Origin of the sequence: Pseudomonas peli (assembly GCF_050563605.1) — a bacterium.
In the GTDB taxonomy this organism is placed as follows: domain Bacteria; phylum Pseudomonadota; class Gammaproteobacteria; order Pseudomonadales; family Pseudomonadaceae; genus Aquipseudomonas; species Aquipseudomonas peli_A.
This window is the reverse complement of the sequence record NZ_JBNXUH010000002.1, coordinates 455,236-512,906: the sequence shown is the minus strand read 5'-3', so window position 1 is coordinate 512,906 and position 57,671 is coordinate 455,236. Positions and strand designations below refer to the sequence as shown.

General features: G+C 60.1%; 41 protein-coding genes and 3 pseudogenes (1 of these 44 running past the window's edge). 26 read left to right on the top strand and 18 right to left on the bottom strand.

Annotation, left to right across the window (positions count from 1 at the left end; all coding sequences use genetic code 11):
* Positions 1 to 175: 175 nt before the first annotated feature.
* Complete coding sequence (locus ACQ4LH_RS04590; RefSeq protein ID WP_430696119.1) at positions 176 to 1,030, bottom strand: sulfurtransferase; 855 nt, start codon at positions 1,028 to 1,030, stop codon at positions 176 to 178.
* A gap of 170 nt (positions 1,031 to 1,200) precedes the next feature.
* Between ACQ4LH_RS04590 and ACQ4LH_RS04585 the strand changes: the two genes are divergently transcribed.
* A complete protein-coding gene (locus ACQ4LH_RS04585) occupies positions 1,201 to 1,884 on the top strand; it encodes a spermidine synthase (RefSeq protein WP_430696118.1) in 684 nt (227 codons plus the stop codon).
* 66 nt (positions 1,885 to 1,950) lie between these two features.
* On the opposite strand, the gene ACQ4LH_RS04580 is transcribed toward ACQ4LH_RS04585, so the two are convergent.
* Positions 1,951 to 3,012 (bottom strand): SMP-30/gluconolactonase/LRE family protein, encoded by a 1,062-nt coding sequence (locus ACQ4LH_RS04580; RefSeq protein ID WP_430696117.1) that lies wholly within the window; start codon positions 3,010 to 3,012, stop codon positions 1,951 to 1,953.
* A 156-nt stretch (positions 3,013 to 3,168) separates the two neighbouring features.
* On the opposite strand from ACQ4LH_RS04580, the gene rnd reads away from it, so the two are divergent.
* The 8 genes from rnd (at position 3,169) to ACQ4LH_RS04540 (ending at position 10,649) form a co-directional block, all read left to right on the top strand.
* Positions 3,169 to 4,302, top strand: coding sequence for a ribonuclease D (gene rnd, locus ACQ4LH_RS04575; protein ID WP_430696116.1), 1,134 nt, complete (start codon positions 3,169 to 3,171; stop codon positions 4,300 to 4,302).
* Complete coding sequence (locus ACQ4LH_RS04570; protein ID WP_170048768.1) at positions 4,299 to 4,592, top strand: YcgL domain-containing protein; 294 nt, start codon at positions 4,299 to 4,301, stop codon at positions 4,590 to 4,592. Before rnd ends, ACQ4LH_RS04570 begins: the two co-directional genes overlap by 4 nt.
* A gap of 30 nt (positions 4,593 to 4,622) precedes the next feature.
* The gene (locus tag ACQ4LH_RS04565) at positions 4,623 to 5,555 is read left to right on the top strand and encodes a D-2-hydroxyacid dehydrogenase (protein ID WP_430696115.1); all 933 of its coding nucleotides are present in this window, start codon (positions 4,623 to 4,625) and stop codon (positions 5,553 to 5,555) included.
* 84 nt (positions 5,556 to 5,639) lie between these two features.
* Positions 5,640 to 6,089 (top strand): YcgN family cysteine cluster protein, encoded by a 450-nt coding sequence (locus ACQ4LH_RS04560; protein ID WP_415755178.1) that lies wholly within the window; start codon positions 5,640 to 5,642, stop codon positions 6,087 to 6,089.
* An 85-nt stretch (positions 6,090 to 6,174) separates the two neighbouring features.
* Positions 6,175 to 7,401 (top strand): hypothetical protein, encoded by a 1,227-nt coding sequence (locus ACQ4LH_RS04555; protein WP_430696114.1) that lies wholly within the window; start codon positions 6,175 to 6,177, stop codon positions 7,399 to 7,401.
* A 49-nt stretch (positions 7,402 to 7,450) separates the two neighbouring features.
* On the top strand, positions 7,451 to 8,335 hold the full coding sequence (locus ACQ4LH_RS04550; RefSeq protein ID WP_430696113.1) for a LysR substrate-binding domain-containing protein: 885 nt from the start codon (positions 7,451 to 7,453) through the stop codon (positions 8,333 to 8,335).
* Positions 8,336 to 8,435: 100 nt separating this feature from the next.
* A complete protein-coding gene (gene aguA / locus ACQ4LH_RS04545; RefSeq protein ID WP_430696112.1) occupies positions 8,436 to 9,548 on the top strand; it encodes an agmatine deiminase in 1,113 nt (370 codons plus the stop codon).
* A 9-nt stretch (positions 9,549 to 9,557) separates the two neighbouring features.
* A complete protein-coding gene (locus ACQ4LH_RS04540) occupies positions 9,558 to 10,649 on the top strand; it encodes an extracellular solute-binding protein (protein ID WP_430696111.1) in 1,092 nt (363 codons plus the stop codon).
* 15 nt (positions 10,650 to 10,664) lie between these two features.
* On the opposite strand, the gene ACQ4LH_RS04535 is transcribed toward ACQ4LH_RS04540, so the two are convergent.
* Both ACQ4LH_RS04535 and ACQ4LH_RS04530 read right to left on the bottom strand, forming a co-directional pair.
* A complete protein-coding gene (locus ACQ4LH_RS04535) occupies positions 10,665 to 11,135 on the bottom strand; it encodes an RNA methyltransferase (protein ID WP_430696110.1) in 471 nt (156 codons plus the stop codon).
* A gap of 176 nt (positions 11,136 to 11,311) precedes the next feature.
* Entirely contained in the window at positions 11,312 to 11,683 is a 372-nt protein-coding gene (locus ACQ4LH_RS04530; protein WP_430696109.1) for a YajD family HNH nuclease, read from the bottom strand.
* Between the two features lie 125 nt (positions 11,684 to 11,808).
* Between ACQ4LH_RS04530 and ACQ4LH_RS04525 the strand changes: the two genes are divergently transcribed.
* Positions 11,809 to 12,108, top strand: a complete 300-nt coding sequence (locus ACQ4LH_RS04525) for a hypothetical protein (protein WP_430696108.1) — start codon at positions 11,809 to 11,811, stop codon at positions 12,106 to 12,108.
* 11 nt (positions 12,109 to 12,119) lie between these two features.
* Here the strand turns inward: ACQ4LH_RS04525 and ACQ4LH_RS04520 are convergent, their stop codons facing one another.
* The 4 genes and pseudogenes from ACQ4LH_RS04520 to ACQ4LH_RS04505 all read right to left on the bottom strand — a co-directional run bounded on the left by ACQ4LH_RS04520 (position 12,120) and on the right by ACQ4LH_RS04505 (position 16,589).
* On the bottom strand, positions 12,120 to 12,593 hold the full coding sequence (locus ACQ4LH_RS04520) for a Crp/Fnr family transcriptional regulator (protein WP_430696107.1): 474 nt from the start codon (positions 12,591 to 12,593) through the stop codon (positions 12,120 to 12,122).
* Between the two features lie 123 nt (positions 12,594 to 12,716).
* Positions 12,717 to 13,304 carry a methyl-accepting chemotaxis protein gene (locus ACQ4LH_RS04515; protein ID WP_430696147.1) on the bottom strand — a complete coding sequence of 196 codons (588 nt, stop codon included), beginning with the start codon at positions 13,302 to 13,304 and terminating at the stop codon, positions 12,717 to 12,719.
* Positions 13,305 to 13,811: 507 nt separating this feature from the next.
* Positions 13,812 to 14,339: pseudogene (locus tag ACQ4LH_RS04510) on the bottom strand (Tar ligand binding domain-containing protein); the annotation flags it as partial.
* A 219-nt stretch (positions 14,340 to 14,558) separates the two neighbouring features.
* Positions 14,559 to 16,589, bottom strand: coding sequence for a S9 family peptidase (locus ACQ4LH_RS04505; protein ID WP_430696106.1), 2,031 nt, complete (start codon positions 16,587 to 16,589; stop codon positions 14,559 to 14,561).
* Between the two features lie 152 nt (positions 16,590 to 16,741).
* Between ACQ4LH_RS04505 and ACQ4LH_RS04500 the strand changes: the two genes are divergently transcribed.
* The 4 genes from ACQ4LH_RS04500 (at position 16,742) to ACQ4LH_RS04485 (ending at position 19,057) form a co-directional block, all read left to right on the top strand.
* The gene (locus ACQ4LH_RS04500) at positions 16,742 to 17,215 is read left to right on the top strand and encodes an MFS transporter (protein WP_430696105.1); all 474 of its coding nucleotides are present in this window, start codon (positions 16,742 to 16,744) and stop codon (positions 17,213 to 17,215) included.
* A gap of 89 nt (positions 17,216 to 17,304) precedes the next feature.
* Positions 17,305 to 17,748 (top strand): HIT family protein, encoded by a 444-nt coding sequence (locus tag ACQ4LH_RS04495; RefSeq protein ID WP_167144784.1) that lies wholly within the window; start codon positions 17,305 to 17,307, stop codon positions 17,746 to 17,748.
* Positions 17,741 to 18,517: a class II glutamine amidotransferase gene (locus ACQ4LH_RS04490; protein ID WP_430696104.1), complete on the top strand. Its 777-nt coding sequence runs from the start codon at positions 17,741 to 17,743 to the stop codon at positions 18,515 to 18,517. Before ACQ4LH_RS04495 ends, ACQ4LH_RS04490 begins: the two co-directional genes overlap by 8 nt.
* Positions 18,518 to 18,532: 15 nt before the next feature.
* Positions 18,533 to 19,057 carry a DUF2937 family protein gene (locus ACQ4LH_RS04485; RefSeq protein ID WP_430696103.1) on the top strand — a complete coding sequence of 175 codons (525 nt, stop codon included), beginning with the start codon at positions 18,533 to 18,535 and terminating at the stop codon, positions 19,055 to 19,057.
* A 55-nt stretch (positions 19,058 to 19,112) separates the two neighbouring features.
* On the opposite strand, the gene ACQ4LH_RS04480 is transcribed toward ACQ4LH_RS04485, so the two are convergent.
* Complete coding sequence (locus tag ACQ4LH_RS04480; RefSeq protein WP_430696102.1) at positions 19,113 to 20,075, bottom strand: DMT family transporter; 963 nt, start codon at positions 20,073 to 20,075, stop codon at positions 19,113 to 19,115.
* Positions 20,076 to 20,182: 107 nt separating this feature from the next.
* Between ACQ4LH_RS04480 and ACQ4LH_RS04475 the strand changes: the two genes are divergently transcribed.
* A complete protein-coding gene (locus ACQ4LH_RS04475) occupies positions 20,183 to 21,073 on the top strand; it encodes a LysR substrate-binding domain-containing protein (protein WP_430696101.1) in 891 nt (296 codons plus the stop codon).
* 43 nt (positions 21,074 to 21,116) lie between these two features.
* On the opposite strand, the gene ACQ4LH_RS04470 is transcribed toward ACQ4LH_RS04475, so the two are convergent.
* From ACQ4LH_RS04470 to ACQ4LH_RS04455, 4 genes are all read right to left on the bottom strand, one after another.
* Positions 21,117 to 22,295 (bottom strand): vWA domain-containing protein, encoded by a 1,179-nt coding sequence (locus tag ACQ4LH_RS04470; protein ID WP_339410791.1) that lies wholly within the window; start codon positions 22,293 to 22,295, stop codon positions 21,117 to 21,119.
* A gap of 34 nt (positions 22,296 to 22,329) precedes the next feature.
* The gene (locus ACQ4LH_RS04465; RefSeq protein ID WP_430696100.1) at positions 22,330 to 22,725 is read right to left on the bottom strand and encodes a GFA family protein; all 396 of its coding nucleotides are present in this window, start codon (positions 22,723 to 22,725) and stop codon (positions 22,330 to 22,332) included.
* 29 nt (positions 22,726 to 22,754) lie between these two features.
* On the bottom strand, positions 22,755 to 23,600 hold the full coding sequence (locus ACQ4LH_RS04460) for an AAA family ATPase (protein ID WP_305593005.1): 846 nt from the start codon (positions 23,598 to 23,600) through the stop codon (positions 22,755 to 22,757).
* A 139-nt stretch (positions 23,601 to 23,739) separates the two neighbouring features.
* A complete protein-coding gene (locus tag ACQ4LH_RS04455) occupies positions 23,740 to 24,804 on the bottom strand; it encodes a DUF748 domain-containing protein (protein ID WP_430696099.1) in 1,065 nt (354 codons plus the stop codon).
* Between the two features lie 123 nt (positions 24,805 to 24,927).
* Between ACQ4LH_RS04455 and cysK the strand changes: the two genes are divergently transcribed.
* A complete protein-coding gene (gene cysK, locus ACQ4LH_RS04450) occupies positions 24,928 to 25,902 on the top strand; it encodes a cysteine synthase A (protein ID WP_430696098.1) in 975 nt (324 codons plus the stop codon).
* Between the two features lie 68 nt (positions 25,903 to 25,970).
* Here the strand turns inward: cysK and ACQ4LH_RS04445 are convergent, their stop codons facing one another.
* Positions 25,971 to 26,870 carry a DMT family transporter gene (locus tag ACQ4LH_RS04445; RefSeq protein ID WP_430696097.1) on the bottom strand — a complete coding sequence of 300 codons (900 nt, stop codon included), beginning with the start codon at positions 26,868 to 26,870 and terminating at the stop codon, positions 25,971 to 25,973.
* A gap of 202 nt (positions 26,871 to 27,072) precedes the next feature.
* Between ACQ4LH_RS04445 and aceK the strand changes: the two genes are divergently transcribed.
* The 7 genes and pseudogenes from aceK (at position 27,073) to ACQ4LH_RS04410 (ending at position 35,918) form a co-directional block, all read left to right on the top strand.
* Entirely contained in the window at positions 27,073 to 28,803 is a 1,731-nt protein-coding gene (gene aceK / locus ACQ4LH_RS04440; protein WP_430696096.1) for a bifunctional isocitrate dehydrogenase kinase/phosphatase, read from the top strand.
* A 5-nt stretch (positions 28,804 to 28,808) separates the two neighbouring features.
* Positions 28,809 to 30,848, top strand: a complete 2,040-nt coding sequence (locus ACQ4LH_RS04435; RefSeq protein ID WP_430696095.1) for a TonB-dependent receptor family protein — start codon at positions 28,809 to 28,811, stop codon at positions 30,846 to 30,848.
* Positions 30,849 to 30,947: 99 nt separating this feature from the next.
* Positions 30,948 to 31,079 (top strand): PA1414 family protein, encoded by a 132-nt coding sequence (locus ACQ4LH_RS04430; RefSeq protein ID WP_305589734.1) that lies wholly within the window; start codon positions 30,948 to 30,950, stop codon positions 31,077 to 31,079.
* 155 nt (positions 31,080 to 31,234) lie between these two features.
* Positions 31,235 to 31,546 (top strand): annotated as a pseudogene (locus ACQ4LH_RS04425) (PAS domain-containing protein); the annotation flags it as partial.
* A gap of 309 nt (positions 31,547 to 31,855) precedes the next feature.
* A pseudogene (locus ACQ4LH_RS04420) lies at positions 31,856 to 32,830 on the top strand (methyl-accepting chemotaxis protein); the annotation flags it as partial.
* Between the two features lie 96 nt (positions 32,831 to 32,926).
* Entirely contained in the window at positions 32,927 to 33,538 is a 612-nt protein-coding gene (locus ACQ4LH_RS04415) for a tRNA-uridine aminocarboxypropyltransferase (RefSeq protein ID WP_430696094.1), read from the top strand.
* A gap of 199 nt (positions 33,539 to 33,737) precedes the next feature.
* Positions 33,738 to 35,918: a retention module-containing protein gene (locus ACQ4LH_RS04410; protein ID WP_430696093.1), complete on the top strand. Its 2,181-nt coding sequence runs from the start codon at positions 33,738 to 33,740 to the stop codon at positions 35,916 to 35,918.
* 56 nt (positions 35,919 to 35,974) lie between these two features.
* Here ACQ4LH_RS04410 and ACQ4LH_RS04405 read toward each other — a convergent pair whose 3' ends face one another.
* The 3 genes from ACQ4LH_RS04405 to ACQ4LH_RS04395 are packed head-to-tail and all read right to left on the bottom strand — an operon-like array spanning position 35,975 to position 40,881.
* Entirely contained in the window at positions 35,975 to 37,333 is a 1,359-nt protein-coding gene (locus tag ACQ4LH_RS04405) for an HlyD family type I secretion periplasmic adaptor subunit (RefSeq protein WP_430696092.1), read from the bottom strand.
* 8 nt (positions 37,334 to 37,341) lie between these two features.
* Positions 37,342 to 39,492 carry a type I secretion system permease/ATPase gene (locus ACQ4LH_RS04400; RefSeq protein ID WP_430696146.1) on the bottom strand — a complete coding sequence of 717 codons (2,151 nt, stop codon included), beginning with the start codon at positions 39,490 to 39,492 and terminating at the stop codon, positions 37,342 to 37,344.
* Between the two features lie 33 nt (positions 39,493 to 39,525).
* On the bottom strand, positions 39,526 to 40,881 hold the full coding sequence (locus ACQ4LH_RS04395) for a TolC family outer membrane protein (RefSeq protein WP_430696091.1): 1,356 nt from the start codon (positions 40,879 to 40,881) through the stop codon (positions 39,526 to 39,528).
* A gap of 438 nt (positions 40,882 to 41,319) precedes the next feature.
* On the opposite strand from ACQ4LH_RS04395, the gene ACQ4LH_RS04390 reads away from it, so the two are divergent.
* Positions 41,320 to 55,740 carry a retention module-containing protein gene (locus ACQ4LH_RS04390; RefSeq protein ID WP_430696090.1) on the top strand — a complete coding sequence of 4,807 codons (14,421 nt, stop codon included), beginning with the start codon at positions 41,320 to 41,322 and terminating at the stop codon, positions 55,738 to 55,740.
* A 256-nt stretch (positions 55,741 to 55,996) separates the two neighbouring features.
* Here ACQ4LH_RS04390 and ACQ4LH_RS04385 read toward each other — a convergent pair whose 3' ends face one another.
* Entirely contained in the window at positions 55,997 to 56,875 is an 879-nt protein-coding gene (locus tag ACQ4LH_RS04385; protein ID WP_430696089.1) for a DUF6685 family protein, read from the bottom strand.
* 150 nt (positions 56,876 to 57,025) lie between these two features.
* Between ACQ4LH_RS04385 and ACQ4LH_RS04380 the strand changes: the two genes are divergently transcribed.
* Together ACQ4LH_RS04380 and ACQ4LH_RS04375 are read left to right on the top strand one after the other, a co-directional pair.
* Entirely contained in the window at positions 57,026 to 57,247 is a 222-nt protein-coding gene (locus ACQ4LH_RS04380) for a DUF2835 domain-containing protein (protein ID WP_430696088.1), read from the top strand.
* An 80-nt stretch (positions 57,248 to 57,327) separates the two neighbouring features.
* On the top strand, positions 57,328 to 57,671 hold the beginning of the coding sequence (locus ACQ4LH_RS04375; RefSeq protein WP_430696087.1) for a quinone-dependent dihydroorotate dehydrogenase. The gene runs 691 nt beyond the window's last position; the window shows 344 of its 1,035 coding nt (coding positions 1–344); the start codon lies at positions 57,328 to 57,330; its stop codon lies beyond the right edge, outside the window.

The following is a 57,671-nucleotide window of genomic DNA, read 5'->3' as shown; positions in this document are numbered from 1 at the left end:
TAAAGGCCCCACCGGGAGCGGGGTTAGCCGCTCATGTTGAAGTGTAGTGCGACCTTTTCACTGTAAAGGGCTGTTTTTAAATTGTTTTCGGCTTTCGGTTATTGCCTATATTCCAGTTGGTGCTTAACCACGGCTGGCGGGCGATACCCGCACGGCCAGCCTGCACGAGCTGAAATCAGTCGCCGGTAGCCACCGGGCGAGCAGGGTCAGTGATCCATTCGCTCCAGGAGCCGGCATACAGCTGTGCCAGTGGATAGCCGGCCAGGCACAGGGCGAACAGGTTATGGCAGGCGGTTACGCCCGAGCCGCAGTAAGCGACCAGCTCGCTGGCCGGGCGCTCGCCGAGATGTGTAGCAAAGCGCTGGCGCAGCTGCTCTGGGCTGAGGAAGTGGCCGTCGCTGTCGAGGTTGTCCGTAAACGCCGCGCACTGCGCGCCGGGGATATGCCCGGCAATCGGGTCAATCGGCTCCACTTCGCCTCTGAAGCGCGGCAGGCCGCGGGCATCCAGCAGGGTCAGTTGGCTATCGCCGAGGCGCTGTTGCAGCTGAGCGGCGCTCACCAGCAGGCTGGCATCGGCGTTGCCACTGAAGGTGCCAGAAGCCTGTGTGGGCAGGTCCTGAGTCAATGCGCCGCCGGCTTCGCGCCAGGCTTTGAGGCCGCCATCGAGCAGGTACACGCCCTCACGTTTGCCCAGCCAGGCCAGCAGCCACCAGGCGCGGCTGGCAAAGGCGCCGGGGCCGTCGTCGTACAGCACCACTTCGCTGTGATGGTTCAGCCCCCATTCGCGCAGGCGCTGCAGCAGTTGTGCAGGCTCCGGCAGGGGATGACGGCCGGTGATGCCTTTGTGGATCGGCCCTGAGAGGTCGTGCTCCAGATCGGCAAACTGCGCGCCGGGGATATGCCCGTCGGCGTAGCTGCGCTGGCCGTAGGCGAGATCATCCAGGGCAAAGCGGCAATCGAGAATCAGCAGGTTGGGCTCATCAAGGCGGCGCTGCAGCTGGGCGGCACTGATCAATTGGGCGAGGGGCATGCCAGTCATCCTGTGGGCAAAGGGAAAGGAGCAGCCGGCATCATAAACCCTGGCGTTGGGCTGTCGAGACGCCGCGTACAGAAGAATTTCTGCCGACAGGGCGCTGCATCTTTGTCGGTTTATGGGCATGCTGCATGCCCGTTTTGTTCTGACCCAGGTTGCCGTAAGCCATGAAGCGTTTTGTATTGCTCGATACCGCCCCGATTCCCGATGGCTCGGGCGCTCTGTGCCTGTTCGAGTACGGTGAGGATTTTGTGATCAAGATTGCCGGCGGCGATGGCGGTCAGCTGATGAACACGCGCATGCATGGCTCTGAAGATGCGCTGGCGGCGATTCCCTGCAAGAAGGTCGCAGGGCGGCCGGACTCGCGGGTGCTGATCGGCGGCCTGGGTATGGGCTTTACCCTGGCGGCAGCATTACAGAACCTGGGCAAGACCGCCGAAGTGGAAGTGGCCGAGCTGGTGCCTGGGGTGGTGGAATGGAACCGCGGCCCGTTGGGCGCCAAGGCCGGTTACCCGATCCTCGATCCGCGTACCCGGGTAATTCAGGACGATGTTGCCAATTGCCTGAAGAGCGCCGATCAGCGTTATGACGCAATCATGCTGGATGTCGACAACGGCCCCGAAGGCCTGACCCAGAAGCGCAATAGCTGGCTGTATTCTGCCCAGGGCTTGCAGCGCTGCTACCAGGCATTGCGCAACAAGGGCGTGCTGGCGGTGTGGTCGGCCAGTGCCGACCTGGTATTCAGCGACAAGGTGCGCAAGGCCGGTTTCAAGGTGGAGGAAGTGCAGGTTTACGCCCATGGCAACAAGGGCACCCGGCACACCATCTGGATCGCCGAAAAGATCAAATAGGCCAATACCGGACATTAAAAAGCCCGCGCAGCTAAGCAGTTGCGCGGGCTTTTTTGTGCTGATGGCTTAGCGGATTTTCAACTTACCGATCCGATCATTATCCAGGCTGCCAAAGTACAGATAATCGCCCACCGGCTTGACCGAAGTGATCATGCGTAGGTGGGTGCCGCTGGTGTCGTGCAGGCTTTGGGTGATTTCGCCTTGTTCATTGAGGGCGATGGCAAAGCCGTAAGGCACGGCCTTGGGCCAAAAGGCGCGTGGCAGTTTGGCCAGCTGCGATTTTGCCCAGGGCGAGCGGTGCAGCATGTCGGCATCGGCTTTGCGCGGGGTCGGCAGGGCCACCCAGAAGGTGCCGTTGCGGTCGCCCTGCAGGTTGTCCGGCAGGCCCGGCAGGTTGTCGATAAAGATGTCGTGGGTGCCGGCCTTCTCGCCGCTCAGCCAGTAACGGGTGATGCGGTAGCGGTAGGTTTCGTTAACCAGCACGAAGTCTTCATTGGCCGACAGCGCCACGCCGTTGGCGAAGTACAGGTCCTTGAGCAGCACCTTGGTTTCGCCAGTAGCCGGGTTGTAGCTGAGCAGGCGGCCATGGGGGCGGGCTTCGAGCAGGTCGAGCAGATAGTCCGGCTGTTCGAAACGCTGACTGGCATCGCTGAAGTAGATGGTGCCGTCGCGGGCGATATCCAGATCGTCGGTGAACTTGAAGGCTACGCCTTCGGCTTCGGTGGTCAGTACCTTGATCTGGCCCTGGGCGTCGATGCTCAGCAAGCCCTTGTAAGCGTCGGCGACGATCAGGTTGCCGGCGGCGTCAAAGTCCATGCCCAGCGGGCGGCCTTTGGTGTCGACAAAGGTTTCCACGCTGCCATCGGCTTTGATCCGCACGATCTTGCCGTCATGCAGGCCAGCGTACACCAGGCCCTGGGCGTCTACGGCAGTGTCTTCCGGGCCATGCACCTGGCCGCGGCCGAGCAGTTCGGCCTTCATCAGCGTGTCGTTGGGTTCCAGTACGCCGGTCATCGGCGGGATGGCCGGGGCTTCCCAGGCCAGTGGATCAATCGGGCTGGGTGTGACGGCGAGGTAGATCGCCGCCGCAGCAATCAAGGCCACAAGCAGGCCAAGCAGTTTCTTCATTTTTTTATTCCCTGTGATGAAGGTAAGCAGATGCAAGCGCCGGCCAGATTACAGGGTTCATTCGCATCTGTGATGCCCCGGGGGTAAATGGCCGGCAAATGCCCGGCACAGTGCCTGGGCATATATACTGCGCGGCATTCTTGATGGGAGAGCTGTGTGGCGATTGATATTCAGTGGATTGGTGATGACGCCAGCCTGGCGCAGCATTGTGCAACTTGGCGCACGCTGGCGTTTGTGGCGGTCGATACCGAGTTTATGCGGGTCGACACCTTTTACCCGATTGCCGGCCTGCTGCAGGTCAGCGAGGGCGAGCGGGCTTACCTGATCGATCCACTGCTGATCAGCGACTGGGCTCCCTTTGCCGATCTGCTGCAGGATCCTGCCGTGGTCAAGGTGCTGCATGCCTGCAGCGAGGACCTGGAAGTCTTTCTGCGCCTGACCGGCAGCCTGCCCACGCCGCTGTTCGACACCCAATTGGCGGCCGGCTATCTCAACCTGGGTTTCTCCATGGGCTATTCGCGCCTGGTGCAGGCGGTGCTGAATATCGAACTGCCCAAGGGCGAGACCCGCTCCGATTGGTTGCAGCGGCCGTTGTCGGCCACCCAAGTCAGCTATGCGGCCGAAGACGTGCTGCACCTCGCCGAGGTGTATGCGCAGCTCAAGGCGCAGCTGTCTGCCGAGAAATACGCCTGGGTGCTGGAAGACGGCGCCGAGCTGGTCAGCAACCTCTGCCGCGAAGTCGACCCGGAGCTGGCCTACCGCGAAGCCAAGCTGGCCTGGAAACTCAACCGACAACAGTTGGCCGTGCTGAAAGCGCTGTGCACCTGGCGTGAAGGTCAGGCGCGCAAACGCAACCAGCCGCGCAACCGGATTATCCGCGAGCATTCGCTGTGGCCATTGGCGCGCACCCAGCCGGACAACTTGGTGGCCCTGGCGCGGATCGAGGACATGCACCCGAAGACCGTGCGCCAGGACGGCGAGTTTCTGTTGCAACTGATCAAGCAAGCCGCAGCCACCCCGGCTGAAGAGTGGCCTGAAGCCTTGCCCGAGCCATTACCGCTGGACGCTGCATCGCTGCTGAAAAAGCTGCGCGCCATCGGCCAGCGCGAAGGCGAGCGCCTGAACATCGCCCCGGAGCTGATGCTGCGCAAGAAAACCCTCGAAGCCCTGCTGAAAACCGGCTATCCGAATGGGCCTTACCAGCTGCCGGAGTCGCTGCGCGGCTGGCGGCGTGAATTGATGGGCCAGGCGCTGCTTGATTGCCTGGCTGCAACCGGAGAGTCCGCGTGAAACGTATCTGTTCAATCTACAAAAGCCCGCGCAAGAGCGAGATGTATCTCTATGTGCTGCGCAGCGATGGCCTCAAGCGCGTGCCGGAAAACCTGCTGCTGGCCTTCGGCCCGCCGGCCCTGGCCTTCGAGATGGTGCTGACGCCCGAGCGCGTGCTGGCCCGCGAAGACATCCACAAGGTGCTGGCCAACCTCGACGAGCAGGGCTACCACCTGCAGATGCCGCCGCCGGAAGATGAATATATCGAGCATCTGCCGGATGAGTTGCTGCGCCGTAACGACCCGATGTAACCGCCATGCCCGCCACTGCGAGTGCCCCCTATGCGTGTGTTGATTGCCGAAGCCGAACACGGGCTGTATGCCGAGTTACTGCGCGAGCAGGCACCGGAGCTTGAGTTATGCGGCAGTGATCGGCCGGCCGAGTTAGCCAAATACGCCGAGAGCTGCCCGCTCTGGCTGGGCCAGCCGGATATGCTTGCGCCCTTGTTGCGTCAGGGCCTCCGGCCGCAGTGGCTGCAATCGACCTGGGCGGGCATTACGCCGCTGCTGGCCAAGGATTTGCCAACGAATTACGCGTTAACCCGCGCCGTAGGCATCTTCGGCCAGGTGATGGTCGAATATGTGCTGTGCCATCTACTGGCCCACGAGCGCCAATTGCTGGCGCGCTTGGCCGCCCAGGTCGAACAGCGCTGGGACAATCGTCTGCCGCGCAGCCTGGCTGGGCGCAAAGTGCTGATCGTCGGCACCGGTGATATCGGTCTGAGTGTGGCGCAGTTTCTGGCGCCGTTCGGCATCGAGCTACTGGGCATCGCCAGCAGTCCGCGCAATCTGCCGCCGTTCCGTCAGGTCTTCGGGCTCGACGAGCTGCCGAGGCTGGTGGGTGAGGTCGATTACCTGATCAACCTGCTGCCGGATACTCCGGCTACCCGTGATATTTACGATGCAGCGCTGTTCGCCGCCTGCAAGCCCAGCGCACTGTTTATCAATGCCGGGCGCGGTGTGGCGGTGGTCGATCAGGCGCTGGTCAGCGCCTTGCAACAGGGGCTACTGGCGGGCGCGGTGATCGATGTTTGCCGTGAGGAACCGTTGCCCGCCGGCCACCCATTCTGGGATGCGCCGCGTCTGCTGCTCACTGGCCACAGCTCGGCACCGACGGACCCGCGCCTGCTGGTGCAGCTGTTTGTCGATAACCTGAGGCGCTGGCAGGCCGGTCATGCACTGCGCGGGCACGTGGACTTTGTTCGTGGTTATTAATTAACCATTCGGCTCGTCGCCCTTGGCCGTTGTTGCCCCAGCCGCTAGACTGCCGGCCTTTTCGCCCCTCACTGTATCCTCGCCATGGCCGCCAAAGTCGAACCCTTCTGGAAACGCAAAACCCTCGAACAGCTGGATCAGGACGAGTGGGAATCGCTGTGCGATGGCTGCGGCCTGTGCTGCCTGCAGAAGCTTGAGGATGAGGACGATGGCAGCGTCTATTACACGCGCATCGCCTGCAAACTGCTGGACCTGCAGACCTGCCGCTGCACCGACTACAGCAACCGGCGCAAATTCGTCGCCGACTGCATCCAGCTCACCCCGGCCCAGGCCGACCAGTTCCAGTGGCTGCCGCCGACCTGCGCCTACCGCCTGGTCAGCGAAGGCAAGGATCTGCTGCTCTGGCACCATCTGGTGTGTGGTGACCCGGAGCAGGTGCACAAGCAACGCATTTCCCAGGCTGGGCGCATGCTCAGCGAAAACAGCGTGGCCGAAGATGACTGGGAAGATCACATGATCTTCCGCGCAGGCTGAGTGGCCCAGCAATCGGTTTGAACCTTGCCCGGCAACCTCAGCCTAAACTCGTCTGGATCAATGACTGCCTCATGGAGCTTTTCTTATGCTGATTCGCCGTCTGTTGCTGGCTACCGCCTTGCTGAGCCTGAGCACGCCGCTGTGGGCGAAGAAGGTCGATCTGGATTATCACGTGCGCTTTCTGCCGGACACCGAAGAGGCTGAAGTCAGCCTGATTCTGGAGGACGGCGCGCCGGTGATCAGCCTGGCCTTCAACCTGGGTGAGCAGGGCGTTTACAGCGACTTCAAGGCCGACGGCCTGTGGACGCAGAACAGCGCCGAGCTGGGCACCTGGAAGCCGGGCAAAGGCAAATCGACCCTGAGCTACCGCGTGCGTATCAACAATGAGCGCAGTGCTGGACGTTTTGATGCGTTGATCACCAAGGACTGGGCCCTGCTGCGCGGCGATGACCTGGTGCCGGCGGTCAAGCTGCGTCAGGAAGATAAAACCGAGTTGGTCTCGCGTCTGCAATTCGACCTGCCCAAGGGCTGGGAGAGCGTCGAAACCGGCTGGCCGCGTATCGGCAAGAACAAATTCCGCATCGACAACCCACAACGCAAATTCGACCGCCCGACGGGCTGGATGGTGGCGGGCAAGATCGGCACCCGTCGCGCCAAACTGGGCGAAACCGATGTGACCATCACCGCTCCCGTGGGTGAGGGCATGCGCCGCATGGACGTGATGACTCTGCTGACCTTTATTTGGCCGCATGCCCAGGAAGTGTTTCCGCGCGACCCGGCCAAGCTGTTGATCGTCGGCGCCGGTGACCCGATGTGGCGCGGCGGCCTGTCTGCGGCCAACTCCTACTACATGCACACGGACCGTCCGCTGGTCAGCGAGAACGGCACCAGCTCTCTGGTGCACGAGTTGGTGCATGTGTTCAGCCGGATCAAGGCGCGTGATCGCAGCGACTGGATCACCGAAGGCCTGGCCGAGTACTACGCCATCGAGCTGATGCGCCGCGCCGGTGGCCTCAGCGAGGAGCGTTACCAGAAGATCCGCGAACAGCTGATCCGCTGGAGCAAGCCGGTGGATAGCCTGCGCACCAATAACTCCAGCGGCCCGGTCACGGCCCGTGCGGTGTTACTGCTGCAGGAGCTGGATCGGGAAATCCGCCAGGCCACCAAAGGCACCACCCAGCCACGTTCGCTGGATGATGTGACCCGCGGCCTGATGCGCCTCGACAAAGCCAGCACCAAAGACTTTATCGAGATCAGCGAGAACGTCATGGGTAGCGCCTCGACGACGCTAGACAACAAGCTGTTGCGCTAGCCCACGCCCTGAGTAAGCATGCGGCGCAGTTGCCGATCTGGAGCCCCGCATGCGTCGCCTACCGTCTCTCACCGCCTTGCGCACCTTCGAGTGCGCCGCCCGGCACGCCCACTTTGGTCGGGCGGCAGCCGAGCTGTGCGTTACCGACAGCGCAGTCAGCCATCAGATTCGCCAGCTAGAAGAACAACTCGGCACGCCGCTGTTTGCCCGCGAGGGTCGTCAGGTCGTGCCAACGCCTGCTGCGCGGCGTTTGCTGCAGCGCTTGCAGCAGGCTTTCGAACTGATCGGTGAGGCTTGTGACGAGCTGCGTGATCCAGGCTCGCAGGCGGTGCTGCGTATCGCGGTAACGCCTGAGCTGGCGCAGAAGTGGCTGGTCAGTCGTCTGGCCGACTTCAGCGACCGCTATCCGCAGATCACCCTGCATCTGCACGAACAGCCGCTGGAAGCCAGTTTGCCGAGCCCGGATATTGATCTGGCGATCACCTATGGCACCGGGCCTGAGGATGCCAGTGCCTACTTCGTGCGACCGCTGCCGACCCTGCAATTCTTTCCGGTGTGCAGCCCTAGCCTGTTCAACCAGGGTGGGCTCAAGCACCCGCGTGACCTGTCTAGGCACGGTCTGCTGCACGATGATCAGGACGGCAAAACCTGGACCGCCTGGCTGACCACCCATGCTGGCGATATCCAGCCGGCGCGTCATCTTTACCTGGGACATGCCGGCCTGGCGCTGGAAGCGGCGGCGCAAGGGCAGGGCGTGGCCATGGGCGATAACCTCACCGCCGCCGAGGACCTGGCCAGCGGGCGTCTGGTGCGCCCGTTCAACGCCAGCGTGGCGGCGCTGGGGCAGTATGCGTTGGTCTGCGAACGCATACGTTTGGAGAGGCCGGCGGTGGCGCACTTCTTAGATTGGCTGGGTGATCACCTGGCTGACTGATGAATTGAATTCAGCTATTCCGCAATAATCGTCGTTGGAACCACGGCCAAAGCGCCGCGTACTGTGTGGCCATCTTCCCCACAGGCATAAGGTGCATCCGATGGCGCGTTCCCTGACTTCTCTCCCCAAAGCCGATGGCTTCCGTCTGCCCGGCGAATTCGAACCCAAGTCCGGTTGCTGGCTTGGCTGGCCGGAGCGCACCGACGTGTGGCGCAACGGCGCCAAGCCGGCGCAGAAGGTCTGGGTGGATATCGTCACGGCGATTGCCAGCAGCGAGCCGGTTACCGTGTGCGCCTCTGCCAGCCAGTACGCCAATGCCCGTCGCCAGCTACCGGCCCATGTGCGCGTGGTGGAGATGACCTGCAACGACACCTGGTTCCGCGACAGCGGCCCGGCCTTTCTGGTCAATGACGACAGCGGTGAAGTGCGCGGCGTGGACTTCGAGTTCAACGCCTACGGCGGCCTCGATGGCGGCTTGTATTATCCGTGGGACAAGGACGACCAGATCGCGCAGAAGATTCTCGAAATCGAAGGTTTTGATCGCTACCGCGCGCCTTTTATCGCTGAGATGGGCGGTATCCAGACCGATGGCCAGCGCACCCTGCTGACCACCGAGCAGTGCCTCCTCAATCGCAACCGCAACGCGCATCTGGGTAAGGAGGAGATGACTCGCCGACTCAGCGATTACCTCGGTGCCGAACAGGTGATCTGGCTGCCACGCGGCTGCAAGTTCGATGAAACCGACGGCCATATCGACGACCTGGCCTGCTTCGTCCGCCCAGGCGTGGTGGTACAGCAGTGGACCGACGACCGCAGCGACCCGCAGTGGGAAATCTACCAGGAGGCCTACGACATCCTGCGCAGCAGCCGCGACGCCCAGGGCCGCGCGCTGGAAGTACACAAGCTGCCGCAGCCGCGTGTGCTTGAGTGGACGGCTGAAGAAGCCGAGGGCCTGGATCAGGATGAGTCCACCCACACCCGTCAGGCTGGTACGCAGATCTGCGCCTCCTATATCAACTACTACGCCGGCAACTCGGCCATTGTGGTGCCGCTGTTCAACGACCCCTGCGACCGCGTGGCCCAGGCCACCCTGGCCGAGCTATTCCCCAAGCACCGGATTATCGGCATCGAGAACTCCCGTGAAATCCTCCTCGGTGGCGGCAACGTCGCCTGCATCACCATGCCGCAATACGCCGCGCCCAAACGCGCCTAGGAGGCTCTGATGAAACTGCATATCAGTCTGTTAGCTCTTAGCCTGGCCGCGAGCGCCCAGGTGCTCGCGGCCGAAACGCCGAAGCAGGTCAACCTGTATATCTGGGGCGAGTACCTGGCGCCGGACACCTTGAGCAGCTTCGAGGAGAAAACCGGGATCAAGGTGGTGGTGGATCATTTCGACTCATTGGAAACGGTGGAGACCAAGCTGCTCACCGGGCGCAGCGGTTATGACCTGGTGCTGACTGCGGGTCAGCATCTGCAGCGGGCGATCCAGAGCGGCGCGCTGCAGCCGTTAAACAAGGCCGCGCTACCGCACTTCGCCGGGCTGGATAGCGAGTTCACCGGGCATATGGCCGCGTTCGATCCGGGCAACCGTTACGCCGGTCTTTATGTCTGGGGCACCACGGGCTTTGGTTACCAGCAGCAGGCCATCGCCAAGCGTATTGCCGATGCACCGACCGACAGCTGGGCCATGCTGCTCGATCCACAGGTGGTGGCGAAGTTTGCCGAATGCGGAGTGAGCTTTCTCAACGATCCCAATGAGGTGTTTGCCGCCGCGTTCCGCTACCTGGGCCTGGATATCAACAGGCAGAGCCTGGATGACCTGAAGCTGGCCGAAGCCCATCTGGCCAAGGTGCGGCCGTCGATTCGCTACTTCGACAACGACCGCAATATCACCGATCTGGCCAACGGCGATACCTGCCTGGCGATGTCGTGGAACGGCAACGTATCGATCGCCGCCGGCCAGGCGCAGCAGGCGGGTAAGCCTTACAGCCTGCACTACAGCATCCCGCGCGAAGGCACGCTGATCTGGTTCGATGCGATGGTGATTCCCAAAGACGCACCGCACCCCGAAGCCGGATTGGCGCTGATGGATCATCTGATGACGCCAGAGGTGATCGGCGCGATCACTAACAGCATCTACTACGCCAACGCGGTGCCAGCGGCCAATGCCACGGTCGATCCGGCGATTCTCGCTGACCCTGGCACCTATCCACCGGCCGCTGTGCGTGCGCAGCTGTACACCAAAAACGACAACGCCAAGGCGTTCAACCGCGCATTGATCCGCGCCTTTAGCCGGCTCAAATCGGGGTTGTAGCGGCTGGGCTGCGGCCTACTTGAGACCGGGCCCGGACTTGGTGTTGATGCCTTTGGCCTGGCGGTCGTAGAGCACCACATTGACGGTGGCGGCGAGGTTCATGCAGCCCTGGGTCGGGATGTAGATTACGTCCTCACACCAGTCGAGGACTTCCTTGCTCAGCGAGCCGTCTTCAGGTCCGAAGATATAGATGGCGCGGTCGGGGTGGGTGTATTGCGGCAGTGGCCGTGCACCTTCGACCAGCTCCACGGCCACCGGCGTACAGCCTATGGGGATGATCTGCTGCAGGTCTTCCACGCCGATCAGCGGAATATCCATATAGATGCGCTGGGTGTCAGTAATAAAGTCGCGTGCGCGGGCATAGCGTTTGCCGCTGTAGAACACCGAGGCGGCGCTATAGCAGCCGGCTGCGCGCATCACTGAGCCGACGTTTTCCGGGGATTTGGGGTTGAACAGGCCGATGCAGGCGTATCTCTTGTTGGCCACGGTGGCACTCGCACAGAATTTTCGGGAGAGGTTTTGAAGCCGCGCCAAGGGTGCGGGCGACAAAAAAGACGCGAGTATACCTGTATGGCAGCGAGCTGATTTTTTTGGAGGAGCCAGCTTGCTGGCGATGCGATTAAACCTTAGATCGCCAGCAAGGGGGTTCCTAGAGCAATGTGCTACTGCTTTTTCAGCCTTGCAGCCAGGTCGGCGAAGGGGTTGTGAGTCGCTTGAGCAGTCTTCGGTGTACTCAGCGAGCCTTCGCTGAAGTACTGCTGGTCGGTGTAGCGCGAGTGTTCGTTGTCATGGCAGTACAGGCACAGCAGCTCCCAGTTGGAGCCGTCTTGCGGGTTGTTGTCGTGGTTGTGATCGCGGTGGTGCACGGTCAGTTCGCTCAGGCGCTTGCCGGAGAACTCGCGGGCGCAGCGGCCGCAGACGTGCGGGTACATCTTCAGCGCCTTGTCGCGGTAGCCTTCTTCACGCGAGCGCTGGGCATCGGCGAGGATGCGGTCAAGCTTGCCGGTGGCGGAGGGGGATTTGTCGCTGCTCATCTGGATTCTCGTACGCTGGGGCTGTGCGATCAGTCTAGCCTTGCCGGCGGTCAGTGAGAACCGCCCGTGCGGCACTTCTCTGCTGGGGTGCTGCCCAAGAGGATAACTGCCTTGGAGATAGCACCATGCGCCTGACACCCCTATTACTTGTGCTGACCACGCTGGCCAGCACCGCGTTGCTCGCTCAGCAACCGCCGAAAATGCCGAGCACAGCCCCAGCGGCAGGTGCCCCGGGTACCGCCACGCCGCAACCCTATGCGCCGGCGCCGCCGCAGCATTTACCAGCCCCGACCCGTAATAACCCGCCGCTGCTCAAGCAGGCGCCGCCGCCACAATCCAACCAGCCACGCAGCGATCAGGACGTGCCGTTGCTGCAACAGCAGCGCGAACGCAATACCCAGCCGGTGCCGAAACCCGACGAGTGAGCTGCGGGTGGCTAGAGCTGCTGCTCGACCAACTGCCCATCGGCCATGCGCAAGCGCCGGGACATGGCGATGGCAATGGCGCGGATGACCTTGGCAGCGGTCTTGGGGGCTTCGCCGAGCATCTTGTCCAGTGAGTCCTTGGCCAGCATCAGCAGGCTGCAGTCACTTACAGCGATGCAACTGGCCGAGCGGCGTTCACCGTCGAGTACTGCCATCTCGCCAAAGGCGCGGCCCTTGCGCAGCTTGGCCAACTCGATGGTTTCGCCGCTGGAGTTGATCTTGCGCACCGATACCGCGCCCGCATGGATGATGCACATAAAGGTGCCGGGGTCGCCTTCGCGGCAGATGCTCGCGTCCGGAGCGCATTTGCTGATGTTGAAGTAGCCGGCGGCGCTGAGCAGCTCATTGGGCGTGAGGCTGTCGAACAGGCCGCAATCGAGCAGCATGTCGCGTATTTCATCAATCAGTTGGGAGTGGGCGGGCATAGACGGCAGCCTGGACAGACGTGGCGCGAGGTCAGTCGCATAGATTCACCTTAGCCGCCTGCCACTTGGCTCGCCAGCGCCACTCGCGACCTGCTGCCGAGTGGCCTGAACGGGGATCTACGTTTAGAAACTGAAGCGCCGCATCACGCCTTGCAAGCGCCCGGACATGGCTTGCAGGGACTGTATGGCCTGCACAATGCCGCCTTGCGCAGCGGAGTTTTCTTCGACGATCTGTGCCACCCGCTCCACGCTCATGGCCACCTGTTCGCTGGCGGCGCGTTGCTCCTGCAGGGACAGCGAGATCACGCTGACCGCTTGCAGCGATTCATTCAGCGCCTGGCGAATCCCTGTCATCGAACTGCCCGCCTGATCCACCAACTGGGTGCCGATGCTGACCCGTTCGCAGCCGGCAGCCATGCTGTTTTTCGCCTTGTGCATGCCGCTGTGAATGGCATCGACCAAGGCGATGATCTCGGTGGTGGACTGCGCGGTGCGTCCGGCCAGGCTGCGTACTTCATCGGCGACCACGGCAAAGCCGCGGCCTTGCTCACCAGCGCGCGCGGCTTCGATGGCCGCGTTGAGTGCCAGCAGGTTGGTCTGTTCAGCGATGCCACGAATGACGTCAACAATCGCGCTGATATTGCGTGATTGCGCCGCCAGGGTTTCCACATCCTGCGAACTCTCGGCCACCAGCTCGGCGATCTTGTGCATTTCTGCGGTGGCGCGGGCCATCACCTGAATGCCTGCATCGGTCATGTCGCCGGCTTTCTTCGCCATGTCGTAGGTTTGCTGGGCGTTTTCGGCGATGTGGTTGATGCTCACCGCCAGTTGCTCGACGGTGGCGGCCATGGCCGAAGCGGTGTCGCTCTGCACATTGGCGCTGGTCAGCACCTGTTCGGAGGAGGCGGCCAGCTGCAGGGTGGCGCATTCGATCTGCTCGGAGGCTTCGCCGATATTGCCGATCATGTCCTGCAGGCCGCGGCGCATGCTCTGCACGGATTTCATCACGCCAGTCATCACCTGGTTGCCCAAGGTTTTGCCGCCGAGTCGGCCTTCGGCGATGTGCGCGCTGATTTCTTCCAGCTCACCGGGCTCGGCGCCCAACTGCCGGCTCATCAGGCGAATGAAGTAGAACACCTGCGCCAGGCCAACCAGCAGGGCAATCAGCAGCACGCTGATGCTCAGGTTGAGGTTGCGGGCATAGGCGGCTTCGCCGAGCTGGTATTGGTGTTTGGCTTCGAGCAACTGCACGTCGATCAGCTCGGCGAATTTCTCTGACAGCGGGTCGATCAGCGGATAGAGCCGCTGGCTGGCAAAGGCTTCAACGCCGGCTTTATCGCCACGGTTGAGCAAGCTTTGCAGCTCATTCAACGGTTGCTGGGCCTGTTGCATCAGCGGGCTGATTTGCTCGATCAGTTGGCTTTCTTCGCGGATCAGTTCGGTGGCCAGATAGGCCTGCCAGGTTTCTTCGATACGCACCTGGGCTTGTTCGATCAGTTGTTGCGCGGTGTTCTCATCCAGCTCGCCGCTGCGCGCCTTGTGGGTCGCGTCGACGATATTGACGGCGTAGAGATCGGCAATCAGCTTGAGGTCGCGCAGCGGCACCACACGGTCCAGGTAAACCGTTTGCAGCCCTTTGACGGTGGCCTGCAAGCCATACAAGCCAAGGCCGCCGACGCAGAGCAGGCCGAGCAGCAGGCAACCGGAAAGCAGGAATAGGTGGGTTCTGATCTTCCAGTTTTTCATCACAGACCGTCCATGGTGAGCAGGCAGTTGAATGGGTGAGATGGCAGTACGCCAGCGTGCCATTCAGCCTAGCCGAACTTGCAAGTCAGACAGGTTAAATCTGCATGAACGGTCAAGTAATTTTTCGCCCTAAACGTCCGCTGTTTAGCGCGAATTACTCTGAGCTTGCGCCGCTCCGTTAGCCCGCATAAGTGCGGGCGGCAGAGCGGCGGGCTGGGCTCAAACCAGGCCCAGTACCTTGAGGATAAAAGCGTATTCCAGGGCGGCATCCTTGAGGGCCTGATAGCGACCGCTCATGCCGCCGTGGCCGGCGTCCAGCTCGGTTTTCAACAACAACAGGTTGCTGTCGGTTTTCTGCGCGCGCAGCTTGGCCACCCATTTGGCGGCTTCCCAGTACTGCACGCGGCTGTCGTTGTAGCCGGCCACCGCGAGAATCGCCGGGTAGGCCTGCGCCTGCACGTTTTCGTAGGGCGCGTAGCCTTTGATTCGTTCGAATACCTCGGGCTGGTTAGGGTCACCCCATTCGTCGTATTCGGTGACGGTCAGCGGCAGGTCGGGGTTCTGCATGGTGTTGAGCACATCGACAAACGGCACTTCGGCGATTGCAGCGGCGAACAGCTCGGGTCGCTGATTGAGCACTGCGCCCATCAGCAAACCGCCCGCGCTGCCGCCGCTGATGGCCAGCTGTGCCGGGCTGGTGTAGCCCTGTGCGATCAGGTGCTCGGCGCAGGCGATAAAGTCGCTGAACGAGTTCTGCTTGTGTTCCAGTTTGCCGGCGCGGTACCAGGCTTCGCCGAGTTCACCGCCGCCACGAACGTGGGCGATGGCGAAGATAAAGCCGCGCTCTAGCAGGCTCAGGCGCGCATGGGAGAACCAAGGGTCGAGGCTTTCGCCATAAGCGCCGTAGCCATACAGGTAAAGCGGGGCAGAGGTGCCGAGCACTTCGCGCTTGGCCACCAGGCTGATCGGCACCTGGCTGCCATCGGCGGCAGTGGCCCATAGGCGCTGGCTGACATAGTCGTCGGCATCGAATGGTCCGAGTACCGGGGTTTGCTTGAGCACCAGCTGCGCGCCCGTGGCCAGTTCCAGCTGACGCACTTGCGCCGGGCGATTGAGCGCTTCATAGCGCAGGCGAATCGCGGGGCTGTCGAATTCCAGGCTGTCCTGTACATACAGGCTGTAGGCCGCGTCCGGTAGCTGCACGCGGTAGGCCGCTTGTCCCTGTGGCTGCACTTCGATAATCGGCAAGCCGCCTTCACGCAGGCTCAGCACCAGCGCTTGCTGATTAAGGCTAAAGCCTTCCAACATTACCTGCGGATCATGTTCGCGCAGCAATTGCCAGTGACTGCGGCTCGGAGCTGCTTCGCTGGCGCTGAACAGTGCGAAGTTGATGCCGTGCTGGTTGCTGCGGATCAGCCAGCTCCACTCGCCGTTCAGGGCGCCGTGGTCGACGTCATATTCGTGGCCTTCTTCGCGCGGGGCCACGCAGATGAAAGCGACGTGTGGGGTGGCAGCGTCCAGTACCCAGGCTTCGCTGGTGGTTTTGCTGCCCAGTTGCAGAATCAGCTGGCGCTCGGAGCTGCTGCGGTAGCAACTGAGGAAGAAGCGTCCATCCGGCTCGTGGAACACCAGTTCGGCCGCGTCGCTGCCGAGGCGGTGGCGATACAGCTTGTGCGGCCGGTGGGTGTCGTCCAGTTCGCCGAAGAACAGGGTCTGACTGTCATTGGCCCAGGTCATGCTGCCATCGCATTCCTCGAACGGCAGTTCGATCAGGCTGTCGTCGGCCAGCTCTTTAACAAACAGCTGATAGGTTTCCTCACCGCTGGTGTCCAGGCTATAGGCCAGACGCTGATGGTCAGGGCTGATGCTAAAGGCGCCGAGCGAGATAAAACCGCCATCGGCCAGGGCATTGGGGTCGAGCAGCAGCTGCTCGCTGGCCTCATCGACAGTCAGCGAGCCATCGGCGGGTTTGCGGCAGCGGTAATGCCGTGGGTATTCATCGCCCGCCGTGGTGCGCTGGTAATACAGATACGGCCCCCAGGGCGACGGCAGGCTGAGGTCGGTTTCGCGGATGCGCCCCTTGATCTCCTGAAACAATGTTTCGCGCAGTTGCAGTTGCTCGCTGAGTTGCTGTTCCAGGTAGGCATTTTCCGCCTTGAGGTAATCAAGCACCTCAGCGCTGTCGCGGTTTTCCAGCCAGCGATACGGGTCGGCAGCGTTGTCTGCGCGGGCGATGGGGGCGTGTTGCATTAGGTAACTCCGTGGGGTTGGCGGCCGACAGCAGGGGCGCCTAAGCAGGCAAAAGCCGTTATCATAAGCGCCACTTCGCCCGTCGGCTGCTGAAATCTGCGCGCTTATGCGCGTGCGCCGCCCGGTCTTCAATGCCAGAGAATTTGCGTTTTATGACTGAAAACGACTACCTGCTTGCCTGGGGCGCCTATCTGCTGGCGGCTCTTGGTTGCCTGTTGGTGTGGTTTCGCCTGACCAGCTGGATGTGGCGCTACCTGCGTGAGCCATTGCGCGTGCTGGTTGTGGTGCTGCTGTTCAGCCCGACCATCGTCGACCCTGGTAAAGACCAGTTCGCTCCTGCGGTGGCTATTACCGCCATGGACCTGTTGCTGGATGTGGGTAACAACGTCTGGCGCGCGGTGGCGGACCTGAGCATGTACGGCTTGATCATGTTCATCCTCTACCTGCTGTTTGTCGCCGTGCGCTGGCCCGTGGAACGGTGGTGGCAGGCGCGCAAAGGGCCAGCCCCGATTGCCGATGATGAGCCAACCCTGCGCGAGATGATGGCGCGCGATGAGCAGGATTTCGGCGACACTCGTTACGATGCCCGTGGCGATCGCCGCCTGCGAGTAGAACCTCGTCTGTAAGCTGTTGCGGCGTTGTCTGGCGCCGCACCGCTCTTGCGCCAACGCACCTAGCCGTTCAGCATGGCTCGTCGTTGACTAAGGAGGGGCTTATGACGTGTGTATTCTGTGCAATCGCCGCTGAGCAATTGCCTGCCGAGCGTATTTATGAGGACGAGCACTTTATCGTCCTGCTGGATATCTTCCCCCTGCGCCCGGCCCATGTGCTGATTGTTAGTCGCGAACACGCGCCGTTTCTTAAAGACCTTTCCACTGCGGCCAGCGAGCAGCTGCTGCAGCTGGCGCAACGTATGGCTGCAGCCCTACGTGCGGCCGGCTATGGCGAGCAGGGCATCAATTTCTTGATCAACGACGGGCCGACCTCCAATCAGCATGTGCCACACCTGCATCTGCACCTGATTCCACGACGCAGCGGCGATGTGATGCCGTTGCTGTGGCGCGCTCTGACACGTTTTCTGCCGTTGGCGCGCAAACGCATCGAGGCGCGTCTGGCAATTGAAGCGCAGCAGCTGCGCGAGGCGTTACGCAATGTGTGAATTGCTGGGCATGAGCGCCAATGTGCCGACCGATATTGTTTTCAGCTTTACCGGCCTGATGCAGCGCGGCGGGCGAACCGGCCCGCACCGCGATGGCTGGGGCATCGGTTTTTATGAAGGGCGCGGCCTGCGCCTGTTTCAGGACCCGCGTGCCAGCAGCGAATCAGAGGTGGCGCAGCTGGTGCAGCGCTATCCGATCAAGAGCGAAGTGGTCATCGGCCATATCCGCCAGGCCAATGTCGGCCGCGTCTGCCTGGCCAACACCCATCCGTTCGTACGCGAGATGTGGGGGCGTAACTGGTGCTTTGCCCATAACGGTCAGCTCGCCGACTTTGCTCCGCAATTGGATAACTACCGGCCGATTGGCGACACCGACAGCGAAGCGGCCTTCTGTGATTTGCTCAATCGCCTGCGCCAGGCCTTTCCCGAACCGGTGACGGTAGAGCGGTTACTGCCCACTTTGGTCAGCGCCTGCGCCGGCTATCGTCAGCACGGTGTATTCAATTGCCTGCTCAGCGATGGCGATTGGCTGTTCAGTTTTTGCAGCAGCAAGCTGGCGCATATCACCCGGCGCGCGCCGTTTGGCCCGGCGCATCTGAAAGATGCCGATATGCAGGTGGATTTCCAGGCAGAAACCACGCCCAATGACGTGGTCACAGTCCTGGCCACCGAGCCGCTGACCAATAACGAGAGCTGGACGCTGTACCAGCCCGGCGAGTGGCGTTTGTGGCGTGGCGGTGAATGTGTAGCGCAAGGCATAACGGACTGAATTGGGGGAGGGGACATGTTTAGAAGCTATCTGCGGTTGGCCTTGTTTGCCCTGGGGTTGCTGGTTGGTGTGCAGGTGCCGGGGTTTATCGACGACTACAGCAAGCGCGTCGAAGCCCATCGCATCGAGTCGGAGTTGGGGCTCAAGGGCTTTCGCGAAACGGCTCGGCGCTTTTTCAAAGGCGATCTGGTCGCCTTGGTTGGCCATTACCAGGCTAGCGCTGACCCCGTGATGCGCAGCGATGCGCAGAGTCTGGGCACCCTGGTCGAGCGTTCGGCATTCCTTGAGCGCGAATCCAAGGCGATGCAAGGGCCCTGGTACGGCCAGGTCTGGCATCTGGCGACCGCAGCAGACCATGAGTTGATGGAAGAAACCTTCGCCGCCTACCGCTACCAGGTGCTGCTCGCCCCCGAAGCCATCGTCTGGGGCATCGCCTGCGCCATGTTGCTGGCCTGGTTGCTGGAAAGTCTGGCGCTGCTGGTCGGCATGCTGTTTGGTGCGGGCCGCAGTCAGAAAGTGCAGCAGCGGCACTGGCGCTAAGTTGAATCACAACAAGGGCTCGCAAGAGCCCTTGTTGTTTCTGCTGATCCACTTCTTAAGCCTGCTTGCTGCCTTGAACGCAGGCGTCCTCGATAACAGTCGGCTGAATCGGCAAGCTTTTACGCCGCGACACCAGCAACACCCCCGCCAGAACCAGCCCGGCACCTGCCAGCTGGGCGAACGACACCGGCTCCGACAACAGCATCCAGGCGAAGACAATCGTCAGAATCGGCCCCAGTGTGCCAATCAGCACGGTACGCGCCGAGCCGATCAGGCGCAGGGCGGCGGATTGCCAGAAGATCGGCAGCACCGTGGAGAAAATCGCCATCGCCGCGCTGTAGGCATACACCTCCATCGGTTGCTGCAGTGCGGCAAGCGGCTGAGTGGCGAGGAAGTGAACCTGTGTGGCGAAGGTGGACACGATAATCGCCAGTGCAGCAAAGCGAATGGTGCCGAGCCGGTGAATTGCCACCTCGGCCCCGGAGCTATACAGGGCGTAGCACAGCGCAGAACCGAAAACGAAGGCAGCGCCGATCAGCACGGTATGCAGATCCTCCGCCATCTGTAGATCGTGGGCGAACGCCAGGCCGATACCGGCGTAGGTCAGTAGCAGCGCCGCAACCTGGCGCTTCTCTAGGCGCTTGCCCATAAACAACACGCCGATCAGCACGGTCATGGTCGGGTAGATAAACAGAATCAAGCGTTCCAGCGCCGCCGAGATGTACTGCAGGCCAACAAAATCGAGAATGCTGGCGCCGTAGTAACCCAGCAGGCCCAGGGCGATCAGCATGCCCCAGTCTCTGCGAGTCAGCGGCGGCGCAGCGCGGCATAACCACAGCGTGACCCACAGTGCGATAGGCAGGGCAAAACTCATGCGCAGTGCCAGCAATGTGATCGCGTCCACTGGCGCAACGGCATAGGCCAGCTTGACGAAGATCGCCTTGAACGAGAAACCGAAGGCGGCGAGCACCGCCAGTGCGATGCCCAATCGTTCGGCTGACCAGGTTTTCCATGGCATATGTTGAGTGAATCCCTAAAGAGTTGTGCTACGCCGAATGATGCTGGGTATAGAATCGCGATGGAATTGGCTTTTCCATAAGTGATCGTTCGGATCTAACTAACGCTATGCATTACGACCTGATTGATCTCCGTCTGTTTGTTGCGATTGCCGAAGCGAAGAATTTAACCCGCGGTGCCGAGCGCGTGCATTTGGCGGCGTCTTCGGCGAGCCATCGCATGCGCGTGCTGGAGAAGTCGATCGGCACGCCGCTGTTGCTCCGCGAGCCACGTGGCGTCAGCTTGACCCGCGCGGGCGAAGCGTTGCTGCGCCATGCGCGTCAGGTGTTTGCCCAGCTCGAACAGATGCACGCCGACCTTACCCCCTATGCCAAAGGTGTGCGTGGCCATGTCAGCCTGTGGGCCAATACCCACGCTACCCATACCTTTCTGCCCGACAGCCTTTCGAGCTTTTTGCAGCGTCATCCGCAGGTCAGTATCTCGCTGGAGGAGCACACCAGCCCGCAGGTGCTGATGGCGGTGGCACGCGGCGAGGTGGAAGTGGGCGTGGTGGCGGGGACGATTGCGGACGCTGAGGTTGAACTGATCCCATACCGGGCCGACCGGCTGGTGCTGATTGCACCGGCCGATCATCCGCTTGCGGCGAGCGCCAGCAGCCTGTTTGCCCAGGTGCTGGATTACCCCTTTGTGATGTTGCATTCAGGCTCGGCTATTCACACCTTTACCATGAACGCGGCCGCCGCATTGGGACGGCACCTCGAGGTACGGATTCAAGTGCGCAGCTTTGAGGCGGTGTGCCGCATGGTCAGCGCAGGGGTTGGTATCGGCCTGGTGCCGCGCAGTGCGGTAACCGCTGGCGCGCAGCTGGCGGTGATTGAGCTGGAAGAACCCTGGGCGCAGCGTGATTTGAAGGTCTGTGTGCGCAAGCGCGAGTTGTTGTCGGGGTTTGCCGCGGCACTGGTCGATTGCCTGACCGCTAGTAGTACGGCTCCGGAGTAACGCGTTTCCAAAATAACAACGGGCCCTGCTGGGCCCGTTGGTTTTACTTGGAGAGAAACTTCATTCCGTCTTCTAAGCCCTGCAGGGTTAGCGGGTACATCTGGTCTTCTAACAGCTCGCGCATGATGTTGGTCGAGGCTGTGTAGTTCCAGGTGTCCTTGGGGTAGGGGTTAATCCAGATAAGCTTTTTGTACTTCTCCATAAAGCGCTTGATCCAGACGTAACCCGGCTCCTCGTTCCAGTGCTCGACGCTGCCGCCGGCCTGGGTGATCTCGTAAGGCGCCATGGCCGCATCACCGACAAACACCACTTTGTAGTCCGCGCCGTATTTGTGCAGCAGATCCTGGGTGGAGAAGCGCTCGGAGGTGCGGCGCAGGTTGTTCTTCCACACCGACTCATACACGCAGTTATGGAAGTAGAAGTACTCCATATGCTTGAACTCGGTCTTGCAGGCGGAAAACAGCTCTTCGCAGACCTTGACGTGGGCGTCCATCGAGCCGCCGATGTCGAACAGGATCAGCAACTTCACCGCGTTGCGCCGTTCCGGGCGCATCTGGATATTCAGCAGGCCGCCGTCCTTTGCGGTGTGGTCGATGGTACCTCCGAGGTCAAGCTCGTCTTCGGCACCCTGGCGGGCGAACTTGCGCAGGCGGCGCAGGGCCACCTTGATATTGCGCGTACCCAGCTCGACTTGATCGTCGAGGTTCTTGTACTCGCGCTGATCCCAGACCTTGACCGCCTTGCCCTGGCGCTTGCCGGCATCACCGACGCGGATGCCTTCCGGGTTGAAGCCGCCTGAGCCGAACGGGCTGGTGCCGCCGGTGCCGATCCACTTGTTGCCGCCTTCGTGGCGTTCTTTCTGCTCTTCGAGGCGCTTTTTGAACTCCTCGATCAGCTTGTCCAGGCCGCCGAGGGATTCGATCTTGGCGCGTTCCTCATCGGTCAACGAGCGTTCGAACTCCTTGCGCAGCCACTCATCGGGGATCAGTGCCTCGATGTGCTGATTAAGGTTTTCCAGGCCCTTGAAGTAGGCGCCGAACGCGCGGTCGAACTTGTCGAAATGGCGCTCGTCCTTGACCAGGATGGTGCGCGAGAGGAAATAGAACTCGTCCATATCGGCGAACACCACGTTGTGTTTCAACGCGTTGATCAGGTCGAGCAGCTCACGCACCGACACCGGCACCTTGGCGGCGCGCATTTCGTTAAACAGGTTGAGCAGCATGGCTGCGCCCTCGTGAATTCAACTGACTATGGCGCTAGGAGCGCCGCTCCAATGGCAGGCCATCGTTGATGGCGTACCAGTCGGCCTTCGATTCCGGAAAAATATGCTTCTGCGCGATTTCACCCGTTGGCGTATCCAGCGTGCCCAGCGCAACTGAAAGCCAGTTCGGGTAGGGCTGTTCGCTGTACCACTGCAGGGTCGAGCCGCAGTGCTGGCAAAAAGTTCGCGTCACGCCCGGCGAGGACTGGTAGATGCCCAGTGATTCCTCGCCTTGGGTGAAGTGGAAATCCTTGCGCCGCACGTTGCCGTAAGTGGCGAATGCCGCGCCGTGGGCTTTGCGGCACATCGAACAATGGCAATGAGTCGCCGACTCGATAGGCGCATCGATGCGGTATTTCACTGCAGCGCAAAGGCAACTGCCGCTGTGCATGGATTCGCCTCCCGGTCGGCAGCCGAGTCTTAGCGACTGGCGCGGCGGCTCATAAAGGCCAGGCGCTCAAGCAGCTGCACATCCTGCTCGTTCTTCACCAGGGCACCGGCCAGTGGCGGGATGGCCTTGGTTGGGTCGCGTTCGCGCAGCACCGCTTCGCCGATATTGTCGGCCATCAGCAATTTCAGCCAGTCGACCAGTTCGCTGGTGGATGGCTTCTTCTTCAGGCCCGGCACCTTGCGCACATCGAAGAACACGTCGAGCGCTTCAGCGACCAGGTCTTTCTTGATGTTGGGGTAGTGCACATCGACGATTTTCTGCAGGGTCGCGCGATCCGGGAAGGCGATGTAGTGGAAGAAGCAGCGGCGCAGGAAGGCGTCCGGCAGTTCTTTTTCGTTGTTCGAGGTGATGATGATGATCGGGCGTTTTTTTGCTTTGATCGTCTCGTTGGTCTCGTAAACGTAGAACTCCATCTTGTCGAGTTCTTGCAGCAGGTCGTTAGGGAACTCGATGTCGGCCTTGTCGATTTCATCGATCAGCAGAATCACCCGCTCTTCGGCCTCGAAGGCCTCCCACAGCTTGCCTTTCTTGATGTAGTTGCGCACGTCGTGGACTTTGTCCGAATCCAGCTGCGAGTCGCGCAGGCGGCTCACCGCGTCGTACTCGTACAGGCCCTGGTGGGCCTTGGTGGTGGATTTGATGTGCCAGGTGATCAGGCGCGCGCCAAAGGATTCGGCCAGTTGTTCGGCCAGCATGGTTTTACCGGTACCCGGCTCACCCTTGACCAGCAGCGGGCGCTCCAGGGTGATGGCGGCATTCACCGCGAGCTTGAGGTCGTCGGTGGCGACGTAGGACTGGGTGCCTTCGAACTTCATCGGTAAATCCTCGAACGGTAACGCGCAGGGCCATACCCGCGGGTTCAGTATTTGAAAAACAGACTATAACGCGCGGCCCCGGTGACTGTGAACGTAGACGGGCCATTCAGTCACTGAATGGCGGGTCACTTGTCTGCTGTCACGGTTGCTGGCTGTCAAAACGGCTGTCGAAGGCGCGCACGAAGGCGTTGCGCAAGATGGCCTTGAAGGCCTGCCAGCGGCTGACGTCATAGGCTTTGAGGTCGCCGTCGATGTTCACTCGGGTGGCGAACTGGTCTTTCCGCTGGTTTTTCAGCAGCCAACTGCCGCCGCCGACCAGGGCTTCCCAAGCGCCGGTGAGGAGACTCTTGTCCTTGGCCGCGACATCCTGCTGCCAGTCGAAGACTTCCATATCGCGCAGCAGCGGTTTGGCGTAGCCCTTGAGCTTGCCCTGGCGGGCATCCAGCTCCATGACGAAGTCGCCCTGGCCGGCGGCAAAGTCGAAATCGGCATAGGCGCGTGTAAAGCTGTTGAGCTGCTTGAGCTGGATATCGGTGATGCGCAGGCGCAGGTCGAAGTCATCCAGTTGGCCGAGCGGGTCGAAGTTGGCGTTGGCTTGCACGGGAGCCTGCTCGAATACCTTGGCGGTGGCTTGCAGGCTGGCCGGGCGCGGATTGTCCGCGACGCTGACGTTGCTCAGGTTGAGGATGCTGCCATTGATCTCGCTGGCCTGCAGGTCGACCGGCGGCTTGGCGGTGAAGTTGCGAAAGGCCAGGGTGCCATCGATCACGCGGATTTCGTTGATGTGGATCGGCAGCAGCCCCCTGAGCTGGGCGCGCCAGTCGACGCCTTCACCGGTTTGTGAATTGGCGGCATTGCCACCGTCGACAAAGGTCAGCTGCGGCCGTTCGAAGGCCACTTCGGCGACCACCGCGCGGGTTTCCCACAGCGCTCGCCAGCTGATGGCCAGGTCGATGGCGGGCGCTTCGAGCAGCGGCACCGGCACCTTGCCATTCAGTTTGACGATATTCAGGCCGTTGATCCGGTAGGCCCCGCGCCATAGCGCCAGGTCGATATCGCTGATCTGCCCGCGGTAATCGCCCATATTGGCCAGCCGGTCATTCAGGTAATCGCGCAGCAGCCAGGGTAGGGCGATATGCAGGGCCAGCAGGGCAATGGCCAGGGTTAGGAGTGTCCAGAGGGGGATGTGGTAGCGCTTCTTCATATAGAAACAGACTTATCCAATAACAATAGGTTTCCTGCCTTGCTGTGCGCATGGCTGGACTGCTGCCCAAACGGGCCTTAGGCTTGGGAGCTTACTCGGCAACGCATGAAAAAGGACCTCGCCATGAGCCGCATCTTCGCAGACAACGCACAAGCCATCGGCAACACCCCGCTGGTTCGCATCAACCGCCTGGGCCCGGCTGGAGTGACCATCCTGGCCAAGATCGAAGGACGCAACCCAGCCTATTCGGTGAAATGTCGCATCGGCGCCAGCATGGTCTGGGATGCCGAAGAGCGCGGTGTGCTTAAGCCGGGCATGACGATTGTCGAGCCAACCTCGGGCAATACCGGTATCGGTCTGGCCTTTGTCGCTGCCGCGCGGGGCTACAAGCTGCTGCTGACCATGCCGGCTTCGATGAGCCTGGAGCGGCGCAAGGTGCTCAAGGCCCTGGGCGCCGAACTGGTGCTGACCGAGCCGGCCAAGGGCATGAAAGGCGCCATCGAGAAGGCTGCGGAAATCGCCGCTTCAGACAGCGCCACTTACTTTATGCCGCAGCAATTCAACAACCCGGCCAACCCGGCGATCCACGAAAAGACCACCGGCCCGGAAATCTGGAACGACACCGAAGGCGCGATTGATGTGCTGGTGTCTGGCGTTGGCACGGGTGGCACCATCACCGGTATTTCGCGCTATATCAAAAAGACCCAGGGCAAGCCGATCCTGTCGGTGGCGGTAGAGCCGATCGGCTCGCCGGTCATCACCCAGACCATCGCCGGTGATGAAGTCAAACCCAGCCCGCACAAGATCCAGGGCATCGGCGCCGGCTTTGTCCCAGGTAACCTCGACCTGAGCATGGTCGACCGGGTTGAGCTGGTCACTGACGACGACGCCAAGGCCGTGGCCCTGCGCCTGATGCGCGAAGAAGGCATTCTTTGCGGCATCTCCTGCGGCGCCGCCATGGCGGCCGCCCTGCGTATCGCCGGCGAACCCGGCATGCAGGGCAAAACCATCGTGGTGATCCTGCCGGACTCCGGTGAGCGCTACCTGTCGAGCATGTTGTTTAGCGATATGTTTACCGAGCAGGAATTGCAGCAGTAAGCATCGATCGCCACAAAAAAGCCGCCTATCAAGGCGGCTTTTTTAATGGGCGTAGATTTTGTGTCGGTTCAGGCTGGTGCCTTGGCCGGGCTACTCGGGCGCACCACCAGCCATAGCGCGATGGCGATCAGCACGCCGCCGTACAGGTAGGCCCAGGACAGCGGCTCATCCAGCAGCAAGGCGCCCCACAGCACGCCGAATGGCGGGATCAGGAAGGTGGTGGTGCTGGCCTTGATCGGGCCGATGTCGCTGAGCAGGCGGAAATACAGCACGTAGGCGAATGCGGTGCAGATAAAGCCCAACCCAGCCAGGGACAGCCACACGTCGAGTCCGCCCCAGCTAGCAGGTGGCTGTATCAGTAGGGAGCCGCCGAAGAATGGCAAAAGAAACAGACTGGCGCCGCACAGGCTGGCAAAGGCGGTCAGACGGTTATCCAGGCCGCCTTGTTGGCCGATCCAGCGCCGTGTGAGAAAACCGGCAAAACCGTAGCAGGCGGTCGCCACCAGGCAGGCAGCAGCGCCCCAGAGCAGCGGCATATCAAACTCCACCGGGCCGGTGCGGGTCAGCACCGCCACGCCGAACAGACCGATGGCCACGCCGGCAGCTTTGCTCAGCGTCAGGGCTTCGGCGAAGAACAGCATGCCGATCAGCACGCCCATCATCGGCGTGGTGGCATTCAGAATCGCCGAGTAACCCGCTGGCAGTACCAGCGCCGCCAGGCAGTACATGGCCGAGGGCAGGCCGGCGTTGATCACCCCGAGCATCAAACAGTGCTTGAGCTTGCCGCTGAAATCCCAGCGCACGCGCATCAGCAGCAGAATCACCAGCAGGCCGAGCATGCCCAGGCTGGCGCGGAAAAACGCCGTCGGCATGCTGCCCAGTACTGGCGCGACGATGCGCATAAACAGAAAACTTGCGCCCCAGATGGCAGCAAGTAACAGCAGACGGATAAGGTCGGCAGGGCGCACAACGGACTCCACAGCGGTGAGAAAGGCCGAGCAGTGTTGCTGGGCTGTCGCGCCAAGGCAATTCGAAATGCGCTTTCAAAGCCGTTGCTTGGCAATATTTCGTGGTAGATAAGCGCGTATCCAGGCATTGCTGGCTTTTACTTGGCGCGGCCACTGGATAAGCTCGGTGGATTGTCCGCATTTCATCTGCAGGGGTTCGTTTATGCCACAGCAATGGCCGGCCAGCGCGATTGCCGCGCTTATCCTCGAAGGCTTCGACGATTACCGCGAGCAGTTCCGGCAGATTACCAACGGTGCGCGGGTGCGTTTCGAGCAGGCGCAGTGGCAGGAAATCCAGCAGGCTTCAGCGGCGCGTATCGCCCTCTATGAAGAGTGTGTCAGCGCAGTCAGTGCGAATCTGCGTCAGGCTTACGCCGAAGAGGTGCTGCTGGATGTGGCGCAGTGGCCGTTGGTTAAATCGGCCTATATCGCTTTGATCGACCTGCGCTACGACGATGAACTGGCGGAAACCTGGTTCAACTCGATTTTTTGCGGGTTGTTCAGCCATGACCAGATCAACGATGGCTGCATGTTTATCCACACCACGCGCCCGGCGCTGCGGGTCAATGAGCGGGCGCCGCAAACCCGTCTGTACGAGCCCAAGGGCAATGTGGACCAGGCGCTTCGGCAGATTTTCGAGGATTTCAGCTTCGAGGTCGGCTATGAAAATCTCGAGCGTGATCTGGCGCGTCTGCTTAAACAGCTGCACGCCAACCTGCCGGATTGGGTGTGCAAGGACCCGGCCCTGCGTATCGAGCTGTTTGCCTCACGCCTGTATCGCAACAAGGGCGCGTACCTGGTCGGGCGCATCTACACCCGTGACGAGCAATGGCCGCTGGTAATCCCGCTGCTGCACCGCGAAGGCCAGGGCATCCAGATCGATGCGCTGATCACCGATGAGGCGGAGGTGTCGATCATATTCTCCTTCACCCGATCCTATTTCATGGTGCGGGTCGGCTACCCGGCCGAGTTTGTCGGCTTCCTCAAACGCATCCTGCCGGGCAAGCATATTGCCGAGCTGTACACCTCGATCGGTTTCTACAAGCACGGCAAATCGGAGTTCTACCGCTCGCTGATCAACCACCTGGCGACCACCGATGACAAGTTTGTCATGGCCCCCGGCGTGCGCGGCATGGTGATGAGCGTGTTTACCCTGCCGGGCTTCAACACCGTGTTCAAGATCATCAAGGACCGCTTCTCGCCGTCGAAGAACGTCGACCGCAATACGGTGATCGAGAAGTACCGTCTGGTGAAAACCGTCGACCGGGTAGGGCGCATGGCCGATACCCAGGAGTTTGCCGATTTCCGCTTTCCGCTGAGCAAATTTGACCCCGAGTGCCTGGCTGAATTGCTGGAGGTGGCGCCGTCTACCGTCGAGGTCAATGGCGACACGGTGCTGGTGCGCCACTGCTGGACCGAGCGACGCATGACCCCGCTCAACCTGTATGTCGAAAGCGCCAGTGAAGCCCAAGTACGTGAAGCGTTGGATGACTACGGTCTGGCGATCAAACAACTGGCGGCGGCGAATATCTTCCCTGGCGATATGCTGCTGAAAAACTTCGGCGTAACCCGTCACGGCCGCGTGGTGTTTTACGACTACGACGAAATCTGCTTTCTGACCGAGGCGAATTTCCGTCGTATTCCCCAGGCGCGCTATCCAGAAGATGAAATGTCTTCCGAACCCTGGTATTCGGTGGCGCCGCTGGATGTGTTTCCTGAAGAATTCCCACCATTTCTGTTTGCCGATATGAAGCAGCGCAAGCTGTTCAACGAGCTGCATGGCGAGTTGTATGACGCCGATTACTGGAAAAGCCTGCAGGAGGCAATTCGCGCCGGCAAGGTCATCGATGTGTTCCCCTATCGGCGCAAGGACCAGGCTGACAAAGAGTATTGAGCGGCGTGCGCCTGGCACTTGGGGTGATTGCCGCTGGCCTGTGGCTGCTGAACGACAGTACCGTTGTGCAGGCGGCCGAGGCTGAAGACAAAGCAGTCGAACTGGCGCCATTGCTGATCACCTCGCCACGCAGCACCACGCGCTGGTTAAGTACCCCGGCTGCAGTGACGGTGGTTGATGCCACTGCAGTGCCAGGTGAGCAGAACCTGGCGCTGGATGCTTTGCTGGCTCGCGTGCCGGGCGTGTTTAGCCTCAACCGCTACAACCTGGCTCAAGGCCTGCGCCCGGCGATTCGCGGCTTTGGTGCGCGCGGTAATTTTGGCGTGCGTGGCATTCGCGTGCTGGTCGATGGCGTACCCTTGACCATGCCGGATGGCCAGACCGAACTCGACGGCCTCGACCTAGGCTTGGTCGAACGCATGGAAGTGCTGCGCGGCCCGGCCTCGGTGCTGTACGGCAATGCCGCTGGTGGCGTGCTGGCCATCGAAACCCGTGAACCGCCGGCCGTCCCTTCGATGCAATTGGACCTGAGCGCGGCAGGCCTGGGTTACCAGCGCACGCGCGGCGAGATCGGCGGTAGCGACGGTAATCTGGGCGGTTTGCTGGCATTTAACAGCACCGTTCTCGATGGCTATCGCGAGCACAGCCGGGCGCAGACCAACAGCCTCACTGGCAAGCTGCGCTGGTATGCACCGACTGGCCGCTTGCGCCTGAACTTCAATGCCATCGACAATCGCGCCGAAGATCCAGGCGGCCTTACGGCTACCGAGGTTAAGGCGGATCGCCGGCAGGCTGCGCCGAACAACCTGCGTTTCGATGCCGATGAATATATTCGCCAGCAGCGTCTGGGCTTGGTCTGGGATGGTTACGCGACGGGTGCCGATGAGTACCAGCTGCGCAGTTACCTGGGGCACCGCGAGTTCGGCAATCAACTGGGCTTTGCCACCAGTGGGCAGACGACCTTCGAGCGTTACTTCAGCGGGATTGGCGGGCAGTACAGCCATCACCGCGAGCTAATCGGCCTGGCTCATAAGATCACCACCGGCTTTGACCTTGAAGCGCAGCGCGATGATCGAAGGCGCTATGACAACCTGTTCGGCGAGCGTGGGCAATCACGTCAGCAGCAGGATGAGTCGGCGCTAAGTCAGGGGCTGTTTATCGAAGATCAGATCGATCTGAGTGAGCAGTGGCAGGCCACGCTCGGGCTGCGCTATGACCAGGTGCGGCTGGCGGTGGATGACTTCTATCTGGCCGATAGCCGCGATGATTCAGGCTCGCGCAGCCTGGAGGACTGGAACTACAGCGCCGGCCTGAGTTACCGCTTTACCCCGCAGCAATCGCTGTATGCGCGACTGGCCAGCTCCTTTGAAACGCCAACCATCAGTGAGTTGGGCAACCCACAAGGGGGCGGCTTCAATAGCGCGTTGCAACCTGCTCAGGCGTTCAGTCGCGAGCTGGGCATCAAAGGCGAATGGCCTTCACTGCGTTACTCCCTGTCGGTGTACCGGATTGAGCTGGAAGATGAGCTGGTGGCGTTCAGCTTGCCGACTCAGCCAGGCCGTAACTTTTATCGCAATGCCGGGCAGTCGCGCCGCGATGGCCTGGAATTGAGCCTGGATTGGCAGTTTGCCGATGCCTGGCGCTGGTCTGCGGCCTATGCCTATAACCGCTACCGTTTTGAGGATTATCAAACGACCGCAGGCGATTTTTCCGGCAAGCGCATTCCCGGTATCCCACGGCAAAGCCTGTTCAGCGAGTTGGCCTATGAGCATCAAGGCGGCTATGTGCGCCTTGGGGTTACAGCTCAGGCACGGGTGTACGCAAACGATGCGAATACGCAGTCCGCACCCGGTTATGCCTTGTTCAATCTGCGCCTCGGCAAGCGTTTTCAGGTCGGCGAGCAAAGCCTGGAGCCTTACCTGGGCATCGATAACCTGTTGGGGCGTGAGTATTTCGATAACCTGCGCATCAACGACGGCAACGCTCGCTACTTCGAGCCGGGGCCGGGACGTACTCTGTATGCCGGCTTACGTGTGCTGTTTTAGCTTGTTGCGACGAAGTGGACAGCAGTTTCAAACAGCCTGAACTAGGCTGAAAAAAGGTGTCCAATCACCTATTCGATGTCCTTGGTTGGAGGCTACTTTATGAGCGCCAAGTTGCAGAATGCCTTGCTTGATCTGTTGGTTGCCCTTGGCTTGTGTGAGCGGCCAAAACTGCAGCCCATTCCCGTGCGCAGCAATGCGCCTGATTCCAAGTCAGTTCCCCCTCGACGCTAGGCTTTTCCCGCCTGTCTGCATGCACTTGGCTATGGTCAGATAACGTCTGGCTGTAGCTGCTATGCGCCGATAACAGCCCTGATCATTACCGCCGGATTTAAAACAAGCATTTGCTAGCGTGTTGGCACTGCTGTGCTAGACCTACACCTGCAGTTATGCAAATAGCTCAGACAGGGATAGCTCCAATGCGCCAGAACCTCCCAGTAACTCAGCGGGAAAGAACGTTTCCCGGGCATGAGCGGCTCATTTCCACCACCGATCTAAATAGCAACATCACCTACTGCAACGACGCCTTTGTCGAAATCAGCGGCTTTACCCGAGAAGAGCTGATCGGCCAACCCCACAACCTGGTGCGCCATCCTGATATGCCTCCCGGCGTATTCGGCCATATGTGGGAGACCATCAAGCAGGGCAAACCCTGGATGGGGATCGTCAAGAATCGCTCGAAAAACGGTGATTACTACTGGGTAAGCGCTTATGTCACACCGATCTACGAAAATGGTCGGGTTGCCGGGTATGAGTCGGTGCGCTCCTTACCTGATGAGGCGCAGAAGCGTCGTGCCGAAAAGCTCTATGCGCGCTTGCGTGAGGGCAAACCGCCGGTGCCCAGGCTGGAGTACTGGACATACGATTTTATCCAGTCATGGCCACTGATTTTGGCCGGCCTGCTGATTCTCGGTGCGCACTTTGTACTGAGCGGTCCATGGCTGTGGGGCTTTATTTTCGTGGCCATGTTTGGTCTCGGCTCTTATCAGCTGCATGCCAAGCGCAGCTTGATCAGGCGCACGCTTGCCGAGCATCCCAAGGCATTTACCAGTGCGCTGGTCGCCCTGACCTATACCGACAGCCGTGGCGCGCAAGCCTTGCTGGATATGGCGATGATCAGCGAAGACGCACGTCTGCAAACAGCGTTGACGCGTATTGAGGACGCCGGCGCAAACGTCAAGACACACGCCACTCGTTCCGCCGATCTGTCGCGCTCCGGTGCGAAGATGCTTGACCAACAGCGCAGTGAAACCGATCAATCGGCCACGGCGATCAACCAGATGGCGGCAACCATTCAGGAGGTGACGCACAACGTGCAGAGCACTTCGCATGCCGCCGAGGAAGCGGATCGGCTGGCCAAGCAGGGCTTGCAGCTGGCCAGCGGCAGTCTCGACTCCATGCACCATATGGCCAAGGCGGTGGTGGATATCGGCCAGGCGGTGAATGACCTGGCCAATTCCACTCAGTCAATCGGCAGCGTGGCGGATGTAATTACCTCGATTGCCGAGCAGACCAACCTGCTCGCGCTTAACGCTGCAATCGAAGCGGCGCGCGCAGGCGAGCAGGGGCGCGGCTTTGCGGTGGTTGCTGATGAGGTACGTTCGCTGGCTTCACGTACGCGAGAGTCGACCGAGCAGATCCACCAGATCATTTCCTCACTACGTGCCGGCGCTGAACGGGCGGTGGTAACGGCAGGCAAGGGCGAGTCAATTTCCAAACAGAGCGTGGAGAGTGTGGAGTCTGTGCGTACCGCGCTGGATGGCATCAGTGCAGCGGTTAGCCGCATCACCGGCATGAGTCAGCAGATGGCCTCGGCTTCTGAAGAGCAGAGCCATGTGGCGGAAGATATCAGCCGGCAGATTACCCAGATTGCCCAGCTCTCCGACCGCAGCGCCGAGCAGGCGCATCAGGGCGCGGCAATTGGCCAGGAGCTGGAAGATATGGCGGATTACCTGCACAGCCTGGCGGAGCGCTTTAACCGCTGAATAACGGCTCGTGTGCATGCTTATCGGTCCACCTCGTATGTGAGGTGGGCCGATTTTCTATGTGTTATGGCAAACTGCGCGGCCGAGGAGAGACCGATGCCACGCCCGCAATGCCCACGTTGTACCCGCCCATCCGAGCGTTGCCTGTGCGCGCTTATTCCCTGTTTAGCAAGCCGTACTCGGGTGCTGATTTTGCAGCACCCGAGCGAAGTCAGGCATGCGCTAAATACCGCACGCCTCGCAGCACTTGGCTTAAGTAACGCCGAATTGTTGGTGGGCGAAGTGTTTGATTCATTGCCAGCGTTGCTCAATCAGCCGGGTTACCAGAGCTGCTTGCTGTTTCCCGGGGAGGGCGCGCTGCCATTGCCGCAGTTCGCCGAACAAGCGGCTGGGCAGCCAACCCTGCTGGTGGTGCCCGATGGCACCTGGCGCAAGGCGCGCAAGCTGCTGCACTGCAATCCGTTGCTGGCTGCTTTGCCGCGGGTCAGCCTGGAGCCTGGCTTGCAGTCGCGCTACCGGTTGCGCAAGGCGCCGCAAGCAGGCGCGCTCTCGACCATCGAAGCCATTGTCAGCGCGCTGGCAACTCTGGAGGCCCCGGCGCAATTCGATGCCTTATTGAGGCCGTTCGAGGCCCTGATCGAAGGACAGATCGAGGCCATGGGCGAGCAGACCTATCAGCGTAACCACCTGGACCCAGCAGACCGTTGAAAAACTATCTGCGTGGGGCGACAGCGCATGCTTAGCCTAAATCGCATAACCCCTTACCAAATATGGGAAAAACGGTCTTAACGATTAGTTAAACCAAGTACTCGATCTGCTTGCCCAACACCTGTGCGTTGGCTTGGCACTACAGATCGGATCGGGTACGCCTCTCGCGTTGCTCTGCCGCTTATCAAGGAGAGAATGCATGAGCAATTCCGTTGGGGTGGTTACTCAGGTTGTTGGCGAGGTCTCGGCTGTCGCGAGCGACGGTTCAACCCGTCTATTGGTCGAAGGCGACCGGGTGTTTCTTGGCGAGCGGTTGGTTTGCGCCAGTGACGGTGCGGTGGCAATCCGCCTCGACCAGGGAGGCGATCTGACCATGGGCCGCGCGAGCAGCCTGTTGCTCAGCCCGGCATGGCTCGCCGGCCAGGCAGAGGAGCAATTACCACCTGAGCCCACCGCCGAGCAATTGCGTGAGGTGGAGGCGCTGCAACGTGCCATTGCCGCTAATGAAGATCCTACCCAGATTGCAGAAGCACCGGCGGCCGGGCCGCAGGAAGGTGGTAATGGCGGCGGAGGTCATTCGTTCGTGCTGCTGAGCGAGACGGGTGGCCAGCTGCAACCAGAGATCGGTTTCGACACCGGGCCGCCGCAGTTCCTCAGCCTGGATATAACGCTGCTGCCGGCCGCCGATACGCTGGATGACGTCGATCCCGCGGTGCCGAACCCGCCAACGCCGCCAATAGATCCGGTCCCGCCAGTGGATCCTCCGTTGTCGCCACCCTTGCTGGTGGTCGGCAGCAATGCCGACGACGAGGCCGGGGGCAGCGCACCGCATCTGGTGCCCAGCCCGCTGGACGTCGATGGCGCCGGCAGTCTGACTGGCAGCTCCGGTAACGATGTATTGGTCGGCGATGCGGGCGGGGTACAGAGCCTGATTACGCCGGGCAAGAACTACAACATCGCCTTGCTGGTGGATTCCTCGGGCAGCATGGCCTACGAGTCGGGTTCCGGTGCGATAAAGATGCAGTTGACCAAGGCTGCCTTAACTCATCTGGCCAACCAGCTCAAAGACCACGATGGTGTGATCAACGTGCAACTGGTGCCGTTCAACAGCAACCTGGGGACGGTTACCACCCTTTATGGGCTCAATGCGGCCAACGTGGGCCTGCTGCTGGCGGCCATCGACGCCCTCGAGGCTCATGGCCTCACTAACTATGAGGCCGCTTTTACCGAGGCTACGCAGTGGTTCAATCAGCAGATCAGCGTGGCCGGCGCCGACAGTGCACAGAATTACCAGCAACTGGCCTTTATTCTCTCTGACGGGCAACCCACGGTGTATCTGGATGCGCTGGGTAATCCGGTCCTCGATACCGGCAATATCACCAATTTCCGCGATGTCGACGATGCCCTGCAGGCCGCCAACAGCATGCTGCAGACCGGCATTGGCGGTAATTCGATTCAGGTGCATGCGATCAGCATAGGTTCGGCCAGCACCTCGGCGGTGCTGGATATGTTCGACAACACCAGCCTGAGCGGTATTGGCACTGTGTTCCTGCCAGATGGCAGCTCGGTCACTGCCCCGACCGGCGAGTCGCAGATCGTGCACCGCGCCGAGGAATTGCAGGCGCTGCTGATCGGTGATTCCACTGACCTCATCCCGTTGCCGCTCGGTGCCGACCAGCTTTACGGCGCCGCGGGTCACGACATCATCTTCGGCGACAGCCTGAACACTGACCATCTGGCCTGGGCCGGAAATCCCGCCGGCAGCCACGACGGCCAGGGCTATCAGGCCCTGCTGGACTTCCTGCAAGCCAGCAATGGCGGAGGCGTGCCCAGCGTGGAGCAGGTGCGCGGCTACATCGTTGAGAATGCCATGACGCTCAACCTCAGCAGCGACCCGCGTGGCGGCGCTGACCTACTCGTCGGCGGGGCGGGCAACGATGTGCTGTTCGGCCAGGGCGGCAGTGACACCCTGATCGGCGGGATGGGCGATGACCTGTTGCTTGGCGGTAGCGGCGCGGATGCATTCGTCTGGAGTGCGGGCAATCAAGGTCATGACCGCATTCTCGACTTCACCCTGGGCGGCAGCGCGGGCGATGCGCTGGATCTGAGTGATCTACTCAGCGGCGAGACATCCGGCAACTTGAGCGATTACCTCAACTTTGCCGTGGTCGATAACGGCGGGTCGCTGAGCACGTTGATTTCGGTCAGCCCCAGTGGCGCAGGCCCGGCGACCCAGACCATCGAGCTGTCCGGTATCGATCTGGCCACGCATTACGGCGTCACTCCTGGCGCTGGTGGCATTGTCAGCGGCGGCGTGGATACCACGCGGATGATCGATGGCTTGTTCGGCGACCAGGCACTGCGGGTGGATTCGGTGTGAGCTGAACGCTCGGGGCTTCGCCATATTGCATAGAAGCTGTTTGCCGAGCTCCACGTCTAACGCTCGCGCATGGCTTCCGAACGAGCCTTCAGTACCGGTTTGAGCAGGTAGTCGAGCACGCTTTTCTCGCCGGTAATGATGTCCACGGTGGCGACCATGCCGGGGATGATCAGCAGCGGGTGTTCATCGCTGCCCAGATGGCTTTTATCGGTACGCACCTGGATCAGGTAGAAGCTGTTGCCTTCTTCATCGGTGATGGTGTCCGCGCTGATCAGCTCTAGATTGGCCCTGAGCCCGCCGTAGATGGTGTAGTCGTAGGCGGTGAATTTGACCATGGCTTTCTGCCCTGGGTGCAGGAAGGCCACATCCTGAGGGCGTACCTTGGCCTCGATCAGCAGGCTGTCGTCCAGCGGCACGATTTCCAGCATGTCATTGCCAGGCTGCACTACGCCGCCAATGGTATTGACCTTGAGTTGCTTGATCACCCCGCGCACGGGGGAGACCACGGTGGTGCGGCTGACGCGGTCGTCAATGGCCACGCTGGAGGCGGTAAGTTTCTGCAGCTCGGTGCGGATTTCATTGAGCTCTTTGAAGGCGTCAGAGCGAAAACTCAGCTCGGACTCTTCGATCTTGCTCTTGATTTCATCCATCGCCGATTCGGCCCGCGGGATCGCCAGGTTGGTGGCATCCAGCGAGCCGCGTACTTCAACCAGGCTGCGGCGCAGGCGAAGGATTTCCACTTGGGAAATCGCACCGGTTGCGACCAGGGGCTGCGACATGTTCAGTTCCTGCTGCAGCAGGCCCACGCTGGAACGGTATTGCTGAGCCTTGGCACGGAACTCGGCCAGCTCCTGGGTTTTTTGTCGTAGCTGTTCGCCGAGGGTGCGTTGTTCGCTTTGCAGGCGGTTTTGCCGAGATTGGTATAGCGCCAGCTCATCCTCGGCCAGTTGCGGAGCCTCGCGCAGAATATCCGCCGGCATGCTGATGGGGCGACCTTCAGCTTCTGCGGTTAAGCGCTCGACCCGTGCCACCAGGGCCAGGCGGTCGGCTTCGGCTTCCCCACGATTGGAGAGAAAGCGCGTGTCATCCAGGCGCAGCAGTACTGCGCCTTTTTCGACGATTTGACCTTCGCGCACAAATATCTCGCTAACGATGCCGCCTTCCAGGTTCTGGATGACCTGGATCTTGCTGGAGGGAATGGCTTTGCCTTCACCGGTTGTGACTTCCTCCAGCACGGCAAAGTTGGCCCAGATCAACGCCACGATCAGGCACGTGCTGACCACCCAGACGGTGATGCGGGTAAACCAGGGCGAGTCTTCGAGAATGGCCCCGTCGACCTCCGGCATAAACTCGGTGTCCTGCTTGCGCTGGCGCATGCTGGCGAAGTAATCGCGAATCGAGGTGCTTATTTGCATGAGCGTTCCTATACCGCTGCGGGGCCAACTCGACCTTTGCGTAGCGCTTCAATGACCGCTTCTTTAGGGCCGTCAGCAACAATATGGCCGTTATCCAGCACCACCAGGCGATCAACCAGGCTGAGCATGGAAGCGCGGTGCGTGATCAGCAGCATGGTTTTGCCTTGTGCCCAGGTTTGCAGGCGGTTGCGCAGGATTTCCTCGCTGGTGTTGTCCATCGCACTGGTGGGTTCATCCAGCAGCAGAATAGGTGGGTCGAGTAACAGGGCGCGGGCCAGCAGCACAGCCTGACGTTGCCCACCGGAAAGCAGTTGGCCGCGCTCGCCGACGGGGCGGTCGAAGCCTTGTGGATGTTGCCGGGCCAGATCGACCACACCGGTCAGTTCGGCCACTTCGAGCATGCGTGCATCGCTCACATAGCGTGCGCCCAAGGTCAGGTTGTCGCGCAGGCTGCCGGCCAGCAGGGGCAGGTCGTGGGCGACGTAACCAATCTGATGGCGCAAGTCGGCCACGTCGAGCTGACGCAGGTCGAGGTTGTCCAGCAGGATCTGTCCTTTGTCCGGGCTATAGAACGCCATCACCAAGCGCGCCAAGGTGCTCTTGCCGGAGCCGCTGCGGCCAATGATGCCGACGCGTTCGCCGGCAGTCAGGCGCAGGCTGATTCCTGCAAGCGCCGGGGTACTTTGCCCGGGGTAACTGAACGTGACGTCGCGTACATCCAGCGCGCCATGCAGTTGGGTCCGGTCCAGTGGGCGTTGTTTGGCCTGACGCTCCTGTGGCAAGGCCATCAACGCATCGGTGCTGGTCATGGTCAGGCGCGCTTGCTGGTAGCGGGTGATCAGTCCGGCAATTTGCCCAAGCGGCGCGAGAATACGGCTGCCCAGCATGTAACAGGCCACCAGCGCACCGACACTGAGCTGGCCGGCGATGATGATGTAAACCCCAGCCACGATGGTGGCCATGCCGGCGAACTGCTGCAGAAACAGCGTGCCGTTAGTGGCGATTGCGGCCAATGAGCGGGCGTGGATATCCAGGCGGGTGAGGGCACCATGGGTTTTTTCCCACTGATGCTGGCGTTCGCTTTCCGCGCTGCAGGCTTTCAGGGTTTCCAGGCCGCCAAGGGTTTCGATCAGCAGCGCCTGGCGTTGCGAGGCCAGTTGCAGGCTTTTTTCCACTGTATCGCGCAGGCGCGCCTGAATGATAAAGGCGAAGAGGGCGGTGATCGGGAACGCCAGGAGGGGGATAACAACCAACCAGCCGCCAATCAGCCAGATCACCGTGATCATCAGAAATGAGAAGGGCAGGTCGATCAGGCTGGTGAGGGTGACGGCCGTGAGAAATTCACGCAGGCCCTGGAAGTCATGGATGCTCTGGGCAAACCCACCGATGGTGGCCGGGCGGGCTTTCATCGACATGCCGGTGATGCGCTCGAACAAGGTGGCTGACAGCACCACATCGGTTTTCTTGCCGGCGGTATCGAGCAGGTGCGAGCGCAGGATTTTCAGCAGCAACTCGAAGCCCATGCCAATAAACAAACCGATGGCCAGTACCCAGAGTGTCGAGGTGGCCTGGTTGGGTACGACGCGGTCATAGGTCTGCATGACAAACAGCGGCACCATCAGGCCGAGCAGGTTGATCAGCAGGCTGGCGAGGATGGCATCGGTATACAGCCAGCGCGATAGCTTCAGGGTGTCGCGAAACCAGGCCTCTATGCGCGGTACCAGTGGTGAGCGTGCTTCTTCCAACTCATGCCGTGGGCGGGCAAAGAAGGCTTGGCCGCTGTATTCGCTGGCCAGTTGTTCACGACTGACCCACTGCTCGCCGCCATCGGCTTCGCAGGGCAGTATCTGCGCCTGGTTCTTTGGGCCCCATTGACGTAGCACAGCGCTGCGGCCGTTTTTCAACAGCAGCAGTACGGGAAGGTTAAGGGTGGAGATGCTGGCCAGATCGCGCTGTAGCAAACGTCCTTGCAAACCCGCTCGCGCCGCAGCGCGTGGTAACAGCTCGGCGGTCAGGCGCTGCTCTGGCAACGGCAGGCCTGCACTCAAGCTGCCACGGCTGGCTGAGCAGCCGTGGAGTTTGCAGAGAATCAACAAGCCATCAAGCAGCGGGTCGTCGTGATTAAGACGCGGATCGCTGGATGACCCCGGCCGTTCCATGGTGGTCAAGGTTTACTACTCCTTATGCCGGTTCTACTTCATGTCCGGCAGACGGGCCTCGCTCTTCACTTCAGTGAGGGCTACAGCTTCTGCCGGTACTACCACTTGCTGCTGACGCAACAAGTCACCCATCGCTGCGGTTACCCGGTACATCGAGAACTCTTCGCTAAAGCGCACTTCGCTGTAGCGGCGGTTAGCGGTAAATAGCTCGTTTTCACTGTCCAGCAGGTCGAGCAGGGTGCGTTGACCCAGGCTGAATTGCTGTTGATAGGCTTCGCGAACCCGCGCGGTGTAGTCCGCGTAGTCACGGGCTTTGGGGGTTTGCAGTCGGGCGTTTTCCATGGCGTTCCAGGCCAGGGAGAGGTTTTCGTTGAGTACGCGCAGGGCGTTGTTGCGGATGTCCATCGACTCATTGATCTGATGGGCAGTCGATTGCAGGCGCGCCTTGTCACGCATGCCGTTGAACAGGTTGTAGTTCATTACAACGGCCGCGCGCCAGCCATTGTTGTGGCCCTCATCACCTTGGGTGTTGTTGTCGGCATTGGTGGCCAGCTCAAGGTCCACGCGTGGATAGAAGGTCGATTTGGCGACTTCGTATTGTTTCTCGGCTGCTTGCACGTCGGACTGTGCGGATTTTAGGAAAGGGTTGTTATCGATTACTGCTTGCCGAGCATCGGTCAGATTCTCCGGCAATGAACCTTTCAGTGAGGCGGGAGAGACCAGCTCGTCGGGCATGCGGCCAACGGCACTGAAGAAGTTAGCTTCAGCATCAGCCAGGTTTACCTGCTCGGTATAAAGGTTGTTCTCGGCCAACGCCAAACGTGCTTCGGATTGGTCAAGGTCTGCGGTACTGCCAACGCCTTGCTGGCTGCGCAGGCTGATCTGATCATTGATACGTTGGTGGGCCTGCAGGTTGTTGCGTGCAAGCTCGACCATTTCACGGCGCATCAGCAGGTCCAGGTACACCTCGACGGTACGCAGGGCCAGGCTTTCCGAAGTGCCCAGCAGGCGATAGGCCCGCGAGTTCACCACCGCTTTGGTGCGGGCCACTTCATTAGGCGTATTAAAGCCATCAAATAGCATCTGCCGCAGACGCAGCTCCGAAGTGCCGTAATTGAGTGTTTCGGTGTTGTGGTTGCCCAGCGCCCGGGTGCTCGGACTGTCGGTATTTTCTCGACCATAACCCATCAGCAGGTCGACGGTTGGCAGGTAACCGCCTTTAGCAATCTTGACTTCTTCATCCGATGAAAGGCGGCTGTTGGCCCCAGCATGAACCTCCGGATGGTTGTCCAGCGTGCCCTGGATCGCCTCCGATAAGGTAATGCCTTGTGCCTGGGTACAGACCGCTGCCAGCACGATACTGCTCCATAAAGGGTTGAGTGCGCGCATCTGGTAACTCTCCTTATAAGATTTTCTAAATCCCGTCGCCAAAAAAATGGCTTATCTGTCTTGTGGATTACTCTCAGCCTGTAACATCACAGCTAAGAACAGTTTTAAGCGTAGCTAAGAAAAAATTGTTACAAGGCCTATAAGAAAAAAATCTTATGCAGTCTGAGAAAAGCAGCACATTGTTTCCATCCAGAAGCCGTGCATTTCGTGCTCTTAGGTGGCGTGCGCGGCTAAAACAGATGGTCAGATGCAAATAGGGGCGGGATCTTTCTGGTGTGGTGGGCGACGTGGGTCAGGGTGACAGTTTTTTGTCGTTTGTGTTTTTGAGTGTGACGTCGTTGTAATCAGCCAGTGCTTTCGTTCTCTCCTTGAAGGGTATTTCGACCTTTTTTGGCATACGTGTCGGCGGTGGTCGGCAGTTGTAGTGAGGATGGAATCATGGCTACTTTGATTGGTGTCGTCAGCCAAGTTATCGGCGAAGTCTATGCAGTAGCTGGCGACGGAACGCGTCGGCCACTAAGTGAAGGTGATCGGGTTTTTGCGGGGGAGCAAATCGTTACTGGGGCTGCGGGATCTATTGCGGTTGCCATGAGCAATGGGCAGCAACTCACTCTAGGCCGCGACAGCAGCCTTAATCTCACCGAGCAAATGCTCGCAGGCAGTTCCAATCAGCCAGCACCAACCGCAGAAACGCCTCCGGCTGCGCCGAGTGACGGCGATCTGACCGATGTTGAGCAATTGCAGGCCGCCATCGAGGCAGGTGTCGACCCGACTCTTGAAGGCGAAGCAACCGCAGCTGGCCCAGGTGCGGGTGGGGCCGGTGGCGCTGGCGGTGTGGGCGGCGGCCACTCCTTCGTATTGCTAGGTGAAACCGGCGGCGCGCTTGATCCGATCATTGGCTTCCCAACGGAAGGGCTGAGCACCGGGCCGGAATTTCCCAATCCTGAACCGGTGGTAAGTGATGAGGCGCCGGATGCTCCGGATTTCACTCCAGATATAGATATCGAATACGAAGACGGTAGCGGTACGTTGGTTGCCGGCCCAGCAATCGTGGATGAAGAGGGCCTGGCTGGCGGGACCAATCCTGCCAGTAATTCTGAGCAGGCCAGTGGCACCATCATCATCAATTCTCCGGATGGTGTGTCCGCACTGGAAGTCCAGGATGTCAACGGCGACTGGATTGATGTAACTGGTGGCGGTGTGGTTCAAGGGCAGTACGGCATTCTGACCGTGGATGCGGCTGGCAACTGGACTTATACCCTCACCAGCAACACCTTTGATCACACAAACCCCAATGCCACAGGAGCTGCTGATCAAGTTGGCGAAAGCTTCCCTGTGCGGATGTTCGATCTCGACGGCGATGTTTCGCCTACTGTGTTTATTGATGTTTTGGTAAATGACGACGGGCCCATTCTCGCCGAAGGCGAGGGCGCCTTGGTCGCTGCCATCGTCGATGAGGACGAGACCTCTGATGGCATCAACGATGGCGATGCAATTACCAACGTGGCCTCCGGCGGCCCAGGCACCCTGAGTGCACTGGTCAATTTCGGTGCCGATGGTGTCGGCAGTTTCGGTCTTTCTGGAAGTTCGACTGCTATCTCCAGTCTTGAGGCACAGGGCCTCGCTTCCGGCGGTACTGCTCTTAGCTTTAGCGTGGTTGGCGGTCTGCTAACCGCTTCGGCAGGGGCTGAGACCATCTTCACTTTGGAGGTGGGCGGCGATGGCAGTTTCACCTTCACTCTGGTCGGCCAACTCGACCACCCGCTCGCCGATGGCAATGACGACGAGTTACTGGAGCTGGCGATTGATTTCTCCGGCGTATTGGTGGCCGTCGATGGCGACGGTGATTCTGTTGGCAGTTTTAACACCGGCAGCTTCGTGATTGATGTTGAAGATGACGTGCCGCAACTGGCCAGTGGTGATGAGCAAGAGTTCATTCGTGTACTTGGCAGCGTTCAGGAAGACGCCCTGACCACGGGAGCTGGAGCGCCCCATGATGGCAATTCAGAAGGTGGGCAGAGCACCACCGTTAGCGGCCCGGCCGGAACCTTGTCGGCCTTGGTCAACTTTGGTGCGGATGGCCCTGGCAGCTTTGGTCTGTCCAGCGATGTCAGCTCTATGAACTTGCAGGCGCTGACTTCTGGCGGTGTCGCATTGACTTACGCCGTGGTTGGCAATGTGCTGACCGCTACTGCGGGCGCTGACACCATCTTCACCCTGACGGTGAACGCTGATGGCAGCTACGAGTTTGTACTCAGTGGTCCAATCGATCATCCGGACATGGACGGCAATGACAGTGAAGATCTGCCTGGCGTGGGCGTCGACTTCTCCGGTGTGTTGACTGCCACCGACGGTGATGGCGACCCTCTGGTGGGCGGCTTCCCAGCTGGCAGCTTTGCGATTGATATTGAAGATGACGTGCCGCAACTGGCCAGTGGTGATGAGCAAGAGTTCATTCGTGTACTTGGCAGCGTTCAGGAAGACGCCCTGACCACGGGAGCCGGCGCGCCCCATGATGGCAATTCAGAAGGTGGGCAGAGCACCACCGTTAGCGGCCCGGCCGGAACCTTGTCGGCCTTGGTCAACTTTGGCGCAGATGGCCCTGGCAGCTTCGGTCTATCCAGCGACCTCAGCTCGCTGAACAGTCAGGCACTAAGCAGCTCTGGCGTGGCGTTGAGCTACAGCCTGGTGGGCAATGTGCTGACCGCCACGGCGGGTGCTGACACTATCTTCACCCTGACGGTGAACGCTGATGGCAGCTACGAGTTTGTACTCAGTGGTCCAATCGATCATCCGGACATGGACGGCAATGACAGTGAAGACCTACCTGGCGTAGGCGTCGACTTCTCCGGTGTGTTGACTGCCACCGACGGTGATGGCGACCCTCTGGTGGGTGGCTTCCCAGCTGGCAGTTTTGCGATTGATATTGAAGATGACGTGCCGCAACTGGCCAGTGGTGATGAGCAAGAGTTCATTCGTGTGCTTGGCAGCGTTCAGGAAGACGCTCTGACCACGGGAGCCGGCGCGCCCCATGATGGCAATCCAGAAGGTGGGCAGAGCACCACCGTCAGCGGCCCGGCCGGTACCCTGTCGGCCTTGGTCAACTTTGGCGCAGATGGCCCTGGCAGCTTCGGTCTATCCAGCGACCTCAGCTCGCTGAACAGTCAGGCACTAAGCAGCTCTGGCGTGGCGTTGAGCTACAGCCTGGTGGGCAATGTGCTGACCGCCACGGCGGGTGCTGACACTATCTTCACCCTGACGGTGAACGCTGATGGCAGCTACGAGTTTGTACTCAGTGGTCCAATCGATCATCCGGATATGGACGGCAATGACAGTGAAGATCTGCCTGGTGTAGGCGTCGACTTCTCCGGTGTGTTGACTGCCACCGACGGTGATGGTGACCCTCTGGTGGGCGGCTTCCCAGCTGGCAGTTTTGCGATTGATATTGAAGATGACGTGCCGCAACTGGCCAGTGGTGGTGAGCAAGAGTTCATTCGTGTACTTGGCAGCGTTCAGGAAGACGCTCTGACCACGGGAGCTGGCGCGCCTCATGATGGCAATCCAGAAGGTGGGCAGAGCACCACCGTTAGCGGCCCGGCCGGAACCTTGTCGGCCTTGGTCAATTTTGGCGCAGACGGCCCCGGCAGCTTCGGCCTCTCCAGCGATCTAAGCTCGCTGAACAGTCAGGCGCTCAGCAGCTCTGGCGTGGCGTTGAGCTACAGCCTGGTAGGCAATGTGCTGACCGCCACGGCGGGTGCTGACACTATCTTCACCCTGACGGTGAACCCTGATGGCAGCTACGAGTTTGTACTCAGCGGCCCAATCGATCATCCGGATATGGACGGCAATGACAGCGAAGATCTGCCTGGCGTAGGCGTCGACTTCTCCGGTGTGTTGACTGCCACCGACGGCGATGGCGACCCTCTTGTGGGCGGCTTCCCAGCTGGCAGCTTTGCGATTGATATTGAAGATGACGTGCCGCAACTGGCCAGTGGTGGTGAGCAAGAGTTCATTCGTGTGCTTGGCAGCGTTCAGGAAGACGCCCTGACCACGGGAGCCGGCGCGCCCCATGATGGCAATCCAGAAGGTGGGCAGAGCACCACCGTCAGCGGCCCGGCCGGAACCTTGTCGGCCCTGGTCAACTTTGGTGCGGATGGCCCTGGCAGCTTTGGTCTGTCCAGCGATGTCAGCTCTATGAACTTGCAGGCGCTGACTTCTGGCGGTGTCGCATTGACTTACGCCGTGGTTGGCAATGTGCTGACCGCTACTGCGGGCGCTGAGACTATCTTCACCCTGACGGTGAGCCCTGATGGCAGCTACGAGTTTGTACTCAGTGGTCCAATCGATCATCCGGATATGGACGGCAATGACAGTGAAGATCTGCCTGGTGTAGGCGTCGACTTCTCCGGTGTGTTGACTGCCACCGACGGTGATGGTGACCCTCTGGTGGGCGGCTTCCCTGCTGGCAGTTTTGCGATTGATATTGAAGATGACGTGCCGCTTGCGGCTACCGGCGAGGGTATCGCGGTTAGCGGCAGTGTGCAGGAAGACGCCTTGAACACGGGGGCAGGTGCGCCCTACAACGGTAACCCTGAAGGTGGCCAAGTCACTGTCACTAGCGGCCTGGCAGGTTCGTTGTTCAGCCTGGTCAGCTTCGGCGCGGACGGTCCTGGCGCCATGGGCCTGTCCTCGGATATGAGCTCTCTGGAAACCCAAGCGTTGACCTCCGAAGGCACTCCTCTGAGCTACGCGGTAGTGGGTAACGTGCTGACCGCGACAGCCAACGGAAACACCATCTTCACTCTGACGGTGAACGGAGATGGAAGTTGGGAGTTCGTGCTCGGCGGCCCGCTGGATCATCCGATCCCCGATGGCACGCTCGATGATGAGCTACTGCCGGCCCTGGGCATCGATTTCTCCGGTGTGCTCACCGCCACCGACGGCGATGGCGACCCGCTGGCCGGCGCTTTCCCTGCCGGCAGCTTCACCGTCAACGTTGAAGACGATGTGCCGATGCCGGGTCAGGACGCTAAGGACAAGGTCAATCAGCAAGTGCAGGAAGACGCCCTTGCCGTGGTGGAGGGGGCTCCCTACGAGGGCAATCCGGAAGGTGGCCAGATTACGACTATCACCGGCGCTTCGGGGGCCTTGTTTGTACTGGTCGACTTCGGCGCTGACGGTCCTGGCAGCATGGGCCTCTCGACCGATGTCAGCTCGCTGGAAACCCAGTCGCTGAAGTCCGAAGGCACTGCGCTGAGCTACTTGGTGGTGGGTAATGTGCTCACCGCATCGGCCAACGGCAACACCATCTTCACGCTGACGGTCGAACCGGACGGTGGTTACGAGTTCGTGTTGAGTGGCCCGCTCGACCATCCGATCCCTGACAGCAGCCTCGATGACGAGACCCTGCCAGGTCTGGGCATCGACTTCTCCGGTCTGATCACCGCCACCGATGGCGATGGTGACCCACTGGCTGTCGATCTGGATGCAGGCAGCTTCACCATCGATGTCGAAGACGACGTGCCCGAGGCTCGGGTGGTCGGCCAGCGGCCTTGGGTCAGTAGCCAGGTCGATGAGGACGAAACTGCGGCAGGCATTACCGACGGCGATGTCACCACCAACGTGGCAGTGGGTGCCGCAGGTGCCCTGCATAACGCCATCGCTTTCGGGGCAGACGGCCCAGGCAGCGTGGGCCTGAGCAGCGACCCCGATGCCCTGGACGCCCTGGAAGCGCAGAACTTGACGTCGGGCGGCGTGGCGCTTGATTACAGTGTGGTGGGCAATCTGTTGACTGCTACCGCCGGCGGCCAGCCGGTCTTTACCCTGCAGATCGACGCTGATGGCGGTTACACCTTCACCCTGCAAGGTCCGTTGGATCACCCGCTGCCGGGTAGCACTGACGACGACCAACTGCTCGGCATGCCGATCGACTTTTCCGGTCTGGTCACCGCTACTGATGGCGATGGTGACCCGCTGAACGGACTCAATCCCGGCAGCTTCGTGATTCAAGTGGAAGACGATGTGCCGGTCGCCATGCCGCTGCAGTACGACCAGACACAGCAGCCGATCCCACTGGTTTCCGGTCAGGTGGATGAGGATGAGTTGCCCGGTGGCATAGGTGACGGCGACGTTACGGGCACCAGTACCAGTGCGCCTGACGGCACTCTGGGTGCATTGGTCAACTTCGGCGCTGACGGTGCTGGCGACTTCGGTCTGAGTGACGACCCACTGGACATCGCAACGCTCGAAGCCCAGGGGCTGACCTCGGACGGTACGCCACTGACATTCTCGGTGGTTGGCAACGTGCTGACGGCCATGACCGGGGTCGATCCGGTTTTCACCCTGACTGTGACTGCTGGTGGGGGCTATTCCTTCGAACTGTTCGGGCCGTTGGATCACCCACTGCCCGGTAGTACCGACGATGATCAGTTGCTTGGCCTGCCGATCGACTTTTCCGGCGTGCTGACCGCCACCGACGGCGACGGCGACCCGGTGGACGGTTTCGCACCAGGCAGCTTTGTCATCAATGTCGAGGACGATGTACCCGAGGCACAGGACGACTACGCCGTGGTGGAGTCTGGACAACCGCTCGACGTCAATGCGGTCTTCGTGCTGGACTTCAGCGGCAGTATCAGCAACTCCGAGCTGAATCAGATGCTGGAAGCCGTGCGTGCCGCGTCTCAGGCGCTGTTCAACGGTGCATCCGATGTCAACGTGCAGATCGTGGCCTTCTCCGGCACGGCTCTGTCCTATCCGGTGATCAGCGACTTCGCCAGCTTCTCCGCACTGATCGACAGCATCAACCCGGATGACGGTGGAACCCGGCCGTTCAACGGACAGACCGACTTCACCGCCGCCATCGAACAAACCATGTCCGCCTACACGCCGATTCCAGGATGGAGCAATCAGGTGTTCTTCATCAGCGACGGCAGTCCCAATGAGCAGCTGGGCACGGGAGGTAACTCCCTCGAGGATGACACGGCCAGCGATTGGCTGGACTTTATCAACGATAACGACCTCAATGTCACCACCATCGGCGTGGGCGGCGGTATTGACGAGGATCGGCTGCAGGATGTCGATCTCGATGGCAACGGAGCACCGATTCTGGTGGGTGACTTCGATGATCTGATCGATACCCTGCTGGATGCCGTCCTCGGCGGTCTAGTAGATGGCAATGTGCTGCTGGGCAACGACAATGCCGTGGGCGGTGGCGACGACGACGCCTTCGGTGCCGACGGCCCTGGGCAGATCCTCTCCATCGAAATCAATGGCACCACCTACACGTGGGATGGCGCGGTCGACGGTGACGAACAGCTGACCGATATCATCACCGCCGAAGGCGGCAAGCTGAGCTTCAACTTCGCCACCGGTGCTTGGAGCTACCAGGCTCCGGCTGATGTCAACGGCGACAAGATCGAGACCTTCGATTACGTGATCGTCGATAACGACGGCGACCCCTCGACCGCCACCCTGACGGTTCACGTCGAAGACACCGGTCCGGTTGAAGGCTATGTGGACGAAGACAATTTGCCCGACGGCATCGACGATCTGGATAGCGTCACCGATGTCGCTACTGGCAGTGTGGCCCAGCTGATTGTGGGGCCGGATGCGGGTGCGCACTTTACCCTGTCGAGTGATAGCAGTGGCGTCACCCCGGCTACATCGGGCGGGGTAGCCTTGGTATACGGCGTTCTCGGCAACACCTTGACCGCGACTGCCGGCCCTGCCGGCCCGGTGGTGTTCACCCTGCAGGTAATGGATGACGGCAGCTACACCTTCAATCTGGAACAATCCCTGGATCACCCGCTGGATGGCAGCAATGACGACCAGTTGCTGACCCTCGACTTCACCAGCGTCCTTCAGGCTAACGATGGCAGCGATCCGCTGCCACTGGCCGGTAGTTTCCTGATCCATGTTGAGGACGATAACCCGCTGATTGATGTCGGTCTAAGTGGCCAGAGTGGTGGCGATCTCAATACTCAGGATGCCGAGACCATCGGCAGCGCCATCGATACTGCCAGCAATGACTTCAGTGGCGCCTTCACGATCACTGCCAACCATGGTGCCGATGGCCCCGGCGCGGTGACCTGGAGTTACTCCATGGCTTTGCTGGTGGCTGAGGGCACCCTGTCTGGACTGAGCAGTGATGGCAATGCCATTCGGCTCTATCAGAATGACAGCGGGGTGATTGTTGGCTCTACCGCAGGCAGCGAGGGTGCGATCACTCTCGGCAACACCATCTTCACCCTGTCGGTAAATAGCGGCACGGGAGTGGTGACTCTGACCCAGCGCCAGGAAATCGACCATGAACTGCCGGGTGATACCAGCAACTATGATGCTCAGGAAGCAGTACTCAGCGCAGGATTGGTAGGCCTTAAGGGCACTGCCAGCATCACTGACTATGACCAGGATACCGATAGTGACAATGTGACCCTGGACCTGGGCGGCAAGGTGGTCTTTGACGACGATGGCCCAAGCATCAGCCTGGGCTTCGGCCAGAATACCGAGGCGCTCAATACCCAGGATGCCGAGACTATTGGCGGCGCCTCGGATAGCGATACCGACAGCTTTTCCAGCGCTTTTAGTGTTGTCAGCTCAAACTTCGGTGCAGATGGGCCTGGCACCGTGAGTACCAGCTATGCGCTGGTGCTGTTGGCTGCGGAGGGCAGTTCGTCCGGCCTCAGCAGCGATGGCGCGACCATCTACCTCTATGAGACTGGTGGTGTGATCTACGGTTCGACTTCCGCCATCGAAGGGGGTGTCGACCCAAGCAACACTATCTTCAGTCTTTCGGTGAATGGCTCTGGTCAAGTGACCCTGACTCAGTTCGAGGAGGTCGACCATAGCCTGCCGGGCGTCGGCAGTAACTATGGGGCTCAGGAGGCCGTACTCGGTACTGGGCTGGTGGGTCTGAAAGGTACGGTCGTTATTACCGATGATGATGGTGATAGCGCCACCGACAACAAGACCTTGGATCTCGGTGGCCGTGTGGCCTTCGACGATCACGGGCCGAGCATCAGCGTGGTCTTCGGTACTGCACCTGCGCCGTCACTGAACACCCAGGATGCCCAGACCATCGGTGGCGCTTCCGATACCGATGCCGGCAGCTTCTCGGGTGCCTTCGTGGTGACTCCAAACCATGGTGCGGACGGCCCCGGCACGGTCACTCAGACCTACAGCCTCAACTTGCTTGCAGGTGGTAATGGCCCGCTGGCCTCAGGCATGAACAGTGCAGCCGGCCCGATCTATCTGTACAAGATCGGTACTGAGATCATCGGCTCCTCGTCGGCATCCCTGGCAGGGGTAGCGGTGGGCAATACCGTCTTCTCGCTGTCGGTGGATGCTGTAGCTGGGCAGGTGACTCTGACCCAGTTCCAGGAGATATCCCATGATTTGCCAGGCGCCAACAGCAACTACAGCAATCAGGAGGAAGTGCTGCTTGCTGGCAAAATCGGCTTGACCCTGACCGCGACCATCACCGACGGTGACGGTGACTTCGCCAGTGCCGACAAGACCCTGGATCTCGGCGGCAAGATCGCCTTCGACGACGACGGTCCGTCCGTGGGTAGCAACTTCATGGTGCAACTGGATGATGATGCGCTGGCGAATGGCATAACTGGTGGCCCCGGCGGTACCGACGATCCCGACTCGGTGAATGCCGGTGGCATTCTGCAGCACAACTTCGGTGCTGACGGTGCCGGTTCGGTGAAATGGCTGGAATCCGGAGCGCCGGGCGGCTTCACCTACCAGGCAAGCCCGGATGGTTCGCAGCTGCTGGTCAAGCAAGGCGCTACCACAGTGCTGACGCTGACGCTGAACACCGGCACGGGTGTCTACAGCGTCACCCAGAACGCGCCGATCCAGCATGCCAATGCCAACCTGGAGAATAATCAGGCGTTCACCCTGAGCTATCAGGTCACTGACAAGGATGGCGACACGGCCAACGGCACCCTGTCGATCAATGTCGACGATGACACCCCACAAGCCCAGAACGACGTTGCCACAGTACAAGCCTCGCAAGGCAAGGACTTCAATGTGGCCTTTGTGCTGGACTTCAGTGGCAGCATCAATAACACCGAGCTGAACACCATGCTGCAGGCCGTACGTGCTGCCGGGCAGGCATTGTTCAATGGCACCACAGGCGATGTGACGATCAGGGTCGTTGCCTTCTCCGGTACGGCGACGTCCTACGCCGCGGTTACCGACTACGCCGCCTTCTCGACCCTGATCGGCAGCCTCAACCCGACCGAGACTGGAACTCGTCCGTTCAATGGGCAGACGGACTTTACTGCAGCGATTCAGGAAACCATGGCGGTTTACACCCCTACTGCTGGGGCGAGCAACCAAGTGTTCTTTATCAGTGACGGTAACCCCAATGAACAGACTGGCTCGGGCGGTAACTCGCTGAGCAATGCAACGGCTACAGCTTGGAATGCCTTCATTAATGGCCCGGTGGGTGTAAATGTCACCACCATTGGTATTGGTGACGGCATCAACACGCAGCGCCTGCAGGATGTTGATTTGGATGGCATAGGGGCGCCTATTCTGGTCGCTAATTTCAATGGGCTGATTGACACCCTGCTGGGTCAGATTGGTGCTTTGGTTAGCGGCAATGTGCTGCTGGGCAGTGATGGCGTTGTTGGCGGCGGTGATGACGATGCCTTTGGTGCTGACGGCCCTGGCTATATTCAGTCCATCGTGATCAATGGCATCACCTATGTGTGGGATGGTGCAGGCACTATCGACCCGAGTTCCGGGCCTAACATTGCCGGTAGCCAGTTGAGCAATATCACCACTGCTGAAGGCGGCAAGCTGAGCTTCAACTTCAGCACCGGGGCGTGGACCTATCAAGCACCGGCTGCAGCGGGCGATGAAACTGAAACCTTCACCTACACCATTGTCGACAAGGATGGTGACCCATCCAGCGCTAACTTGACAGTCTATGTAGTCGACAGCGGCCCAGTTATCGCCAAGGTTGACGAAGATGAGCTGTCTGGTGGTATCACCGATGGTGATGCGGTAACTGCAGTGGCTACCGGTAGTGTTACTGAGCTGGTGGTGGGCTCAGCAGCAGGCGTGCAATTCAGTCTATCGAGCAACACGGCAGGTCTGCCTGCGGCAAGCTCTGGTGGAACGGGTCTGGTCTACAGCGTGTCCGGTGATACGTTGACGGCAAAAGCGGGCGCGGCGACTGTGTTTACTTTGCAGGTGCAAAGCAACGGCGATTACACCTTCACCCTCAGTGGCCCGCTGGATCATCCATTGGCCAATGGTGATGACGATGAGTTACTGGTGCTGAACTTTGCCAGCATTCTTTTGGCCAATAACGGTGTGAACCCTGTCGCTTTGGTCGGCGATTTCCTGGTGCATATCGAGGATGACATTCCAACTATTACTGCCACTCAGGCTGCAGCCGGTTCGTTGCAGGTGGATGAAACTAACCTGCTGGTGGATGCTACGACGAGCTTCTCCGGAGTCTTTAACAGCGCTTACGGCGCGGACGGCGCCGGTAGTTTGAGTTACAGCCTGAATGTGAGCGCCGCCGGTGCGAACAGCGGCTTGGTGGACTCGGCGACGAATCAAAGCATCCTGCTATACAAAGAAGGGGCGAATATCGTCGGTAAGGTTGGCGGTGCAGGGGGCGCAGTGTCCTTTGTGGTGTCGGTCAACAGCGCCACGGGAGTGGTGACTCTTGATCAGCAGCGTGCGCTGATACATACCCCAAACGATGGCCCGGATCAGGCCAGCAGCCTTGCTTCAGCCAATCTGGTACAGCTGGTTGTAACCATTACCGATAAGGACGGTGACGCGGCCAGTGCCACGCTCAATCTGGGCAGTGCAATCAGCTTCCGCGACGATGCGCCGAGCATCAGCGCTGGGCAAGCGTTAGCTGGTAGCCTGCAAGTTGATGAGACGAACTTGGCAGGAAATGCCACGGCCAATTTTTCCGCTGCATTCACCAGTGTCTATGGTGCTGATGGCGCTGGAAGCTTGGTCTACAGCCTGAACGTAAGCGCGGCCGGAGCCAACAGCGGCTTGGTGGACTCGGCGACGAATCAAAGCATACTGCTATATAAAGAAGGGGCGAATATCGTCGGTAAGGTTGGCGGTGCAGGGGGCGCAGTGTCCTTTGTGGTGTCGGTCAACAGCACCACGGGAGTGGTGAGTCTGGATCAGCAGCGTGCGCTGATGCATACCCCCAACGATGGCCCGGATCAGGCCAGCAGCCTTGCTTCAGCCAATCTGGTTCAACTGGTTGCAACCATCACCGATAAGGATGGCGATTCGGCCAGTGCCACGCTCAACCTGGGTAACGCCATAAGCTTCAAGGACGACGCGCCAACAGCGGGCAGTAACCCGATTGCGCTGTTGGATGATGATGCCTTGCCAGGTGGTCTTGCAGGTGGCACCGGGGACGATACTAACGGGGCCAATACCAATGGCACGTTGAGCTTTACTTACGGTGCTGACGGTGCCGGCAGCGTGCAATGGTTGACCACTGGCAACCCCAGTGGCTTTACCTATGAGCTGTCGGGCAGCAACTTGCTGGTCAAACAGGGAGCCACCACAGTACTGACAGTGACCTTGAACAGCGCGACAGGTGCATACAACGTTACGCAAAATGCGCCAATCATGCATCAACCGGGTGCTGCCGAGAACAATCAGGCTTTCACCTTGAACTACAGCGTGACCGACAAGGATGGTGATCAGGCAATTGGTTCGCTGAGCATCAACGTCGATGATGACAGTCCGGTGGCCAAGGATATTGATCGTTCAGGTCAGGCCAATGTCGGTCTCAAGACCAACCTGATGGTTGTGCTCGATGTATCTGGCAGCATGGATGATGGTTCGGGTGTTGGCAGCATGACGCGCTTGCAGGTTGCCAAGAATGCTTTGCTGGAACTGTTCGAGCAGTATGAGGCTTTGGGCGCCGTGAAGGTTACTCTGGTGACCTTCGGCTCAAATGCCACCACCAACCAAGTTTGGGTGGATATTGCTACAGCCAAGTCGGCAGTTCTGGCGTTGGGTAGCAGTGGCAATACCAACTATGACGCGGCCTTAATCAATGCCATCAATGCCTTTGGGCAAACTGGTTCTTCGGGTGGCAAACTGAGCGGAAGCGATGTGCAAAACGTGGCTTACTTCCTCTCTGATGGTGCGCCTAACAGACCGACTGGCGACTCGGGTATCCAGACTGGCAGCGGTTCGGCCGGTTCGGATTGGCCGGCAGCCTATGGCGGCAACACCGGTATATCGGAAGAGCAGGTCTGGATCAATTTCCTGACCGCCAACAACATTCGTTCTTATGCGCTTGGCATGGGCAGTAATGCCACGAGCAGTACTTTGGAGCCCATCGCCTATAACGGTAGTTCTTCAGGTGGTGCGATCAACGCCATGGTGGTGACCGATTTCGGCCAGTTGACCCAGACGCTGACTTCGCTGGCACAGGCATCGCCACTGAGTGGCAACCTGGGCGATAACGGAGGCGGCTTTGGCGCCGATGGTGGTTATGTGCGTAGCGTGACTCTTGGGGCGACCACATACACCTACGACAAGGCGAGTAATACGGTCAACGGCGGTAGTCCGCTGGCGGGTAACACCTTGAGCATTGCCTTGGGCAATGGTTCGAGCCTGGCGGTTAACATGTTGACCGGCAGTTACCTGTATACACCGCCAAGCACCATCACCACGGCTATTGCGCTGAGTATCGGCTTTACCCTAATGGACAATGATGGCGATCAGGCCAGTGCCAATCTGAGCATTGCCATCAGCAGCGGTAATCAACCGTTGGTGATACGTGATGACCTGGTGCTAAGCAACGTTGCTACGCAGTCCGGTTCTGATGTCATTGATATTCCGCGCTGGGCCTTGCTGGCCAATGATACGGGGAGCAACAGTTCGCTGCTGTCGGTACTCTCAGTTGCAAATGGTTCAAGTGGCAGTGTGGCACCCAATGGCGATAATGTGCGTTTCACAGAGAACGGATCCAGTGATAACGGGGGAACGTTTAGCTATACCACCAGCGCCGGTAGCGCCAACGTTGTGCTGGATCGCAGTTCAGCGGGCAGCAGCACTATTGAGGGCAGCTTCCGTAATGAAATCCTGCTTGGGCGTGACGGTTCAAATGACACGCTCAATGGTGGCGACGGAGATGACATTCTGATCGGTCTTGGTGGTAACGACACCCTGAACGGCGGTAATGGCAACGACATCTTGGTTGGAGGTGCTGGTAACGATGCGTTGAATGGTGGTGCTGGGATTGATACAGCGAGTTATATCGATGCTGGCTCGGCTGTAACCGTCAACCTCAGTGTTACCACTGCGCAGAATACCGGCGGGGCAGGGACTGATACCCTCAATAGCATCGAGAATCTGATCGGTTCGAACTCTAACGACACATTAACCGGCAATAACAGCGCCAACCTGCTGTTCGGTGGTGCTGGTGGCGATACGTTGGTCGGCAATGGTGGTGATGACATCCTGATTGGTGGGCTGGGTGCTGACACCATGACTGGTGGCTCGGGTAAAGACACCTACCTGTGGCAAAAAGGCGGTTTGGGCGGTGGAACGGATCACATCACAGACTTCAATGTAGACACAGCAGGTGTCAACTCCGACATCCTGGATCTGTCGCAGTTACTTTCGGGGGGCGGGACGAATCCGAATGTGCTGCAGGATTACCTGGACTTTGCGTTCTTAGGCACCACCACAACCATCAGTATCCGTACGGTAGTAGCGGGGCCAGTAGAGCAGCAGGTGATGTTGGACAATGTGAATCTTTCGACGCTCTACGGCAGTAGTGACGAGGCTACTGTCATCATGAATATGCTGGACGACAATGCGTTGAAAACAGCCTAGAAACGCATAGGCTCGCCGGTAAACGGTGAGCCTATTTCCACATGCTCCGCTTGTGTCGGATCGGCTGTTAGGTGTGGAATGCGTATATATCATTAGCCCGCGACCGTAGAGGAAGTGGGCTTATTTTTAATCAGTTCAATACTGATGGCTCAAATAGTTACTCAGCCGGAGCATAAGTAACTGAGTGCACCTAGGTTGCTGAAGTTAAAGAGAGAACTTAGCGGTGAGAAACATACCGTGGGCCATGGTATGCAGTTTAGCTCTGTAACTGCCGCAAATATCCCACCACATCCGGCGCACCCGCAAGACGCAGGCCTTCGCCCAGTGCCATGGCTTCGCTGGAGTGTTTGGGCAGCAGGAGAAATTCCGGTGAGCCTGGCGCGCCTAGCAGGGACAGGCGCGCATAGGGCAGGCCGTTATCCAGCAGTAGCGCCATAAACGCAGGGTCGCTCCAGGCCGCATTGGGCATGCCCAGTACGTGGTAGTGCTGCTGAAGGTTGCTTAGGCCTTGCTCGCTGAGGCGGTAATGGCTGAGTTCGGCTGGTAAGTTGACCTCCAACTCACGCCTGCGTGCGTAAGCGATGGCGCAGGCGAAGGCTTCGCTGTGATGCTCGCCGGCCCAGAACACCCGTTCACCGCGCCAGCTGGCTTGGCGCAGGCTGATGCGTTCGCCCGCGAGAAAGCGCGGTAGCGCCTGGCTGATGGCTTTGACGAAGTCCTTGTAACTGATGATGCGTACCTGGCGGCAGGGTTCGCTGGCGGCAAAAGCCTCGAAGCTGGCGTGGTTGGCTTGCTGAGGGTTGCAGGTCGATAGGCCGTCGATCATGCGCAGGTCGAACGATGACAGCTGCTGTTCTTGCGCCTCGATTACCCGCACCAGCATGGCGTGGGCTTGCGCCTTGTCTTCCTGAACCGGGCCTGAGAGTGCGCTGCGGGGCAGGTCTATCAGGCGGTGTAGCTGTGGGCCGTCTTGCCAGCAAATACTGTCACGCAGTTGCGGCAGAGGGCTGAAGGGCAGGCGAAGTTGGCTGGCGCGCTCGAGTATCTGGCGTTGCCCACGGCCGATAAGGCCTAGCCGTTGCGCTAAGGCACCGAGGCGTGAGCTGAGGGTGGAAGGCTGCTCAGACAGACTCATGGCCAGGTACGAACTCCAAAATCACCATTGCCAGTTTGGCAGAGCCCATGCGGGCCTGCACAGGCTTTATCGGCTGTGCCGACAGGTTTTTTACCGGGCATACGCGCCGCGTATGGCAAGATTGATGCTGTCAGTTGCAAAGGTGCCTCCATGCCCAGTTTGGTGTTTGATATTGCGTTACCGGCCGAGCGCTTGCGTGTGGTCTATCAAGGGCGTGCCAACCGGATATTAGTGCAAAGTCGCGATGGACGGAGTGTCAGTGTGCCGGCCCACCATTTTCGGCCGTTTCTGACCCATGACGGGGTCTATGGTTCCTTCGAGCTCGAGTTCAGCTCGGCCGGTGAGTTACTCAGCCTACGCCGCTTGGGCTGATAGCGCCGTGCGCCTCGCCTATCAGGTGCGCAGCCGGCTATAATCGCGGCCTTTGTAACTTTATCGAGCTAAGCCTGCCCATGTATACCCTGGCCCGCGAGCTGCTGTTCAAACTTTCCCCCGAAGCCTCCCATGAACTGTCCATCGACTTGATCGGTGCCGGCGGTCGTCTGGGGCTTAACGGTTTACTGACCAAGAGCCCGGCCGCGCTGCCGGTCAAGGTAATGGGGCTGGAATTCCCCAACCCGGTCGGTTTGGCTGCCGGCTTGGACAAGAACGGCGATGCCATCGATGGTTTTGCTCAGCTGGGCTTCGGTTTTGTTGAGATCGGTACAGTAACGCCGCGGCCGCAGCCGGGTAACCCGAAGCCACGTTTGTTCCGTCTGCCTGAGGCCGAGGCGATCATCAATCGCATGGGCTTCAA

Coding starts and splice junctions, on each gene's coding strand:
- ACQ4LH_RS04590 (WP_430696119.1), bottom strand. CDS start 1,030: ATGCCCCTCGCCCAATTGATCAGTGCCGCCCAGCTGCAGCGCCGCCTT.
- ACQ4LH_RS04585 (WP_430696118.1), top strand. CDS start 1,201: ATGAAGCGTTTTGTATTGCTCGATACCGCCCCGATTCCCGATGGCTCG.
- ACQ4LH_RS04580 (WP_430696117.1), bottom strand. CDS start 3,012: ATGAAGAAACTGCTTGGCCTGCTTGTGGCCTTGATTGCTGCGGCGGCG.
- ACQ4LH_RS04565 (WP_430696115.1), top strand. CDS start 4,623: ATGCGTGTGTTGATTGCCGAAGCCGAACACGGGCTGTATGCCGAGTTA.
- ACQ4LH_RS04560 (WP_415755178.1), top strand. CDS start 5,640: ATGGCCGCCAAAGTCGAACCCTTCTGGAAACGCAAAACCCTCGAACAG.
- ACQ4LH_RS04555 (WP_430696114.1), top strand. CDS start 6,175: ATGCTGATTCGCCGTCTGTTGCTGGCTACCGCCTTGCTGAGCCTGAGC.
- ACQ4LH_RS04550 (WP_430696113.1), top strand. CDS start 7,451: ATGCGTCGCCTACCGTCTCTCACCGCCTTGCGCACCTTCGAGTGCGCC.
- aguA (WP_430696112.1), top strand. CDS start 8,436: ATGGCGCGTTCCCTGACTTCTCTCCCCAAAGCCGATGGCTTCCGTCTG.
- ACQ4LH_RS04540 (WP_430696111.1), top strand. CDS start 9,558: ATGAAACTGCATATCAGTCTGTTAGCTCTTAGCCTGGCCGCGAGCGCC.
- ACQ4LH_RS04530 (WP_430696109.1), bottom strand. CDS start 11,683: ATGAGCAGCGACAAATCCCCCTCCGCCACCGGCAAGCTTGACCGCATC.
- ACQ4LH_RS04525 (WP_430696108.1), top strand. CDS start 11,809: ATGCGCCTGACACCCCTATTACTTGTGCTGACCACGCTGGCCAGCACC.
- ACQ4LH_RS04520 (WP_430696107.1), bottom strand. CDS start 12,593: ATGCCCGCCCACTCCCAACTGATTGATGAAATACGCGACATGCTGCTC.
- ACQ4LH_RS04515 (WP_430696147.1), bottom strand. CDS start 13,304: ATGCACAAGATCGCCGAGCTGGTGGCCGAGAGTTCGCAGGATGTGGAA.
- ACQ4LH_RS04505 (WP_430696106.1), bottom strand. CDS start 16,589: ATGCAACACGCCCCCATCGCCCGCGCAGACAACGCTGCCGACCCGTAT.
- ACQ4LH_RS04500 (WP_430696105.1), top strand. CDS start 16,742: ATGACTGAAAACGACTACCTGCTTGCCTGGGGCGCCTATCTGCTGGCG.
- ACQ4LH_RS04495 (WP_167144784.1), top strand. CDS start 17,305: ATGACGTGTGTATTCTGTGCAATCGCCGCTGAGCAATTGCCTGCCGAG.
- ACQ4LH_RS04490 (WP_430696104.1), top strand. CDS start 17,741: ATGTGTGAATTGCTGGGCATGAGCGCCAATGTGCCGACCGATATTGTT.
- ACQ4LH_RS04485 (WP_430696103.1), top strand. CDS start 18,533: ATGTTTAGAAGCTATCTGCGGTTGGCCTTGTTTGCCCTGGGGTTGCTG.
- ACQ4LH_RS04480 (WP_430696102.1), bottom strand. CDS start 20,075: ATGCCATGGAAAACCTGGTCAGCCGAACGATTGGGCATCGCACTGGCG.
- ACQ4LH_RS04475 (WP_430696101.1), top strand. CDS start 20,183: ATGCATTACGACCTGATTGATCTCCGTCTGTTTGTTGCGATTGCCGAA.
- ACQ4LH_RS04470 (WP_339410791.1), bottom strand. CDS start 22,295: ATGCTGCTCAACCTGTTTAACGAAATGCGCGCCGCCAAGGTGCCGGTG.
- ACQ4LH_RS04465 (WP_430696100.1), bottom strand. CDS start 22,725: ATGCACAGCGGCAGTTGCCTTTGCGCTGCAGTGAAATACCGCATCGAT.
- ACQ4LH_RS04460 (WP_305593005.1), bottom strand. CDS start 23,600: ATGAAGTTCGAAGGCACCCAGTCCTACGTCGCCACCGACGACCTCAAG.
- ACQ4LH_RS04455 (WP_430696099.1), bottom strand. CDS start 24,804: ATGAAGAAGCGCTACCACATCCCCCTCTGGACACTCCTAACCCTGGCC.
- cysK (WP_430696098.1), top strand. CDS start 24,928: ATGAGCCGCATCTTCGCAGACAACGCACAAGCCATCGGCAACACCCCG.
- aceK (WP_430696096.1), top strand. CDS start 27,073: ATGCCACAGCAATGGCCGGCCAGCGCGATTGCCGCGCTTATCCTCGAA.
- ACQ4LH_RS04430 (WP_305589734.1), top strand. CDS start 30,948: ATGAGCGCCAAGTTGCAGAATGCCTTGCTTGATCTGTTGGTTGCCCTT.
- ACQ4LH_RS04415 (WP_430696094.1), top strand. CDS start 32,927: ATGCCACGCCCGCAATGCCCACGTTGTACCCGCCCATCCGAGCGTTGC.
- ACQ4LH_RS04410 (WP_430696093.1), top strand. CDS start 33,738: ATGAGCAATTCCGTTGGGGTGGTTACTCAGGTTGTTGGCGAGGTCTCG.
- ACQ4LH_RS04405 (WP_430696092.1), bottom strand. CDS start 37,333: ATGCAAATAAGCACCTCGATTCGCGATTACTTCGCCAGCATGCGCCAG.
- ACQ4LH_RS04400 (WP_430696146.1), bottom strand. CDS start 39,492: ATGGAACGGCCGGGGTCATCCAGCGATCCGCGTCTTAATCACGACGAC.
- ACQ4LH_RS04395 (WP_430696091.1), bottom strand. CDS start 40,881: ATGCGCGCACTCAACCCTTTATGGAGCAGTATCGTGCTGGCAGCGGTC.
- ACQ4LH_RS04390 (WP_430696090.1), top strand. CDS start 41,320: ATGGCTACTTTGATTGGTGTCGTCAGCCAAGTTATCGGCGAAGTCTAT.
- ACQ4LH_RS04385 (WP_430696089.1), bottom strand. CDS start 56,875: ATGAGTCTGTCTGAGCAGCCTTCCACCCTCAGCTCACGCCTCGGTGCC.
- ACQ4LH_RS04380 (WP_430696088.1), top strand. CDS start 57,026: ATGCCCAGTTTGGTGTTTGATATTGCGTTACCGGCCGAGCGCTTGCGT.